Here is a 40,651-nt window from a genome sequence, read left to right as displayed (position 1 = left end):
TCCGGACAATTTGGCAGTTTCCCGCCAATGGTCCGTTTACACAAAATTCTGCACACCCTCAGTTATTCTTACGATGACTGGAACGCCCGCGCCTTCGACGCTTACCACGCCAAGCAATATGAAGATGCTGCGCTGTACTGGAAGCACGCGAGCAGTATCCCCAATGCCGGTGCGGTCAACTCAGCCCAAGCCCTTTTCAATCGTACGCTCACATTGCATCAGCTGAAACGGCACGCTGAAGCTTGTACCACTTACCAGCAACTGATTGATACCTATGCATCCAACAATACACCAGTAATCCGTGAGCTGGTTGCAGAGAGCATGCTCAATATGGGGGCCCTCCTCGGCGAGATGCAGAAGCAGGACGAGGCCATTGCTACCTTCGAAAAACTGATCGCCACTTACTCGTCCGACAACACACCCGCCATCCGCGAACAGGTCGCCAAGGCCATGCGCAACATGGGGGTTGCCTTCGGAAAAATGCAGAAGCCCACCGAGGCTATTAGTACCTACCAGCAGCTAATCGACACCTATTCGTCCGACACAACTCCCGCCATCCGCGAGCAGGTCGCCAAAGCCTTGAACGGCAAAGGCTTTGACCTACTGCTGAAAGCCAAGAAGACGTGGCAGAATCGGGAGCAAGCTCAATCCTTGCTGCGCGAAGCGCGCAACGATCTGCTTGCCGGCCTCGAACGACGTCCGGGTTGCGGCATGACCCGTGGCAATCTTGCCTACGTGCAGTGGCTGCTCGGCGAAGCGCAGGCAGCAGAGGACAGTTTCCGTAGTGCACTGGCCGCCGCCCAAAACGGCGGCGAGAAGCTTTACCACGGCACAGTGACCGACATCGAACAGCATACGATTGCGGAAGATGGAGGCTTCCGGGCAATGATCGAACGGCAGTGGGCCGAGCATCAGGCCGTGAAGTCCAGCAGGGACTAACGACGCCATCACACCCGGTTGGCAAGGGAGCAGAAAACCCGACACAGGAGCGCGTGAATCAGCCGCCGGTTCCTCTCTCCATCACAAAAACCCAAGCAATCCACCACACCACCCGCCCGATAACAAGGTTGGCCGCAAACCATGAGGGCTTGCGGCCAACCTTCGTTTATTGATCAGATCAACAGGGGTTATCCGGCCAGATTCAGGTACCGCAGAAGGTGCGGTAGCCGGCCGCCAGCTCCGGCGCCGCCGGTAGCGCGTAGCGCTCCAGCCCGTCGCGCTCGGTGAACGGGTCGGCCAGCACGTCCAGCAGCCGCAGCGTCAGGCTCATGTCGCCGTGCTCGCTGGCGGCGGCCAGCGCCTCTTCCACCAGATGATTGCGCGCGATGTACAGCGGATTGAGCGCGCGCATCGCGGCGGCGCATTCGGTGGCCGGCTGCGGCTCGGCGGCGAGGCGCTGCTGCCAGCGCGCCAGCCACGGCAACAGCGCGGCCGGATCGGCAAACAATGCGGCCAACCTTGTCCCATCGCCGTCCGCCGCGTCGGCAAGGTAGCGCCAGGCGAGGGTGAAGTCCGCCTGCTGCGTCTGCAGCAGCGCCAGCCAGTCGTCGGCCAGCTGCTGGTCGCCGTCCTCTGCCGTGTAGAGGCCGAGCTTGCGCCGCGCCTGCGCCAGCCACTGTTCGCGGTACTGGTCGGCAAAACGGTGGATGACCTCGGTGGCCTGCGCCACCGCCTGTTGCTGCGACTCGGCGTCCAGCAGCGGCAGCAGCGTTTCCGCCAGCCGCGCCAGGTTCCACTGCGCGATGGCCGGCTGGTTGCCGTAGGCGTAGCGGCCGCGCTCGTCGATGGAGCTGAACACGGTGGCCGGGTCATAGGCGTCCATGAAGGCGCACGGGCCGTAGTCTATGGTTTCGCCGCTGATGGTCATGTTGTCGGTGTTCATCACGCCGTGGATAAAGCCGGCGTGCATCCACTGCGCGATCAGCCGCGCCTGGCGCCGGCACACCGCGTCGAGGAAGGCAAGATAAGGGTTGGCCGCATCCCGCAGCGCCGGATCGTGGCGGCGGATGGCGTAGTCGGCCAGCTGGCGCAGCGCATCCCCGTCCTCGCCGTTGGCAAAGTACTCGAAGGTGCCGACGCGCAGGTGGCTGGCGGCGACGCGGGTCAGCACCGCGCCGGGCAACGGCCGCTCACGGGATACGGTCTCGCCGGTGGCCACCACCGCCAGCGCGCGGGTGGTGGGGATGGCCAGCGCCTGCATCGCCTCTCCGATGATCAACTCGCGCAGCATCGGCCCCACCGCCGCCTTGCCGTCGCCGCGGCGCGAGAACGGGGTACGGCCGCTACCCTTGAAGGCGAGGTCGCAACGCTGGCCGCGGCGGTCGATCACCTCGCCCAAGAGCAGCGCGCGACCGTCGCCCAGCGTCGGCGAATAACCGCCGAACTGGTGGCCGGCGTAGGCCTGCGCCACCGGCTGCGCACCGTCCGGCAGCTGCGCGCCGGAGAAGCATGCGGCCAACGTTTCCGCCGCCACATCGGCGCTGTCCAGCCCCAGCTCCGCCGCCAGCGCGGCATTCCAGTACAGCAGCCGCGGCTGCGGCGGGGTGGCCGGTTGCCATGGCACCGCGTGTTGCGGCAGCTCGCGGGCGTAACTGTTATCGAAGGCGATGAGGGGCATGATCTGGCTTTCCGCTACGAAGATTGATCCTGAAAACCGCAGTTATCGCCACGGAAACACTCGGAAGAACACGAAAAAGGTCAATGCAGACAGGTGGTCTCTCTCCCGATGGGTGATTCCCATGCCTATCTCTTTCTTGTGTTATTTCGTAGATTTACCGACAAAACAAAGACATTCATCGGTTTTGTCGGTGTTTTTCTGTGTGCTTCCGTGGCCAATCAAGGTTTTCAGCTTGATGGAGGTTCGACCGCGCCGCGGCGGCAAGGTGCGCCGCGCGCGGCAGCAAAAAGCCGCCCCGGGGGGCGGCTGCGGTAATGTGGCTTAACGGCTGCGGCCAACCTTGCTGCCCGGTTTGGCGCCGCCACCGCCACGGCCGGTGTTGGGCTTGGCGGTGCTCTTGCCGGCCGGGGCGCGGGCGGCGGCCGGTTTGCCGCTGGCGGCAAGGCTCTTGCCGCGCGGGCTGCCGGCCGGTGTGCGCTGGCCCTGCGGCTTGCCGCGAAGCAGCGGCTGCTGTCCAAGGCGGTGGCGCGCGGCGGCGGCCTTGTCGCCCGGCGGTGTCGGCGGAATCAGGCAATGCCTGGCGTGGCCGATCAGGTCGCCGCGGCCCATATCGATCAGCGCCTCGTAAATGATCTGCCAGTTGTCCGGGTGGTGGTAGCGCAGCAGCGCCTTGTGCAGCTTGCGGCGGTAGCCGTCGCGCACCACGTCCACCTTCTCCGAGCTGCGGGAGAGGCGCTTCAACGGGTTGCGGCGGGTGTGCCACATGGTGGTGGCCATCGCCATCGGCGTCGGGGTGAAGGTCTGCACCTGGTCGAGGCGGAAGTTGTTCCGCTTCAGCCACAGCGCCAGGTTGACCATGTCCTCATCGCTGGTACCCGGGTGGGCGGCAATGAAATACGGAATCAGGTACTGCTCCTTGCCGGCCTGGCGGGAAAAGCGCTCGAACAGTTCCTTGAACTTGTCGTAGGTGCCAATGCCCGGCTTCATCATCTTGGACAGCGGGCCTTCTTCGGTGTGTTCCGGCGCGATCTTGAGATAACCGCCGACGTGGTGCTGCACCAGTTCCTTGATGTACTCCGGCGATTTCACCGCCAGGTCGTAGCGCAGGCCGGACTGGATGTTGATCTTCTTCACCCCGGGTATTGCCCGCGCCTTGCGGTACAGCTGGATCAGGTGGCTGTGGTCGGTGCCCATGTTCTCGCAGATGTCCGGATAGACGCAGGACAGCTTGCGACAGGAGCGCTCGATATTCTTGTCCTTGCAGGCGAGACGGTACATGTTGGCCGTCGGCCCGCCCAGGTCGGAAATGTGGCCGGTGAAACCCGTCGTCTTGTCGCGGATCTCCTCAATCTCCTTGAGCACCGATTCTTCCGAGCGGCTCTGGATGATGCGGCCCTCGTGCTCGGTGATCGAGCAGAAGGTACAGCCGCCGAAGCAGCCGCGCATGATGTTGATCGAGAACTTGATCATCTCCCACGCCGGAATGTGCGCGTCGCCGTAAGCCGGGTGCGGATTGCGCGCGTACGGCAGGCCGAACACGAAATCCATCTCCTCGGTGGAAAGCGGAAGCGGCGGCGGGTTCAGCCACACGTCGCGCGTACCATGCAGCTGCACCAGCGCACGGGCGTTGCCGGGGTTGGATTCCAGGTGCAGGGTGCGGCTGGCGTGCGCGTACAGTACCGGATCGTGCGCCACCGCTTCATAGGACGGGATGCGGATCACGGTCTTGGCGCGCTCGGCGCGGCGTTTGGCGAGGCGCTCGTCGCGCGACTCGATGCGGATCACCTGCGGCGCCGCCGGATCGCGGCCAACGTTGGCCGCAGCCACCTGCTCCGGCGTCTCCTGATAGGGGTTGAGATGGACATCGACCTTGCCCGGCGCGTCCACCACACTGGAATCCGCCTCCTGCCATCCGGCATCCGGCCGCCAGCCGTGCGGTGCCATGAACGCGGTGCCGCGCACGTCGCGCATCTCGGACAGCTTCTCGCCGCGCGACGCGCGGTGGGCGATCTCCACTAGCGCGCGCTCGGCGTTGCCGAACAGCAGGATGTCGGCCTTGGAATTAAGCAGCACCGACGGGCGCACCTTCTCGCTCCAGTAGTCGTAGTGCGCGATGCGGCGCAAGGACGCCTCGATGGAACCGATCATCACGCCGACGCCCGGGTAGGCCTCGCGGCAGCGCTGCGCATATACCGTCACCGCGCGGTCCGGGCGCTTGCCCGCCGCCGCGTGCGGGGTGTAGGCGTCGTCGGAGCGCGGTTTGCGGTCGGCGGTGTAGCGGTTGATCATCGAATCCATGTTGCCGGCGGTGACGCCGAAGAACAGGTTGGGCCTGCCAAGCGTGCGGAAGGCGTCGGCGCTGTTCCAGTCCGGCTGCGCGATGATGCCGACGCGGAAGCCCTGCGCCTCCAGCAGCCGTCCGATCAGCGCCATGCCGAAGCTCGGATGGTCGATGTAGCAGTCGCCGCTGACGATGATGATGTCGCAGGAATCCCAGCCCAGCTCGTCCATCTCGGCGCGGCTCATCGGCAGGAAGGGCGCGGTGCCGAAGCGCTGCGCCCAGTATTTGCGGTAACTGTTGATCGGTTGTGGTGCGGCAGGAAGCGTCATCGTGGCAGGTATTCCGTGAAAGACCGCGCATTGTGCCAGAAAGCGGCGCGGCTTTCATCTGAAAAAGGCTTTTTTTTCATTGACATAGCGTTGCAATACCCACAGAAAAGTTACGGTCTTGCAGCACCGGAACAGGCTGTTCCGACGACGGCAGGCAAGGCCGGCAGTTCACCTTGCGTGCAGAAGGTGTAGCATGTGGCAAGGCGCGGCGATTGCCGCAGCCAATCGATCAGGCGAATGTCATTAATCCGCCCAGGACACCCCCATGAGCCGCCCTTACCGTCTGCTGCTGCCCGTCGTGCTGTTGAGCCTTTATCCAACATTGGCCGCAGCGCAGGTGCTGAACGTCGCCTTCGGCGAATCACTGGAGCCGTACGTGATGCCGCAGCAGGCCTCCGGCATCGAGGTGGAGACCGTGCGCGAGGCGCTGCGCGCCGCCGGGCTGGGCATGCAGCCGGTATTCATGGCACAGAAGCGGCTGCCGCTGGCACTGAAAAATCCACGCATCGACGCCATTGCCACCATCCGCCCCGATTCCGGGCTGCAGGCGGCCTATTCCGAGCCCTATGTCTACTACGAGGATGTCGCCATCACCCTGCGCAGCCGCAACCTGCGACTGCGCGAGATAGCCGAGCTGGGCAAGTACAGCATCTCCGCCTTTCCACTGGCAACGCAGTATCTGGGCACCGAATTCGCGCGCATGGCGGCAGGCAATCCGCGCTACGGCGAGACCAGCAACCAGGTCGACCAGAACCGGCTGCTGTACCGCCATCTGGTCGACGTGGTGGTCGCCGACCAGCGCATCTTCAAATACATGAACCGGCGCGTGGTCAGCGACTTCCGCGAGCCGGTGCAGCCGGTCAGCTATCACGACCTGTTCAAAAAACTGCCCTACCGCATGGCCTTCCGCTCTGCCGCACTGCGCGACCGCTTCAACCGCGGACTGGCCATCATCCAGGGCAACGGCCTGCACCAGCGCATCCTCCACCGCTACCAGGCCCCCGACGACATCGACTGAACGGCGGGCAGTTACGCTAGAATCTGCCCTTTGCCGATGAGCGGAACACCGAGCCATGAGATCGCTGTTTTTCCCCGTTGCCCTGCTGTCGCTGCTGGGCGGCTGCGCCAGCCACACCCCGCCCCCGCAGGCCACACCGTTCCCGCTGGCCAGCCAGCAGGACGGCCTGGCCGAACCGGCCCCGGCCGCCAGCACGCCGCTGCTCACCCCGAGCACCCCACCCAGCGTGGCGCCGCCGAAAAAGGCCGCCCTGCCGCCGGCACAACTGCTGGACAGGCTGCTGCCGGACTACGTCAAGCCGCGCAGCGGCTGGCGCGACGACATCGTCAATGCCTTCACCGCGCTGCAGCTGCCGCCGACAGCGGAGAATTTCTGCGCGGTGATCGCGGTGATCGAGCAGGAGTCGACCTTCCAGGCCGACCCGGTGGTGCCCGGCCTGCCGGCCATCGTGTGGAACAAGATCGGGGAAAAGGTCGCCGGCTACCATATCCCGCTGCCGCTGGTGAAGGCGGCGCTGCTGAAGCCGTCGCCGACCGGCGAGAGCTACAAGTCGCGCATCGACAGCCTGCGCACCGAGCGCGAGATGAATGACCTGTTCGAGGACATGGCGGCCGAGGCCGGCAAGCTGGACCTGCCGGTGGGCATGAAAAACCCGATCAACACCGTCGGCTCGATGCAGGTCAGCGTCGCCTTCGCCCAAAGCCACGTCCGCGCCTGGCCCTACCCTTACCGCTACCAGGGCAGCCTGCGCAACGAGGCATTCAGCCGCCGTGGCGGCATCTACTTCGGCACCGCCAACCTGCTGCACTACCCGGCCGGCTACCGCGACATGATCTACCGCTTCGCCGATTTCAACGCCGGCCGCTACTCCAGCCGCAATGCCGCCTTCCAGCTCGCGGTGGCGCAGCTGAGCGGGCGCAAGCTGGTACCGGATGGCGACCTGCTGCGCTATCGCGACGGCCTGCCCTCCGGCGAGGCCAGCAGCACCGAGCGTGCACTGTACCGGATGAGCCAGCGCCTGGGGCTGAGCGACAGCGCCATCCTGCACGACCTGAAACAGGAAAAGAACAGCAGCTTCAGCCAGAGCACGCTGTACCAGAAGGTGATGGCGCTGGCCGACCAGCAGCAGGGGCGCAAGGTGGCGCGCGAGGCGTTTCCGCAGATCCGGCTGAACAGCCCGAAGATCACGCGCAAGCTGACCACCGAGTGGTTCGCCAAGCGCGTCGGCTGGCGCTACGACAACTGCCTGAAGCGCAGCCCGCAGTAAACGAAAAGCCCACCGCGACACGGTGGGCTTTTTGCGGCCGGCACATGCCGGCGACGGACAAAACAAAAANCCGGCCGCCGCCGTGAAAGGGCAGTGTTCTAACCGCTAAACTATAGGGACTGTGGTGCACCCGGAGCGATTCGAACGCCCGACCCTTTGGTTCGTAGCCAAATACTCTATCCAACTGAGCTACGGGTGCGTAGCTGGCGGAGAAAGAGGGATTCGAACCCTCGATACAGGTTTAAGCCCGTATGCTTCCTTAGCAGGGAAGTGCCTTCGACCTCTCGGCCATTTCTCCGTCAAGCGAGGCGCCATAATACTAGCGAAGGCGCCTGCCGTCAAGCTTTAGCGCCAATTAATTGGCAATTGCCTGGTCCAGACCGAATGCCTTGTGCAACACGCGCACCGCCAGCTCCAGGTATTTCTCGTCGATCAGCACCGATACCTTGATCTCGGAAGTGGAGATCATCTGGATATTGATGCCCTCTTCCGCCAGGGTGCGGAACATGGTGGAGGCGATGCCGCAGTGCGAGCGCATGCCGACACCGACGATGGACACCTTGGCCACCTTGTCGTCGGCGTCGATCTTGGCGGCGCCGATGTGGGTCTGCACGTCGCGCAGCACGCCCATGGTGCGCGGGAACTCGCCGCGCGGCACGGTGAAGGAGAAATCGGTGGTGCCGTTTTCGCCGACATTCTGGATGATCATGTCGACTTCAACGTTGGCATCGGCGATCGGGCCCAGGATCTGGTAGGCGATGCCCGGCTTGTCCGGCACGCCCTTGACGTTGATGCGTGCTTCGTTACGGTCGAACGCGATACCGGCGACTACGGCCTTTTCCATATTCTCATCTTCCTCAAACGTAATCAGTGTGCCCTCGCCCTCGTCCTCGAAGCTGGAGAGCACGCGCAGGCGTACCTTGTACTTGCCGGCGAACTCCACCGAGCGTATCTGCAGGATCTTGGAGCCCAGCGACGCCATCTCGATCATCTCTTCGAAAGTGATGGTCTTCAGGCGGCGCGCCTCCGGCACCACGCGCGGATCGGTGGTGTAGACACCGTCCACGTCGGTGTAGATCTGGCATTCGTCGGCGCGCAAGGCCGCCGCCAGTGCCACGGCGGAGGTATCGGAACCGCCACGACCCAGCGTGGTGAGGTTGCCCTGCTCGTCGATGCCCTGGAAACCGGCGACGACGACCACGCGGCCTTCGCTGAGGTCGCCACGCATCGCGGCTTCGTCGATCGACTGGATGCGGGCCTTGTTGAAGGCGCTGTCGGTGACGACACGCACCTGCCAGCCGCAGTAGCTCTTGGCCTCGACGCCGATTTCCTTCAGCGCCATGGACAAGAGGCCGATGGTGACCTGTTCGCCGGTCGAGATGATGACATCGAGTTCGCGCGGATCGGGTTGATCCTGGATTTCCTTGGCCAATGCGATCAGGCGGTTGGTTTCCCCGCTCATGGCGGATACGACAACCACCACATCATGTCCCTGGGCTTTCCATTTGGCGACACGGCGGGCCACGTTCTTGATGCGCTCCGGGGAGCCCATCGAGGTACCGCCGTACTTTTGTACGATAAGTGCCATGTTATGTTTTCTTGATAGGGGTTTGGATGTCGAACGATGATTCTTGCCTGATCCGGCACAGAAATGCAAGCCGCCGCGCCGCAAAAAACACGCGCTGTCCCGCAGTGCAGCAAGCCGTGCCGCAACCGTGCGCGAGCACGGCCATTCCGGGGTCAAAAAAACCCGCCGGCGGGCGGGTTTAGAACGTGCTCACGATCTCGCACGCTCACGCGAGACAAGGCGAAAATGGCTGAGGAAGCGGCGTTTAGCTGGATATAAACAAGCATTCCGAAACCCTTTTCAACGCGGTATCGCCCCGTCGGGATCAGTCGCAGCAGATCGTGAACAGGTTCAGACGCAGAGCGGGGCCTCGCGCATCGCCTCTACCTGCTGTTGCAGTTCGACAATGCGCTCCTGCCAGTACTGCGCGGTATCGAACCACGGGAAGGCGACGACAAAGGCCGGATCGTCGCGCCGCCGCGTCAGCCACGCGCTGTAGTGCAGCAGGCGCAGCGTGCGCAGCGCTTCCAGCAGGTGCAGCTCGCGGCGGTCGAAATCGCAGAAGTCCTCGTAGGCGACAATCAGCTCCAGCAGCTGCGCCTGTTGCTGCGCGCGGTCGCCGCTGAGCAGCATCCACAGGTCCTGCAGCGCCGGCGCCATGCAGCTGTCGTCGAGATCGACGAAGTGCGGCCCGTCCTGCGTCCACAGGATGTTGCCGACGTGACAGTCGCCGTGCACGCGGCGCCAGCTGATGTCGCCGGCGCGGTCGAAGGCGCGCTGCACCTCGTCCAGCGCCTGCCGTGCCGCCTGCTCGTAGGGGGTGGCCAGGTCATAGGGCAGCCGCGCCTGTTCCTGCACGCAGCGCAGCGAGGCCTCGCCATAGCTGTCGAGGTCCATGGTTGGCCGCAAGTGGTAGGGCGCCACCGCGCCGTGTGCGTGCAGTCGGCCGAGGAAGCGCCCCAGCCAGGCGAGGGTGTCCGCATCGTCCAGCTCCGGCGCGTGGCCGCCGCGGCGCGGGAACAGCGCGAGGCGGAAGTCCTGGTAGTGGTGCAGCGTGCGGCCGCCGAAGGGCAGCGCCGTCACCACCGGGATGTCGCGCGCGGCCAGCCCGGCGGCGAAGTCGTGCTCCTCCTGGATCTGCGCGTCGCTCCAGCGCTCCGGGCGGTAGAACTTGGCCACCAGCGGCGTATCGTCCTCGATGCCGATCTGGTAGACGCGGTTTTCGTAGCTGTTCAGCGCCAGCAGGCGGCCGTCGCAGCGCAGGCCCAGGCTTTCCACCGCGTCGAGCAGGAAATCCGGGGTCAGCCGCGAAAAGGGGTGCAAAGAGTTGGCTGTCATGACCGGCATTATAAGACGCATGGCGCGATGCTTTGCGATTTGTCGGCCAGCCTTTACCATCCGCGGATGAGCTCAACTTCCTTCAGTTATTTCCAGTCCGAGGACCGCCTCTTGGTGGTGGTGCAGCCGGGCGATCACAAGCTGTGGCTGACGCGACGCCTGACCTGTTCCATCGTCGGCGACATTGCGCGCCTGTTCGCCGGCCAGGTGCCCGGCGACGGCATTCCCGGTGCCGGCAACGAAGGCGAACGCATCGCGCTGGAACACCGCATGGCGATGGACGGGGAAGACCTCAACGGTCATGACCAGCCCCACCACCCGCTGCAGTTCAGCGATAGCGCACCGGCGCGGCCGGGCGACAGCGACATCCTGCTGTGTACCGGGCTGGATGCGCAGCTGGGCCGCGATTACGCCAGCCTCAGCTTCGTCTGCGGCGACAAGACGCTGAGCCTGCGCCAGAGCCGTCCCGGTTTTCACCGTTTCCTGCGCACGCTGCTGCTGTGCGCCGACAAGGCCGATTGGCAGCTGCCGGCCATCCCGCCGTGGCTGACACAGAGCCTGCTTGGCGAGCTGCTGGCCAACCTGCCGCCGCTGGACGACGACGACGGGCAGGATCTGCCATGAGCCACCGGCGCGCGTTAAGGCCGGCGTCAGCCGCCGCTGCCAGCATCCCCTGTTTTTTCCGGAGCCCGGCATGAACCCGCATCCCTCTCTGCAGCAAGCCGCGCAGCGTAGCCTGTGGCTCAGCGTCGCCGTCAACGTCGTGCTCACCCTGCTGCAGGTCGCCGCCGGGCTGTGGGCCGGCTCGCAGGCGCTGGTGGCCGACGCGCTGCACTCGCTGTCCGACCTGGTTGCCGATTTTGTTGCACTGCTGGCGCGCCGCCACAGCCACAAGGCGCCGGACGACGACCACCACTACGGCCACCAGCGCTTTGAAACCGCCGCCTCGCTGGCGCTGGGCCTGCTGCTGCTGGCCGCCGGTGCCGGCATGCTGCTGGGCGCCGGCAGCAAGATCACCAGCGCCACGCCGCTGGCGCCAGTGCACCAGGCGGCGCTGTGGGTCGCGCTGCTGACGCTGCTGAGCAAGGAACTGCTGTTCCGCTACATGCTGAAGATCGCCAGCGAGGTACGCTCCAGCATGCTGGTGGCCAACGCCTGGCATGCGCACGCCGACGCCGCCTCGTCGCTGGTGGTGGCGCTGGGCATCGCCGGCAACCTCGCCGGCTACACCTGGCTCGATCCGCTGGCGGCGGCGCTGGTCGGTTTCATGGTCGGCAAGACCGGCTGGGGCTTTGCCTGGGACGCGCTGCACGACCTGATGGACCGCGCCGCCGACGCGGACACCGTGGCCGCCATCCGCGCCACGCTGCTGGCGACGCCGGGGGTGCGGGGTGTGCACGACCTGCGCACGCGGCGCATGGCCGACCAGATCCAGGTCGACGTCCACCTTGAGATCGACGGCAATCTGACCGTGCACCAGGGCCACGACATCGCCGCCGCGGCGCGGCTGCGGGTGATGAGCAGCCAGCCGGTACTGGACGTGATGACCCACATCGACCCGGTGTGAGCGCCTGCGGCCAACCTTGGAACCCGTTCTCGATCCTGGCTGCGCGCAGGAAAACACCGTGACGCCGGCAAGCGTCACGGTGTCTTGGTACGGTGCCACCCCGCCACTAATGCCTGTCTTCTGCCGCCAGCGGCGCCCCGCCCAGCGCCTGGTACAGCGTGATCGTGGCCGCCAGCTGCGCCTGCCGCGCCGCCAGCCAGGCCGACTCCGCCGCCAAGGTATTCGCCTGCGTGTCCAGCAGCGTGCCGCGCTCCAGCGCCCCCAGCCGGTAACGCGCGCTGTCGATCTGTTCCGTGCGCCGTGCCGCGCCCAGCTTCGCCTGCTGCGCCTGCATCCCCTGCTCGCCGCTGGCCACCTCGTGCAGCGCGTCGTCGGCCTGCTGCAACGCGGCCAGCACCGTGCCGCGCCAGTTCTGCAACTGTTCCTGGTACTGCGCCTCGCTCAATGCCACGCCGGCCCGCAGCTTGCCGCCGTCGAACAGCGGCGCCGCCAGGCTGGCCAGTGCGCTGCCCAGCCACTGTGCCGGACCGCCGCCGGCGCTGCTGAGCACGCCCTGCAGCGTGAGCGTCAGCGTCGGGTACAGCGCCGCGCGCGCCGCCGTCACGTCGCCCTGCAGCGCCTGCAGCGTGGCGTCGGCGGCGCGGATGTCCGGCCGCCGCTGCAGCAGCTGCGCCGGCTGGATGTCGGCCGGCAGCGGCAGGGCCAGCGCCTGCAGCTTGCTGCCCTGCGGCCGGAAATCCTGCGGCGCCTTGCCGCACAGCACCGCCAGCGCGTTGTAGGCCTGCTGCAGCTCCAGGCGCTGCGCCGCCAGCGTCGCCTGCAGCATGGCGATCGTCTGCACCAGCTCCGCCTCGTCGCGCGGCGCCGTCTGCCCCAGCCGGATCTGCTGCTGCAACAGGCTCAGCCGCTGCGTCAGCAGCAACAGGCGCCGGCTGTCCAGCTGCTGCTGTTCATCCAGCAACAGCAGCGAGAAATACTGGCGCGCCACCTCGCCCTCCAGCGTCAGCGCCGCCGCGTCGCGACTGGCGACACTGGCCACCAGCCGTGCGCTGTCGCCGTCCAGCAGCGCCTGCTGCTGGCCCCACCAGTCGAGCTGGTAGCTCAGCGTCGGCGTCAGGCTGACGCTGTTGCTGCCCTGCTGCCGCTGCGCGCTGCCGGACAGGCTCAGCTGCGGCAGGCCGTCGGCGGCGGTCTGCGTCCGCACCGCCTGCGCCTTGGCGATCGCCGCCTGCGCCGCCAGCAGCTCCGGATTGGCGGCGCGGGCGTCGGCGATCAGCTGCACCAGCTCGGCACTGCCGAAGGCCTGCCACCACGCTGCATTGCTGCGCGGCGCGTGCCACTGCCCGGCCGGCGCACGCCAGCCGTCCTGCTGCAGCGGGATGTCGGCAATACCAGGCGTTGCGGCCAACGTTGCCGTACTGCAGGCCAGCGCCACGGCCAGCCCGCCCAGGCGCCGGCGCCAGGATGAGTGTTGTTGCATGCTTGTGTTCTCCTATTCCGCGGCCAGTGCCAGCACCGGGTCCAGCTGCGCCGCCTTGCGCGCCGGCAGGTAGCCGAACACGCAGCCGGTGGCAAATGCGCAGCCGAAGGCCAACAGCGGCGGCAGCCATGAAAACGCCACCGACACCCCGCCCAGGCGCAGGCCCCACACCAGCGCCAGCCCCAGCACGATGCCGATCACGCCGCCGAGGCCGCACACCAGCACCGCCTCGACATTGAACTGCAGCAGGATGGCCTGCATCCGCGCGCCGGTGGCCATGCGCAGCCCGATCTCGCGGGTGCGCTCGGTCACCGACACCAGCATGATGTTCATCACCCCGATGCCGCCGACCAGCAGCGACACCGCCGCCACCGAGCCCAGCAGCAGTGTCAGCGTGTTCTGCGTCGAGGTGATCATCTCCACCAGCGACGCGGTGTTGCGCAGCTGGAAGTCCTCGCTGCCGTGGCGGGCGCGCAGCAGCTGCTGCAGCATGGTTTCGGTGGCGCCGCTGACGCCGATGTCGGCGATCTTCACCGTGATCGAGTTGACGTACTGGCCGCCGAACAGCCGTGACTGCGCGGTGGACAGCGGCACGAAGGCGACGTCGTCCTGATCCTGGCCGAAGGTATTGGCGCCCTTGCTGCTCATCACCCCCACCACCTCGAACGGGATGTTGGACACCATCACGTACTGGCCGACCGGCTCCTGCCCGGCCGGGAACAGGCTGTCGACCACGGTCTGCCCCAGCACGATCACCGCCGCCTGCGCCCGTTCTTCCGCATCACCGAAGAAGGCGCCGCGGCTGACCGTCCAGTCCTTGACGCGGCCGTAGCTCGGCCACACGCCCTGCACCTGCTGCGTCTGGTAGTCGCGGTTGCCGACGCGCAGGGTGGCGCTGCCGCTGCGCATCGGCACCACGCCGTCGATATTGGGCAGCCCCTGCATCGCGCTGGCGTCGGCGGCGGTGAGGGTGGCAATCTCGCCCGTCGCGCGGATGCCGGCGGCGCCGGGGCGTACCAGCAGCAGGTTGGTGCCCATCGCCTCGATGCGCTGCAGCACGTCGGCCTTGCTGCCGTCGCCGATCGCCAGCATGGTCACCACCGCGGCGACGCCGATGATCACCCCCAGCAGCGTCAGCGCGGTGCGGAACAGCTTGGCGCGCAGGCTGCCCAGCGCCATGCGCAGCGTCTCCAGCCACGGCACCGTGGCGGCCGGCCGCAGCGGCGCCGGCGTTGCGGCTACGGTTGCGGCCAACGTTGGCCGCACGACCGCGCCGCTGTCGGACTCGATGCGGCCGTCGCGCAGGCGCACGATGCGCCCGGCGTGACGGGCGATGTCCAGATCATGGGTAATCAGCACGATGGTGCGCCCCTCGCGGTGCAGCTGCTGCAGCAGCGCCAGCACCTGCTGCCCGCTGTGGCTGTCCAGCGCGCCGGTCGGCTCGTCGGCGAGGATCACCGGCGCATCGTTGATCAGCGCGCGCGCGATCGACACCCGCTGCTGCTGACCGCCGGACAATTGCCCCGGCTTGTGCGCCAGCCGCGTGCCCAGCCCCAGCCGCGACAGCAGCTGCTGCGCCCGCTGGCGACGCTGCTGGCGGCCAACACCGGCGTAGATCGCCGGCAGCGCCACGTTGTCCTCGGCCGTCGCCGTCGCCAGCAGGTTGTAACGCTGGAACACGAAGCCGAAGCTGTCGCGGCGCAGTGCCGCCAGCGCGTCGCCGTCCAGCGTCGCCACGTCCTGGCCGTTGACCAGGTAGCGGCCGTAGCTGGGACGGTCGAGGCAGCCGAGGATGTTCATCAGCGTCGATTTGCCGCAGCCGGACGGCCCCAGCAGCGCGACGAACTCGCCCTCGGCGATGTCCAGCGTGATGTCGGTCAGCACCGGCACCGTCTCGTCGCCGCTGGGGTAGTGCTTGCCCAGTTGTTGCAGGCTTAACAATGCGCCCATGTCAGCCCCCCGGTGGTGGCGGCGGCATGCTGCCGGCCTTGCTTCTGTCATCGCTCTGCTGCGCCAGCACCAGCTGTTCGCCGGCACGCAGGCCGCTGCGGATCGCCGCCTGGCTGCGGGTGGTCAGCGCCACTTCCACCTCGCGCGTTTCCGGCTGGCCATCGCGGTTCAGCACCTGCGCGCGGTAGCGCTTGCTACCCGCCGCCAGCGGCTGCAGCGCGGTGAGCGGCACCACCGGCAGGCCGCTGACCTTGGCAAGGCTGAAAAACACCTGCGCCGTCATGTCGATCATCAGCTTGTGGCCGGGGTTGGCGACGTCCAGCAGCACGGTGTACAGCACCACGTCGTTGCTGGTGGTCGGCGTCGGCTTGATCTGGCGGATGCTGGCGGCGTGGCGGGTCTGGCTGTCGCCCAGCGTGGTGAAATAGGCGGCCATGCCGGGGCGCAGCAGCGGGATGTCGGCCTCGGCCACTTCCGCCTCCACCGTCATGGTGTCCAGCCGCGCCACGCGCAGCAGCGTCGGCGCCGACTGGCTGGCATTGATGGTCTGCCCCTGCAGCACCGTCTGCGACACCACGGTGCCGTCCAGCGGCGCATAGATGCGGGTGTAGCCAAGGTTGGCCGCATCGCCCTTCAGCGTCGCCTGCGCCTTGGCCAGCTGCGCCTGCAGCGAGCGCTCGCCGGCGCGGGCCTGGTCGAAGCCGGCCTGCGCCTGCTCCAGCGTCTCGCTGGTGGTGGCGTCCACCTTGGCCAGCGCCGTCTGCCGCGCCAGCAACTGGCGCGCACGCGCGGTGGCGACCTGTTGCTGCTCCAGCTGCGCCTGCAGGTCGGCGACCGCGGCCTCATCGGCGGCGACCTTGGTCTGGTACACCTCGGGGTCGATCTGCGCCAGCAGCTGGCCTTTTTTCACCTGTTCGCCGATGGCGACGTAGACGCGGCTGAGCTGGCCGGACACCTGGGCACCGACATCGACATAGTCGCGCGGTGCCAGCGCGCCCTGCGCGGTCACGGTCTGCTCCAGCTCGCCGATGCTGACCGGCTGCGTCAGCCATTTGGTGTTCGCCGCAGGCGTTGGCCACAGCGTGCAGGCGGCCAGCACCGCCGCCGCGAGCAGCAGCAGGCCGAGGCCGCGCCGGCGCCAGCGGCGCGCCGGGTTTGCTGCCGGATTTGCTGAGTGTTGCGTCATGACATCCTCCAGTACGGATGCCCATTTCAGCGCCGCAAGTTGTCGCCATCATCACCGCAATGTATCAGGCTGCTGACAATTGCCGGCGCAAGGGTAATTCCGCATTGGCAGCGGCGCCGGCACGGGCTTTAATCCAGAACGAGCCTGCCCGGGCATTGCGCTGGAGACCCTGCTTACGCCATGAACGTCGCCCTTTTCATTCCCTGTTTCGTCAACGAACTGTATCCGCACGTGGCGATGGCCACCGCCGAGCTGCTGGAAGGCTACGGCCTCAACGTTGACTACCCGCTGGCGCAGTCCTGTTGCGGCCAACCTTTGAGCAACAACGGCGACAGCCAGGGCGCCTGCGACGCCGCGCGCCGCTTCACCGGCGTGTTCAAGGACTACGACTACATCGTGTCGCCGTCCGGCAGCTGTACTGCCTATGTCAAACACCACTATCCGTGGTACATCGCCGACGATGCCGATTTCCAGGCCATGCAGCCGCGCGTGTACGAGATCGTCGAATTCCTGCAGGACGTGCTGAAGGTGGACAGGCTGCCCAAGCCGGTGTATTTCCCGCACCCGGTATCGATCCACCAGAGCTGCCACGGCCTGCGCGAGCTGGGCCACGCCGCGCCGTCGGAGCTGATGATCCCCTACCACTCGCGGCTGGAACGCATCCTGCAGTTGGTGGACGGCGTCGACGTGCGCCTGCCGGAGCGGCGCGACGAATGCTGCGGCTTCGGCGGCACCTTCAGCGTCGACGAGCCGGAAGTGTCGGTGGCGATGGGCGAAGACCGCGTCGCGCAGCACGAGGCCACCGGCGCCGAATACATCGTCGGCGCCGACCCATCCTGTCTGATGCACATGGGCGGCATCATCCGCCATCACGGCAAAGCCATCCGCCCGCTGCACATCGTCGAGATCCTCACCGGACGCGGGGGCGCGGCATGAAGAACGACAACATCAAGCACGCCGCAGCGGCGGCCGCCTTTTTGCAGGACCGCGAACAGGCGCGCTGGCACGATTCCGCCATCTGGTGGGTGCGGCAGAAGCGCGACGCGCAGGCCAAGCAGCTGCCGGAGTGGGAACAGCTGCGCGCACTGGCGCAGCAGATCAAGGCGCACACGCTGTCGCGGCTGGACGAGTATCTGGAACAGTTCCAGCGCAACGCCGAGGCCAACGGCGTCACCGTGCACTGGGCGGCCGACGCCGCCGAGCACAACCGCATCGTGCACGGCATCCTGGCTGCGGCGGGCGTCAAGAAGCTGGTGAAGTCGAAGTCGATGCTGACCGAGGAATGCGGGCTCAACCCGTATCTGGAACAACGCGGCATCGCAGTGATCGACACCGATCTGGGCGAGCGCATCGTGCAGCTGCGCCACGAGCCGCCGAGCCACATCGTGATGCCGGCGATCCACCTGAAGAAGGAACATATCTCCGAGCTGTTTCACAAGGAGCTGGGCACCGAGGCCGGCAACAACGACCCGACCTATTTGACCCACGCCGCACGCGCCAACCTGCGCGAGCATTTCCTGAGCGCCGGCGCCGGCCTCACCGGCGTCAACTTCGCCATCGCCGAAACCGGCGGCGTGGTGGTGTGCACCAACGAAGGCAATGCCGACCTCGGCACCGCACTGCCGGCTATCCACATCGCCAGCATGGGGCTGGAAAAGATCGTGCCGCGGCTGGAGCACCTGGGCGTGTTCACCCGCCTGTTGGCGCGTTCGGCCATCGGCTCGCCGATTACGACTTATACATCGCACTTCCAGCAGGCGCGTCCCGGCGGGCAGATGCACATCGTGATCGTCGACAACGGCCGCAGCGACATCCTCGGCAGCGACGACTTCTACCAGAGCCTGCGCTGCATCCGCTGCGGCGCCTGCATGAATACCTGCCCGGTGTACCGCCGCTCCACCGGCCACAGCTACAGCTACATCATTCCCGGGCCGATCGGCTCCACGCTGGGCCCCAGCCGCGACATCAAAAAACACGGCAGCATGGCCTTTGCCTGCACCACCTGCGGCTCGTGCAGCAATGTGTGCCCGGTAAAGATCAACCTGCACGAGCAGCTGATCCTGCAGCGCAAGCGCGCCTTCGACGCCGGCACGCTGAAGGCGGCCAAGAAGATGGGCCTGCTGGCGATGCGCTTCCTCACCCGGCATCCCAGCCTGATGGACGCCGGCGGCAAGCTGATGCGCAAGGTGGTGCCCATCGTGCCGCAGGCACTGACGCAGCACAGCGCGTGGAGCCGGCCGGGGCGCGAGCTGCCGCAGATGCCGGCGCAGAGCTTCAAGGAAATGTGGCAGGCCAGAAAGGAAAACAAGCAATGAGCAGCCGCGAAACCATCCTCGCCCGCCTGCGCCAGAACCGCCCGCAAGGCCCGGCGCTGCCGGACATCGACGCCGTACCGTTCATCACCTTTGAAGACAAGTTCGACGCTTTTCGCACGCTGGTGCGCAACCTCGGCGGCGACGCAGTGCAACTGCAGCCGGGCGAAACCGTCGCCGGCATCGTCGCGCAACGTTGGCCGCAACACGGCCGCGTGGCCGATGTCACCGCCGCCAAGCCGGAACAGGTGGCGGCGCCGCACGACTGGCACGACGTGGACATCGCCATCGTGCCCGGCGAGCTGGCGGTGGCGGAAAGCGCGGCGGTGTGGGTCAGCCACGCCGGCAACAGCCAGCGCGCGCTGTACTTCCTGACCCAGAAACTGGTGCTGGTGGTGCCGAAAGACGCCATCGTCGACACCATGCGCGACGCCTACGCCCGCGTCAGCATCCGCGAGCACGGCTTCGGCGGCTTCATCAGCGGCAGCTCGCGCACCGCCGACATTGAACAGAGCCTGGTGATGGGCGCGCACGGCGCGATGGCGGCGCTGGTGATCTTCGTGTGAACCGAATCTGCGTTGTAGCTTCTCTTGATACGGCCTGCGGGCCGTTTTTTTACGCCTGCTCAGTCATTATCCTGCCAGATCAGGCGCGCGATGGCGGAGGAATCCAGCTCGCCCTCGCCATTGGCCACCAGCCGGTCGATCAGGCCGGCGACACGCGCGGCCTCCGGCAGCTTGATGCCCAGCGACGCCGCGGTGTCCAGCACGATGCCCATGTCCTTCTGGTGCAGCCTGGCCTTGAAACCCGGCGCGTAGTTGTCGTCGATCATGCGCTGGCCGTGCACGTCCAGCACCCGGCTGCTGGCAAAGCCGCCCAGCAGCGCCTCGCGCACCGGCGCCGGGTCCACGCCGCAAGCACGGGCCAGCTTCATCACTTCCGCCACCGCCGCCACGCCGACGCCGACCGCAATCTGGTTGCAGGCCTTGGCCACCTGGCCGGCACCGCTGTCGCCGATATGGGTGATGGTCTTGCCCATCGCCTGCAGCACCGGCCACGCGGTGGCCAGCGCCGCCGCCTTGCCGCCGACCATGATGGTCAGCGTGCCGTTGATGGCGCCGACTTCACCGCCGGACACCGGGCAATCGAGGAAGTCGATGCCGCTGGCAGCCAGCCTGGCGGCGATCTCGCGCGCGCCGATCGGCGAAATGGTGCTCATGTCGACGCAGACCAGCCCCGGTCGCGCGCCGTGCACCACGCCGTGCTCGCCCAATAGCACCGCCTCGACATCGGCAGTATCGGAGACATTGGTCACCAGCACCTCGACGTTGGCCGCCAGCGCCTGCGGGCTGTCCGCCCAGTGGGCGCCCTGCGCCAGCAGCGGCTCGGCGCTCTCGCGCCGCCGTGCCCAGACCCAGACCTCATGTCCGGCCTTGAGCAGGTTTTCCACGCACGGGCGCCCCATGATACCCAGACCGATATACGCAACTTTCATCATGTTCCTAAGCAGAGAAATGCAAGCCGGCCAGTCGCCGGCTCAGGATGGAGAGGGCTGGCGCTGCGCCAGCCACTGTTCGAAATTCATGTCCTTGCCGCCGGCATGATGTTCGAGGAAATACAGGAAGGCGAGTATCTCGGCCACCGCGCGATACAGCTCCGGCGGAATGTGGCTGTCCATGTCCACCTGCATCAGCAGGTTGACCAGCTCCGGCGAGTCGTGCACGAAAACACCGGCATCCTTTGCCTGCTCGATGATGCGCTCGGCCATGCGGCCATAGCCCTTGGCCACCACTTTTGGCGCCGCACTGTCCTCGCTGTAGCACAGCGCGACCGCAGAACGGCGATGCTCAGGCTTCATCGTCGGCCCCGTGCTTGACCAGCAGGCTGGCCAGCGCCAGGCCGGCGCCCTCCAGCGCCGAGCCCAGCCGGCTGCGATACTGTTCGATCAGCTGTGCGGTATCCGCATCATCGGCATCGAACACCACCTGCACCTGCCGGCCCACCATGCGCAGCCGCGCGCCGACGTCACCCAGTGCCGGCAGCGCCAGATTCAGCCGCGTTTGCCATACCGGCAGCTCCAGCTCGCCATCCGCTTCGCGCTCGGCGACTTCCTCGCGCCGGATGTCCCAGTCCACCGCCTGTCCCGGCCACGCCTGCCCCTGGAACACCAGCACTTTCTGCTCGTGCACTTCCAGCTGCTTCTGCACCAGCTGCCCCAGTTCCGGCGTCAACCCTGTCCTGCCCTCGTGCAGCAGCTTGGCCTGCGGCTCCAGCTTCAGCTCTTCCAGCGACAGGCGGCCATCGACCCACGCCCGCTGGTGCGATTCGTAAAAAACACCGCTTTTCTCCACGGTCTGCCGCAGCTGCTCGCCGGCACCCGGCGCCGCCGGATCGGACAGCAGGGTCAGGCTGCCGCGCGCCGCCGATTGCGTTGCCGCATCCAGCAGGCCGTTCAGATAGCGGCCGGCCGAGGTAAAGGCGACCGGCGCCGACTTTTCGTCCGGCAGCGCAGCGAGGCGCAACAGGTCGAACTGCAGCAACGGCGAGGTCGCGCCCACCCGCAACAGCATCGGCTCCTTGGTCAGCAGGCCGTCCGCCGGCGCCTTCAGGTTGAATACCGCGTTCTTGATCAGCACCATCGCGCTGCCGTCTGCCAGCCGCTCCGCCAGGCGGCCGGTGACTACTTCGCCACGGGCGAGGTCGGGCAGCCGCCCCGGTTGCGACAGGGTCTGCAATGCGACGCTGCTGTCGTCCTGCAACGCCGCCGATACCGCCCGTGCCAGCTCGCTGCTGCGCAGCGCCGTCGCCGGGTCCTGCAGCCCGTCCAGCAGGTTGAACGACAATGGCGGCCCCGTCACCACCCGTAGCGACAGCGCATTGCCATCGGCAATCATGCCCTTGGGCAGGGACAGCACAAAGGCCTCGCCCTTGATGGTGGCGGCCAGCTTGCCATCCGGCAGGCGCTCGGTAATGTTGGCAGTAACGGTCTCGCCGGATTGCAATGCCGGCAGGCGGGAAGGCGAAGAGGCGATCGCCACCAGGCTGCGCGCAGCCTCGCGGCTGGGGCGGCTGATGACGGCAGGCGATGCGTCGGCCGCACCGGCCGACTGTTTGCCCGGCGCGATAATCGGGGGCAGGGAAATCATGAAGTGGGGCTATTGCGGTATAGCGACAGGATCAGTTCGGCTTCGCTGCGGGAAATGCCGCAGCGCTCGGCGACATCGGCACTGCCAAGGCCACGCTTGAACATCTCGACCGCCTGATTGTAGGGGCTGATGCCCGCACTGCTGGCCGCCGGCAACTGCTGGCGCGGCCCGTTTCCCGATGCTGCCTGTTGTGCCAGCAGTGCAATATCCTGGATATTGCGCTGTGCGGCCGCCAGCTGCTTTTGCAGCTGCTCATGACTGACCGCCTCGACCGCACGCTCGGACTCGATGCGCAGCAGCCGCTGCCACAGGTAAAAAACAGCCATGGCCTGCGCGATCATCAGGCCAATCAGCAATACCAGATAAATGGTCATGATCACGACTCCGGTAACACGGACACACCTCACGCCCAGGCAAAGGGTGAATGTCCTCAAGCTTGTTGATGCTGGCAGGGTAACGATCACAAGCGATGCCGGCCTGCCCCTGTCATCCGGGAACACGGAGCGGTACGGCAACACTGTTTTTAATATGGCACGCAATCAGCAGGATAACAGTGCCGTTTACAGCTCGACCACCATGCACGAATCCACGGCCTGCATGGCAAAACGGCCCCTGTCAGGGGCTGCTCTTGTAGGCAGAAAGCAGGTTCTGTCGCGTTTTCAGCAATGCAAGTTCCGGTTGCAGCCGGCCCTTGCTGGTGGAGACCTGCTGCGCCAGATCCTGCAGCAGACGCTGGGCATCAAGCAGCTCGGGCAATACCCCGTCGCACGCATCGGCAGGCAATGCCGACAACGGCGACAGCGTCGCCTGTGCCGCCACCAGTTGCTCCGCCAGCACCACCGCCCGCTCCCAGTCCTGCGTCTCGACCGCGGCCGACAGCGCCCGCGCCAACAACAGCCAGTTGCGCCAGTCTTCCGTCAGCTCAGGCTGCGCCATAGATTTTCCCTGTTTCACCCGGCACACTACCCTGCGTGTTGGCGGGCACACCGATCTGCGCCCAGGCATCACGGATTTCATTCAACAGTGCGCACACCTGGTCCAGCAGCGCGGGATCATTATTGATGTTCGCCTGGAACAGCTGGCGGGTGCAGTATTCGTAGAGCTGGTCAAGATTGCTGGCGATGTCGCCACCCTTGTCGTGATCAAGCGCCAGGCGCAAGCCTTCGTCCACGATAGAGATCGCCTTGCCGATCAGCATGCCCTTGTCTGCGATTTGTCCGGCTTCCATTGCGATTTTTGCGCGCCGGATCGCCTGCAGCGCCCCATCCAGCAACATGAGCACCAGTTTATGGGGGGTTGCTGCCAAGACTTCGGTCTCAAGCGCGGAGCGGCCGTAAGCGGCCTGCATCTGCCGGGAAAGTGCCATGATCAAGCCTTAATTGATGTTATCTGCTTCAGGAACTACTTTGCATGCTGCTGATTTGCTGGCTCAGGAAGGTGCTGCTGGCATTCAGTTGCGCCAGCAGGCGGTCCATGGCATTGAACTGGGCCCTGTAGCGCGCCTCGGTCGCCGTCAGGCGCTTGGACACAACGTCCTGCTGCTTCTGCAAGTCTTTCAGCGATGCATTCAAACCCTTGTCAAACGAATCGAGCGTGCCGTTGGTGCTGAGCATCCCCTCCAGCTTCTTGTCCAGATTGAAGGAGAAACCCTGGGTGTAGGTCAGCGAGCCACGGTCACCGATGGTACCACCGCTGATATCGATGGTCAGGCCCTCCACCGGGGTACCGACTGCGCCGATCAGCTTGCTGCCGTCGCCCCGGGCCGCGTAGCCGCCGATGGTACCGGCCACACTCGCCGAGCCATCCACACCACTGCCAGCGGCAAAGCCGGCAAAATCCAGGCCGCTCAGCACATTGACCTTGGATTCGGCACCGGTCTTGACTGAAGAAATCAGCAATTTGCCGCTATCTTCATCGACCGAAACCGAAACCTGCCCCTTGGCCGCCGTCAGGCCGACATCGCTGTTGATTGCCGTCTCCAGCGCCTTGGCCAATTCGGTGGCACTGTTATAGGTGCCGGTTACCTGGGTATTGACCGTGGTGCTGTCAATCATGACAGAAAAGACATTGGTGCCGGATACCGGCAGCGTCGGCACGCTAGCGGCCTGATTGTAGCCATTGGTCAGGGCGCTGACGGAGACTTCGTAGCTGCCGGCCACGGTCTTGGCAGTACTCGACACATAGGACATGCCCTTGCCATCGATCTGGGCACCGGTGGCAAAAAACCTGGCCACGTCGTCCGGCGCGGCCTCGATCGCCTTGCTCAGCTTGGCCGAATCCAGGCTCAGGCTGCCATCTTTGGAAAAACTCAGCCCCAGCTGGCTGGCAACCTGGTAGCTGCCGCTATTGTTGCTCGCCGTACCGAAAGCGGCACGCAGTTGCGTTTCGATGCCGCGAATCGCCGAAACTCCGCTCAACGGCGACGACGAACCGGCCTCTCCCGGAGTCTTGCCCGGTGCCGATGCCGTCGTCTCTTTCAGGACCTTGGTAAAGTCGTTATACGACTTTACAAAATCCTCCAGTGTTTTCTTGATGCCGGCCGTATCGCGGCTGACATTCATCTTCAGCGCCGCATCGCCCGCTTCCTGCTCTTTCTTCAGCGTCAGCGTCACGCCATCGATGGCATCGCTGACGGTGTTGGACTGCTTGGTAATTCTCAGGCCGTCAACATAGAAAACGGAATCCTTGGCCGCCTGCAGCACCGTCATGGTCGTCCCTGCCGGATCGTGGGTCAGGTTCGCCAGCGGTGAAGTGGCACCACCCGCCGCCGTTACCTTCAGCGTGCTCTCGGTGCCGGTCTTGCCGGAGGAATAGATCAGCCGGTAGCCGCTGCCGTCATTCACGATACTGGCACTGACACCGATATTGGCCTTGTTGACTGCATCGCGCATCTGCTCCAGCGTGGCATTGGCCGGGATCTTGACATCTTTCTGGGTCGAGCCGGATAGCGGCGTGAAGGTGGCACCGGAGGTGGTGCCAAAGGAAAAGCTGAGCGTCTCCTCGGTCGCGCCATTGATGGCGGTCTTGCTGCTGGTGAAGATACCCGACGACAGCTTCTGCGCTGCGGCCAACGTTTCCACCTTCAGGCTGAAACCGCCTACCGGTGCCTTGGCGCCGGCACTGATCTCGGCCACGTCCTTGTCGGAAGATGTCGCCGCCAGCGTCTGGTACTTGGCCGGGTCCTGCAGCGCCTTCAGCGCAGACTGGAACGATGCCAGACCACTCTTGACCTGGCCGACCGCCGAGATCTTGCTTTCGAAAACCTGCTGTTTCTGCTGCAGCTGCAATAAAGGGCGGGTTTCAATATTCATCAGCTTGGAAACCAGGCCGTCAATATCCATCCCGGAACCAAGACCGCTCGAACTCAATGCCATGATATGCCTCCCGCCATTATTCCGTCGCGACACCCGCCGGCGCCACGCCTGCTGCCATCAAAATCACGCCTTGCTCTGATACAGAACACCGACCAGCTTGTCCAGGTTCTTGGACATTTCCAGCACTTCTTCGGTCGGAATCTGGCGGATCACCTTGTCGGTGTGCTTGTCGATCACCTTCACGACCGGCACGCCCAGATCTTCATCGATGGAAAAGTTCAGCTCGCTGGCAAAGGTGGCGACCAGCTTGCTGATCTTTTCCGTAGCCTGCGTCAGCTCTTCCTTGTCCGCCACGTTCTTGCCCTGGCTGCCGGCAGCGGTGCTGGAGAGCGCCTGTACCGCAGAGGCGGAAACCGGCACCGTCGGGGCGCTGGCCTGCTGGGCCGGCAACGGCGCCGTACGGCCCGCAGTGTCAGACAAGGGTGTGGCCGCCGGCGTGGCAACAGGCAACAGTGGCGATAATGACGACATAGTACACCTCCAAGACGAAAAGCCTGGCGTGGAGGCCACGCCAGGCACGCTGGGTTACAGGAGAGCCAGGCCCTCGCGCACCTCGATTAACGCAGCAGCGACAGTACGTTCTGCGGCAGCTGGTTGGCCTGTGCCAGCATGGCGGTACCCGCCTGCTGCAGCACCTGGTTACGGCTCAGTTTAGCCGTTTCTGAAGCAAAGTCGGTATCCTGAATACGGCTACGCGAGGCACTCAGGTTCTCCGACGATGTCTGCAGGTTGGAGATGGTGTTCTCGAAGCGGGACTGCAAGGCACCGAACTGGGCGCGCTGGCCGTTGATCGCCTGCAGGGCGGAGTCAACGATCTTGATCGCTTTCTGTGAATTGGCAAACGAAGTCACATCCAGCGAGGCCACGGTTTTCAGTGACGACGAACCACTCAACGCCAGACCGGAACCTGCATCAGTCACAACAAAGCTCTTGTCAGAGTCGAATGTTACGGTACCGACTGCAATCACACTCTTGGTGCTGGCAGTAGCACCACCGGAAGCTACCAGTGCAGGAGTCGTACCAGTGTTGTTATAAGTTGCCAACGTAATATCGGAAGAACCTGTTTTGTTGTCAATCTTGATATCGGCACCACTGGCATTGGTCAGCTTGATGCCACCCAACGAATCCGGATCATACTCGGCAGTAACGCCGGTTTTGCCGCTGGCAGCATTGATCGCATTGATTGCCTCGGCGTAGTCATCGGCATTGGCAACAGTGGCACCAGTACGGAACGATATGGTCTGCGCAGTGGCATTATCAGAAGTAATATCGATAGAGAAGGTGCCGCTGGCACCCAGCGCCAAGTTGGCTTCGGTTTTGGCTTCGGCCTTCACACCGGTTTGCGAAGTCAGCTGATTGATCCCTGCGGCAATGGTCTTGGCAGAATCACCTGTCTTCGTTGTGTAGGCTTTAGAACCAAGAGAACCAGCGACAGTAATAGCCTGTGTCGATACCAAGCTTGTAGCAGAGTTAGTCGTAGCTTGGGCTTTTGTGACATTATTATTGCCGTAGTTGCTGGTACGGAAGTTGGAGCCGGTTGCCGAAATAGTCTGGTTGGCGTTGGCACCGACCTGGAAGGTCAGGGTACCGGACGAACCGTCCAGCAGCTTCTGGCCGTTGAATTCGGTGGTCTGGGAAATGCGGTCCAGCTCGGAAGTCAGCTGCGTCACTTCGGACTGCAGGGCCTGGCGGTCGGATGCCGAGTTGCTGGAGTTGGACGACTGCACCGCCAGCTCGCGGATACGCTGCAGGATGTTACCAGCGGAAGACAGCGCGCCTTCGGCAGTCTGCGCCATCGATACGCCGTCGTTGGCGTTGCGACGTGCCTGGTCCATACCGCGGACCTGGCCGCTCATGCGCTCGGAAATGGCCAGACCAGCAGCATCGTCCTTGGCACTGTTGATGCGCAGACCGGAGGACAGGCGCTGCAGCGAGGTGGACAAGGCGCTTTGGGAACCGGACAGATTACGCTGCGAGTTCAGCGAAGCCACGTTGGTGTTGATGGTAAGCATGTTTAAGTCTCCTTGGGACATAAATCGGCAGTTCAGGGCCCGTCGTCAGAATCACTGCTTGCTCGCCGGTATCCTTGCCTCAGACAAGTTATCGTCCGTCACCAACAAGACTTTAGGATTTTTTCAGCAGAATTCTGCTTTCATGTCCGGCAGTGCTCTTGCTGCAACTGCCATATCACCAATGCTACCTGCTCAACCACCACAGACCATGGTTCATCCGGCTGTTTGCCAAACCGGGTCATCATCGGTACCCACGGGCTTTGCTGCTGCCCCAGCTGAAAACCATTCACCGCTACCGCTTCCAGTTCCAGTACTGGCACCCCTACTGCCGCAGCCAATGCCGCCGTTGCGGTGCAAGGGGCAATAACAACATCGCATGCTGCCATCAATGCCGCGGACGCATCCAGGTCATCAAAATGATCTACTTCTCTGAAGTTATAAAATGGCCGCCCCAGCATGCTCTCGATTTCGGCACACTCTTCCGCTGTGGCGCAATATTGCAGATTAATGAACTCGATTCCGTGTACTTGCAACAATGGTTTTAGCTCGGGCAGCGGTGGATAGTGAATGCCACGGCCACCAGTCAAATCCACACTGCGCCAAGCCAGGCCTACCTTCAAACCGGTTCCAAGCCGGGACAAACGCTGCCGCCAATGCTCTGCTCGCACAGGATCTGCAATCAGAAAGGATTCTGGCGTATGGGCGAAGTTACTACGATGAGGGCGCAGTATCGCACCAAGACTACCGATTGATAATTGGCTAGTGAATTGCTCGAATACCAGCGGATGTGAAGATGGGCGGTCTGCAACAAATACGATATCCGGAAAAGACCGGGAAAAGAGTGTCTGCAATTTTTCATGGCAAACACACAACACCGCATCAAAGTACTGGCTCACCTCCCCAAACATTGATGCCCAGAATATCTCATCACCCAGCCCTTGCTCTCGGTAAAGCAACAACCGTCCTTGTTGCTTGCCTCCCTGCCATTCCGGCCAGGGCAATACTGACTTGCAGCCGGTACGCGGATTAAACCAGCGGCCTTCATATAAGGCCCAAGCCTCTCGCAAGTCATCCCTGAGGGCAAAACAAGTGAATGCAGCAACAAACTGAAATTGACGGTTATCCGGAGATAACACCAAGGCCTTCTGGTGTGCGCGCCAAGACTCCGCCACATCTCCGTAGTCCAATAACAGCCCCCCCTGCAAACTGAACATGCCATCGAATTCCGGGTTATGCTGAATAGCTTCTTGTGCATAATCCATTGCCTGCCCATATAGGCCCTGGGTACGACATAGCTGTGCACGATAACCTAGCAGTTGCTCAGCGGCATAGCCATATTGTTCTGCCTTATTGCAATAGATGAGAGCATCCTCTATCCGGCTTAACTCAATACAAACTCCTGCAAGATTGGCATAAAGCTGGGCATACGTGCTATCAGCAACATCAGGATACTGTGGGAGATCAGCCAGTAACTTTAACCATAAATCATGCGCCTCGATGAACCGTGTCCGCCGATGTAATACTGTTGCATAATTCAGGCGCAAGGCAGGATGTGTTTTCGGATTTTCAATCCATTTCGCAAGGGGACCGGTATCAGCATCAAAAAGCTCATGCTCCAGAAAAAGATAGAGCAAATTTATATAGACTGATTCAGGACAACCCGGCAATACCAATGCCTGGCAAAAAGCCCTGTAGGCCTCCGGATATCTACCGATTTTTACATTTGCCTGCCCTAAGGCATCCCATAGTTCAGATCGATTATTCGAATGTGCCAATAGTTCATGCAAATGCTCAATTGCAATAACAGCATTATCAGTAGCCAGCCAGCAAGAGATACGATTCAGCTGCATAGGCTGATTATCAGGCTGCACTTTCAGTACCTGATTGAAAAAAGGAATTGCTTCAGAAAATCTTTCCTGACGCATCAATGCCGAGGCTAGAGTGCCAGCTGCAACTATATCTTGCGGATGTTTTTCCAGATGTTTCTTCGCCAACCGGATGGCCCTTGAATCATCCCCACCATTAAAAGCTTGCAGATATTTCCCAGAAATATGCTGATTCATAGTTGCATCCTAAAATCAATACTTGACATTAGTAATTAATCATCAGATAGAATATTGAATTTTATAAAATACTTTATTATCCAGCTGTTTTATCAAGAACTTCCCATGTCACTGGACAGCCATAAGTTACCGGCTGAACAAGACGACAGCCGAGGATACTGGCCAGATATTTCGGTGCTAACCCGAAGGCCGGACGGACCGAGCGAACAGCATCCGGAGTGATGAGGTCTCCTGGCTGCAAATCCTTAACAAAATACAATGAGCGGCGGAATTTAAGATTACCTTGCTCGCTGCTTTTAACCGCATAATCAACCTGACCCAGTGCCTGCCAAGCCGTTTTCACATCACGACATAAACTGGCAAATGCTGATGGATCCAGCGAAAAAGCTTCGTCAACACCTCCATCAAGGTGATCCAAAGTGAAGTGTTTTTCAATCAGCGCCGCCCCAAAAACCACACTGGCCACTGCAGTTGCCGATTCCAGGGTGTGATCAGACAGTCCGACTACATGGCCAAATCGCTGCTGCATATCCAGCAGGGTACGCAGGTTGTAATCTGTCGCTGGTGCCGGGTAACCGCTGACACAATGCAAAATAGCCAGCTGCCGGCAACCACCATCGTATGCCGCGGCAATCGCCTCATGAATGTCATCCACACTGGCCATGCCAGTAGAAATAATCAATGGCTTACCTGTCGAAGCGGCATAGCGGATCAAGCCGACATCAACAATTTCACAGGAAGCAATCTTGTAGGCCGGAGCATTAAGGTCTTCCAGCAGATCCACTGCACTTTCGGCAAATGGCGTACTGAATAGCGTAATGCCCAAGTTGGCCGCATACTCAAACAAAGGGGGATGCCACTCCAGAGGCATCTGTGCGGCACTGTACAAGTCATACAGATTCTGGCCATCCCACAGCCCACCCTGCACTGCAAAATCTTCAGTACGGATATCCAATGTCAGCATATCTGCAGTATACGTCTGCAGTTTGACGGCATCGGCACCGGCGGCTTTGGCCGCACGAATGGTCGCAAATGCTCGCTCCAGACTGCCATTATGGTTGGCCGACATTTCAGCCACCACATATGGTGGAAAGCCAGCACCAATTTTGCGGCCGCTGATTTCAATAACTGGTAACTTCATTGGTTTCCCCCGTCACATAGGCACGCGTTGCCGCTAGCCCCAAGTGCGCGATCTGATCGATGATTGACAGGTAAGAGACAAATTGCCCGTCCCCAATTTGTGGATAGGGAATCGGCTCGAATTGCTGGAAATGCAACCGGGCCCGGGCAAACTTGGTAAAACCATCCTGCCCCAGATATGCCGCAGAACCTTGCGGAGACAAATAATCAGTGGCTCCCAGCTTCCGGCAAATAGCATCCAGATGCTCGGAGCGTCGCCCGCCACAAGCCAGATCACGAGCCCGTACAAACCGGGTTGGCAGGGCCAGTGCAGTAGCAATATTCTTGATCAGGCTGATATTGATGTCGGCCAGATGCTGCTGCTCATCTTCCAGAAAAGCATCATCAAACAAGACCATGACCTGATCAATGTACGGGCTGATACGGTAGTTTTCCCAAACCAGATCGCGATGAGCTTTGCGCCACGCAGTGCCATCAACAAGAATGTCTTCAATTTTGGTGTTGAGTGGACTTTTGATAACAGGAAGACGCAAAAAAAATGCTGCTTTTTGCCTCAAAATCCGGTTTTGGCATTGCCAAGACTGCCTCTCATATTGCACATCATCCAAGAAAACAAAGTGCTTCACACGGGCAATCAAATTGAAATATCCACTCCATGGCAGATAAGTTGGCTGCATGATGGCACACCACAGCGGATCAGTTTGCTTGGCCGTACTGGTATCAAAAGCTTTCTGTAACATTCCGTTACTTATCCCTGCTTATAGGCATAAACCGCAAATTCAAATGGAATTGATCCCGCCTTAACCAGATAGTCATGACGTAAGGTTACAAATGGTGTCAACTCACGCTTCACAAAGGTGAACACCTGCTCCGGTGATACATAAAACAAGCCCTCGTCGAAATAATCGACATAGCTACTCAGCATGTTAAATGCCACGCCATGGCGAACACGGGCAAACAGTTCACGAAGGGTTTGCTGGTAAAAGGCAACATTGTCCGCCATGCGATTGTTGAACACGCCACTGACAAAAGCATAGTCAAACTGCTCAGCGGCAAACTCGTCCCAATAGCCGAAACGACCATGAGGATTGACCTTCTTTGCAAGCGGAAAAAAATCCTCTACACCATCGACACCGGTGTAATCGCACTGGATACCGGATTGGGTGAGATAGGTTAACAAGTGGCCGGCACCACAGCCGAAGTCCAGAATCTTGCAACCTTGCAATGGCGCGATCTGGCTCAGAATTTCATAGCGCCGCTCTTGAGATTCACGACTGGAATACTGTGCGGAAAGATAGGAGCTGCCATATTGCTGCGCCAGGGACTTGTAGTGTTCATACAGTGTCGGATCCACCAGTATTCTCCATGATCCATTCGGCAACGCGCTCCGCGCCACCATATTCAAACTGCCGGTACAGCCGGGGATGCTGGATAGGCAAACGCAACAGTTGCTGATGTAAACCAGCCGCTGACAGACACAGAGTAAAGTCCTCGACAAAGCAGGCCACGCCCGCCGCCTCCAGCGCCTTGGCCACCTTGACTTGGATGTCCGACACGGCAACCAGCAGACTAGGTACATACAAGCTGGCTAGTTCATAAGCCGTAAAACCGCAGCTGATGATGGCAAAGTCAGCCTGGCGCATCAAATTCGCCATCTGCGGTGTATTGCATGCAAATGACCAGCCTTTCTCATGACAGCGTTGTTCTATCTCGTCGCGTAATGGGTTATTGGCCCCTACCACAACCTGCAACGACGGCCATTCCAGCGCATTGACCAGTTGCCAAGTATAGCCACACGGATCAGCACCACCAAAGAATGCCAATCCACGCTGTAATATCTTGCCAGGCTCCAGAGTGGCAGGCTGCTGAAAACCCGCTCCTAACAATAGGTAATGCGGCCCTAACAGCTGTCGCGCTGTAGCAGGAAGTAATGCTTGGTAGCGAGAATGCTGGCCAAAATCAATATTCTGATCCAGTAGTGCATCGCAATCATGTGGACGGTCGGCCAAATCATCAATTACCAATATGCGCCGGACAACAGGACGTAGTCGCCGCTGCCAACGCGCATCCAGACCGTAATGATCCAGCACCAGACAATCAACCTCCTGCCCCTGTAATGCCACAACCGTTTGCTCGGCATCATCCTGCCAGCTACCACCGACCCATGCAGCATGCACAGGAAAATCATCGATAGCAAGCAAGGTATGGCATGTCAGTAAGATTATGCTGAAGCCACGCTCAATGATCAGATCAGCAAGATGTCCCGGATGTGCTTTGCACACAAAATGACATTTCGCCCCCTGCTCCCGTAACGCCTGCGCCAGCGTCAGGCAACGCATGATGTGGCCGGAACTGATGGCAAAAGAAGCATCAGCACGGAAGACGACATTCACCGGAATATCTCTGGAACGTCCCGCAAGGCGCGTTGCAGGTATTCGGCACGCACCCAATCCGCCGGAGTATCGATATCCTGCACACGATAATGCGGAATTTCCAGTGCGATCGCCGCTGGGCTGTATACGCTGACACCATCAAGCCATGCTTGAACTCGCCCCCAATAGAACTGACCAGCATCGTGATAGCAGGGCTCCAGATCCTGCGAACGGGTCTGGTAGTACTCTGGCTGCCTCGCCTCGACACTACCATCGGCCAGCTTGCGCAAGGCACGCTGGATCGGAAACGGGTACACGGTTACCGGAAAGGCAAAGGCTTTATCTGGCCTGTCACTTAGCTGCCGGTAACCGGCACGCAAGTCTTCAACACAAAGCAGTGGCGCGGTCGCATAAATGCAGCAGCACAGCGCCTCCGGGGGCAAGCCCAGCATGGCGATAGCATGTCGAATGACATCCAGTGTAGTGGTGTGATCATCGGCCAGGGCTCGCGGACGCCTGAATGGCACCTCGGCACCATGGGCCTTCGCAACCGCCATGATTTCCTCATCGTCAGTGCTGACCACGATACGGTCAAACAGCCCACTGGCCTTGGCTGCCGCGATAGTGTGGGCAATGACGGGAATACCGTTAAAAAGACGGATGTTCTTGTGCGGAATACGCTTGCTGCCCCCCCGCGCCGGAATCAGGGCAACCACTGGCACTATTGCAGTCACTGCCGCTTCTCCAGTAGAAACCAATTCATATCGTCTTGCGGAAACAGATGATCACGGTGATAAATAAAACCATAATCGCGCAGCATCAGGTCTGGATAACGGTCCAGCATTTCACCGGCAAAATCGCGCTTAAATAGTTTGCCATGCTCACCCCGATAAACTACTTCCACCGGGGTTGGGTTGTAATACTCGGCAATGAGGACATACCTGGCAGACAGGGCATGCAGCTTCGCGTACGCCTGTGGCAGCATCTCTGGATGTTGGTGTATCAGCACTCCCTTGATCAGGGCAAGATCAAACTGCTCATCCGTAGCCACGTCCAGCAAGGAGCCCAAACGGGCCTCAATCCCAGGCAGCTGTGCCAGAGTACGGTGCGCCTTGGCATTGATCTCCACTCCAACCCGCCGTACTGCCGGCAACAGCAAGCCCAAGGCCTGCAGGTTCAACCCGATATTGGCACCCAATTCAATAACTGAACCCAGCCCCTGCACCTGTTGCAGTGCGCGACTGAAAAATGCCAGGTTGGAAGCCAGCAAAGGTTGGCCGCAATTACGATCAACATAGGCATCACCAAAATTACCCTGCCAAAAACTCTCTTGCTCGGTCGGCACCCGTTGGCTCATGCAAATTCTCCAGAATTCAAAACACTAACAATCTGCTCAACATCCACCGTTCCCAGCCGGGTATGCAATGGTAGCGTCAGTGCCGTTGCGTAATACAACTCGGCCTGCAGACAATAACCTCGCTCAAAGCCCAAGGTACAGTAATACGGCTGCCAATACACTGGGATATAATGTACGTTGGCTGCAATGTCATTCACTCGCAATTGTTCAAAATAATAGCGGCGCTCCTCGGCATCGCGACAACGCACTACATAAAGGTGCCAAGCCGATGCTTCAGCTTCAGGTGTCTGCAACGGCGACACTGCACCCGAACCCAATAATGCAGTGTACTGTGCCACCAATTGGCGCCGCTGCTGCAAGAACTGCGGCAAGCGAGCCAACTGGCTGAGTCCGAGGGCAGCCTGCATCTCGGTCATCCGGTAATTGAAGCCCAACAGCTGCTGCTGATAGTACCATGGACCATCCCAGGCCTCGTCCGCACCATGCTCACGGGTAACTCCGTGACTGCGCAACAGGCGCATCCGTTCCACCAGTGCCGGGTCCTTACAGCACGCCATTCCTCCCTCTCCACACGCCACCAGTTTGACCGCATGGAAGCTGAATACGGTGATGTCGCTAAAGCGGCAGTTACCTACCGGCTCTCCCTGATAGCAGGCACCCAAGGCATGCGAGGCATCCTCAATCACCTTGAAGCCGTACTGCTGCGCCAACCGGGCAATCTCGGCCATCTCGCAGGCTTGACCGGCAAAATGCACCACAACCAATACCTGTGGCAAGGTACCATTCTGACTGGCAATCACCAGTTTGGTTGACAGCGATAACACGGAAAGATTGCCGGTCTCTGCATCGATATCGACAAAGTCGACCTCGGCACCGCAATAACGAGCGCAGTTGGCAGACGCCACAAAGGTGTTGGGTGAGGTCCACACCCGGCTCCCCGGCCCGACTTGCAGTGCCAGACATGCCAGATGCAATGCTGCAGTGGCACTAGAAACCGCTACTCCGAATCCGGCCTGACAATAATCAACAACGGCTCTCTCGAAACGGGGCACCACAGGCCCTTGTGTCAGCCAATCAGTCCGTAGCACCTCAATTACCGCGGAAATATCATCCTGATTAATATCCGGGCACGCGTAGGGAATCATAAATCTTGGTCCAGTATACGCAACTCTTCGACACTGAGAAAATGTGAGTTACTATCTGAAGTATATTTAAAACCCGGCTGCACGGCAACTCCTCGCTCGCCTAACGGGTTGCATTGATAATCAGGCATACTATTAAACTGTATAGATGGAACAATAACATAATGATCAATAAATTCGAGAGCATGCAAGCTATCATCTCTTGAAATCATCATTTCATGCAATTTCTCACCCGGTCGAATCCCGATAATTCTTTTTGGTAAAGATGGAGCAATAGCCTCAGCCAGATCAACAATCCTGACCGATGGGATCTTCGGTATAAATAGCTCCCCCCCCTGCATACGATAAAACCCTTGAAGAACAAACTTGACGCCTTGGTTTAAAGTAATCCAGAAACGGGTCATCCGCTCATCAGTAATTGGTAGGGACTCTACTCCGGCAGCCAGTAGTTTATGAAAAAATGGTACAACAGAACCCCGTGAACCAACTACATTACCATAGCGGACCACAGCAAACTGGATCGGATCACTTCCTGTAATGTTATTAGCTGCAACAAACAATTTGTCAGAAAGTAACTTGGTCGCACCATACAAATTTACAGGACTGGCCGCCTTATCTGTTGACAGTGCAATTACTTTCTTTACTCCATTAGCAATTGCTGCCGCAATTACATTTTCGGCACCATGTACGTTTGTCTTGATACACTCAGATGGATTATACTCGGCAGCTGGCACTTGCTTTAATGCTGCTGCATGAACCACATAATCAACACCCTGCATTGCCTGCATTAGCCGCTCTTTATCACGAACATCCCCAATAAAAAATCGCAAACAAGGGTTATTAAAATCCTGTTGCATTTCATATTGTTTCAGTTCATCACGAGAAAACACAATAACTCGCCGTGGATGATAGCTCTCCAGCAGACTAGTTATAAAACAACGACCAAACGAACCCGTACCACCAGTAATGAGAATACTTTGATCATTAAACATGGCCATACCCATTTACATGAATAGCGTTAATAGGATTTTTTCCACTTCCCTGACGTGCAAACCTATCCGGGCCTCATCAAAACGAACTATCTCAGAGCACCCCTTGCCGGCCGCCCAGTTCACCACCAGGCTGAGATTGGCATAAGGCAAGGCCAGCTCCCGTGCCAGTGCCGCCTCCGGCATGCCGGTCATGCCGACAATGTCGGCACCATCCCGCTCGATGCGGCGGATTTCCGCCGCACTCTCCAGCCTTGGCCCCTGGGTGCAGGCATAGACCGCGCCGTCGATCACGCTCAGGCCGGCCTTGCGGCTGGTTTGCAGCAGACGGGCCCGCAGCTCGCCATCAAACGGCCAGGTGAAATCGACGTGCACCACCGGCTTGTCCGGCCCCTCGAAAAAGGTGTGCTTGCGGCCCCAGCTGTAGTCGACGATGTTGTCGGGGATTACCAGACTGCCCGGCACCATGTCCGGGCGGATGCCGCCGACGCTGCCGATGGCAATCACCCCCTTGACGCCGACACTGTGCAAGGCCCAGATGTTGGCACGGTAGTTGATCTCGTGCGGGGCGATGGAATTGCCGTAGCCGTGGCGGGCAATGAACACCACGTTCTGCATGCCGATGCGGCCGAAGGTCAGCGCGCAGGATGGATCGCCATACGGGGTACGCACAACCTGGCGATGGGTGACTTCGAGAATGGGCAATTTGACGAGGCTGCTGCCTCCGATAATGGCGAGCATGACGTTCTCCTTGTTATGGCTGCTCTGTGCCGGATTCTAATGCGCAGGCATGAAAAAAGCCCGCAACATTTACGGTTGCGGGCTTGCCGGTTTCCAACTTGGTAAGCTGGTGTTTAATGAGCGCGCCGGGTAGTGCCTGGGAAAAGCCAGCCAGCTTAGACGTTAAAACCAAAATTTGGCCAGAAAGCGTTCATAGAAGCGGCATTGCCTCTGCTTTTACTCATATTGTAGTCACTTCCATATACACTTTGGCCGCTGCTACCTGGAGCGAGGCCCGCGCATCACTTGCCTGACCCGCATTGCTGCTGTCGGATTTTTTGCTGCAAAAATTCCCTTCCGGGAATCCGTGACCGCTGCCGGGTCGTCGCCTGAAACTTCCTGCATCGACTTTCAATGTGCAGGAGGTGGGGACGATGAAAATTCTACGCCGCAAGGCCGTCTGCGAAAAGCTTGGCGGCATCAATGACGTAACGCTCTGGCGGATCACACGCGATGATCCGACATTCCCGGTATGCATCCAGATCAACAAGCGGGTTGTCGGATGGCTGGAACACGAGATTGATACCTGGCTCGGACAGAAGGCCGCTGCTGCCCGCACCGCCAACAACAACGCTGTCCATCCCTGATCGCTGCGATCCCGCCGGCCAAGGGTCAGGATTTGACGATGCGCAGCATGGGCAATTTGCTGGAGCAGATCAGGCAGAAAGCCGCCGAGGTGACGAAGCAGGCGGAGCAGCACGACGCCGCCCGTGCATTGACTCCACGGGTGCGCCACCTGATCGACGAAGCCGTGGAGATGGAGATCGAGCAGGCCCGCAGCGCAGGTGCGACAGGCTACATCGCGCACTTTCTGGCGCAGGCTACGCTCCCCCACACAGACCCCAAGAGCAACTATTTTGAGCGAGGCACTGGCAAGCTGACCCTTTCCATCACAGCCAACCCCAAGTATGGCGTGCCCTATGGCGGTCTGCCGCGCCTGCTGTTGGCGTGGATGTGTACCGAGGCCGTCCGCACAGGCAGTCCGGAGCTATCGCTGGGGCGCTCACAGGCGGAATTTCTGGAAAAGCTCGACCTGTACAACGATGGCCGGTACATCGCCAGAGTGCGTGACCAGAGCTTGCGGCTAGTCCGCTCGCTGATCTCCGTCAGCGGCGCGGACGGGGATGCACTGGGTATCGAAAACATCCTGATCGCCAAACGGGCATTTCTCTTCTGGAACGCCCGCGACACTGAGCAGCCCGCACTGTGGGACAGCTCAATCACCCTCAGTACGGACTTCTTCGAGAGCCTGACCCATGCTCCGGTGCCGATCAGAATGGAGGCGCTTCAAGCGCTCAAGAAGTCGCCTCTGGCGATGGATATCTACACATGGCTGGTCTACCGCATGTTCAGTCTGAACGTGGCGACAATCAAGGGCGGCAAGCGGCTTGCTCAGGTGCCTTGGGCTGGCTTGATGAGGCAGTTCGGCTCTGGCTATGCGAATACTCCTAAGGGGCTGGCCAACTTCAAGACCAATTTCCGCCTCCGGCTAAATGAAGCGCTGCTGTTCTATCCCGAGGCTCGGAACCACATCGAGGAAACGAGAGACCACCTGATCCTCACCCCTGCACGCCTACATATCGCAGCGACCAAGAGGAGAGGATAAGCCTGTGGGCTTTTCGGGTTGTCCACGTGACATCACTAGTAAGGCTGAAACCCTTGCCAGAGCTGGCTTTGGTGCCATTTCTGCAAGTTGTCCACGTGACATTGCTAGTCATCGGTACGTGACATCGCTAGCCGTTTTACGTGACATCGCTAGTCACGGCCGACGTGCGGAATCGCCTGTAAACCCCACTGGGACTGGGATTCAGCGAAATGGAGAGACCGCCCCTAGTAGTTCTGCTTTTAGGCTTTTCTAGTATTTATAGAAAACCTAGTAGCTGCCGCTCTTCGGCTGTGGGCAATCCTTCGCACCCTCCGGTCGCTGCGCGGCTACTCGTTATTTAAAAATAGCAGGGCTACTTGGCGTCGGCTGTTTCCAATATGCCTTCGGTGGGCCTGCCCGGTGGTCTTGCCCACTCGCTCCTTTCAGACGACATCGTAACGTTACGATAACGTAGCGTTACGATGTTACGGTGCAGGCTCCTGTCCAGCAGCCGGCGCCTCCAGCAGTACTGAAGGCTCCACCCCCAGCGCCTCGGCCAGCTTGAAGATGTTGAGCAATGCGATGTTGCGCTGCCCACGCTCAACCCCCCCCAGATAGCTGCGTGCCAAGCCACTTTCCAGTGCTAGGCGTTCTTGCGACCACCCTCTGGTCTTTCTGATTTCTATCAGCTTCAGGCCGAAGCGTAGTCGGGGATCAAGGGCCATATTTCTCTCTTCTTTAAAGAGAAATGACTCTATGAGTACCCCCTCTATAGGGCTACGCCCGATAAGTACCCGCACTATGAGTGACAATTGAATGCAGGCGCCATAAAATGGTCTCTATGAGTAACAAAATGGAGGAAATGACGTATGGCAAGCGTCTGGAAGACTGCGGGGATGGGAGCGGCGGCGGCGCTGGCAGTTCCGGCGGCTGGGCTTTCAGGTCTTGCTGCCGCTGGTTTTACGCTGATTCTTGTACTGGCGATGGTCGGCGTGGGGCCTGCGCGCCTGTCACAGACATCGCTTTGGGGGCTGTTGACCAGTGAGCTGATGCTCTATCTGCTGATTTCGCTGGCGATCTTCACGCTGTCCTTCCGCTTTCTGGCACGTCTGCAGGCCCGCTGTCAGGCCCTTGTCGCCAGGATCAACGCCCAGCAGGGGCTGTCATTCGATGCTGGACATCTCCTGGGTTATCCCGCGCCGGCATTCCTTGTTTTTGACTCCAGGAATCGCAAGCTCGCGGCCTGCGATGTGGTCAATGACGCATACAAACTGCACGACTTCTCTTGGCTGCTCGGCTGGCAGATGACCTGGCGCGAGGTCGAGAGCATGGAGATGAACGGCGGTAGCCATCAGGTCAACCGCACAGGCATGAGCGTGCCGACCTTCGAGCGCACCGTACGCGCCAAAGACTTTGCCATCGAGCTGCAAACCGCCGATCCGCAACGACCAGTGCTCAGTTTCCCCATGAGCCGTCGGGCGGCGGAAACCTGGTGTGCCCGGCTCAATGCCCTCTTCAACGGATAAGCTCGCGAGGAACTGCGATGAAACACTACCGGAGCTTGCTGCTTCTGCCTTTTGTATTGACGGGCTGCGCCACAACCGACATGCAGGGGGCGCTGGATTCACTGAGCGGACTGGGACAATCCATTGGGACCAGTCTGTCGCAAGCGGCTACGCCCGCAAGCGCGGCAAACCGCAACAGCCTGCTGGGCACTCCACTGCATAACGCCTTGCACCAGAATCTTTCGTAAGCGTCCAGCCCGTCCACCTATCCACC

40 protein-coding genes and 2 tRNA genes are annotated in these 40,651 nt (G+C 61.3%); 13 read left to right on the top strand and 29 right to left on the bottom strand.

Annotated features, from left to right (window positions below; all coding sequences use genetic code 11):
- Positions 1-939 (top strand): tetratricopeptide repeat protein (locus tag IE083_RS11550; RefSeq protein WP_189353748.1); only part of this gene is annotated, 939 nt, incomplete at its 5' end.
- A 202-nt stretch (positions 940-1,141) separates the two neighbouring features.
- On the opposite strand, the gene IE083_RS11545 is transcribed toward IE083_RS11550, so the two are convergent.
- A complete protein-coding gene (locus tag IE083_RS11545; protein WP_189353747.1) occupies positions 1,142-2,617 on the bottom strand; it encodes a protein adenylyltransferase SelO in 1,476 nt (491 codons plus the stop codon).
- Here IE083_RS11545 and IE083_RS11540 point away from each other — a divergent pair.
- Positions 2,616-2,942, top strand: a complete 327-nt coding sequence (locus IE083_RS11540) for a hypothetical protein (RefSeq protein WP_189353746.1) — start codon at positions 2,616-2,618, stop codon at positions 2,940-2,942. The genes IE083_RS11545 and IE083_RS11540 overlap by 2 nt on opposite strands.
- On the opposite strand, the gene IE083_RS11535 is transcribed toward IE083_RS11540, so the two are convergent.
- Positions 2,939-5,227, bottom strand: a complete 2,289-nt coding sequence (locus IE083_RS11535; RefSeq protein ID WP_189353745.1) for a YgiQ family radical SAM protein — start codon at positions 5,225-5,227, stop codon at positions 2,939-2,941. The two genes, IE083_RS11540 and IE083_RS11535, sit on opposite strands and share 4 nt — an antisense overlap.
- Before the next feature lie 265 nt (positions 5,228-5,492).
- On the opposite strand from IE083_RS11535, the gene IE083_RS11530 reads away from it, so the two are divergent.
- Both IE083_RS11530 and IE083_RS11525 read left to right on the top strand, forming a co-directional pair.
- Entirely contained in the window at positions 5,493-6,245 is a 753-nt protein-coding gene (locus IE083_RS11530; RefSeq protein WP_189353744.1) for a substrate-binding periplasmic protein, read from the top strand.
- Positions 6,246-6,300: 55 nt separating this feature from the next.
- Complete coding sequence (locus tag IE083_RS11525; RefSeq protein WP_189353743.1) at positions 6,301-7,512, top strand: DUF1615 domain-containing protein; 1,212 nt, start codon at positions 6,301-6,303, stop codon at positions 7,510-7,512.
- Between the two features lie 122 nt (positions 7,513-7,634).
- Here IE083_RS11525 and IE083_RS11520 read toward each other — a convergent pair.
- The 4 genes from IE083_RS11520 to IE083_RS11505 form a co-directional block, all read right to left on the bottom strand.
- A tRNA-Arg gene (locus IE083_RS11520) sits at positions 7,635-7,711 on the bottom strand.
- 5 nt (positions 7,712-7,716) lie between these two features.
- Positions 7,717-7,810: transfer RNA gene (locus IE083_RS11515), tRNA-Ser, on the bottom strand.
- Between the two features lie 57 nt (positions 7,811-7,867).
- Positions 7,868-9,100, bottom strand: coding sequence for an aspartate kinase (locus IE083_RS11510; protein ID WP_189353742.1), 1,233 nt, complete (start codon positions 9,098-9,100; stop codon positions 7,868-7,870).
- Positions 9,101-9,430: 330 nt separating this feature from the next.
- A complete protein-coding gene (locus IE083_RS11505) occupies positions 9,431-10,417 on the bottom strand; it encodes a serine/threonine protein kinase (RefSeq protein ID WP_189353741.1) in 987 nt (328 codons plus the stop codon).
- Between the two features lie 66 nt (positions 10,418-10,483).
- On the opposite strand from IE083_RS11505, the gene IE083_RS11500 reads away from it, so the two are divergent.
- Both IE083_RS11500 and IE083_RS11495 read left to right on the top strand, forming a co-directional pair.
- Entirely contained in the window at positions 10,484-11,041 is a 558-nt protein-coding gene (locus tag IE083_RS11500; RefSeq protein ID WP_189353740.1) for a hypothetical protein, read from the top strand.
- 70 nt (positions 11,042-11,111) lie between these two features.
- Positions 11,112-11,984 carry a cation diffusion facilitator family transporter gene (locus tag IE083_RS11495; protein WP_189353739.1) on the top strand — a complete coding sequence of 291 codons (873 nt, stop codon included), beginning with the start codon at positions 11,112-11,114 and terminating at the stop codon, positions 11,982-11,984.
- Positions 11,985-12,090: 106 nt separating this feature from the next.
- On the opposite strand, the gene IE083_RS11490 is transcribed toward IE083_RS11495, so the two are convergent.
- The 3 genes from IE083_RS11490 to IE083_RS11480 are packed head-to-tail and all read right to left on the bottom strand — an operon-like array spanning position 12,091 to position 16,600.
- Complete coding sequence (locus IE083_RS11490; protein ID WP_189353738.1) at positions 12,091-13,464, bottom strand: efflux transporter outer membrane subunit; 1,374 nt, start codon at positions 13,462-13,464, stop codon at positions 12,091-12,093.
- A 12-nt stretch (positions 13,465-13,476) separates the two neighbouring features.
- The gene (locus IE083_RS11485; RefSeq protein WP_189353737.1) at positions 13,477-15,414 is read right to left on the bottom strand and encodes a MacB family efflux pump subunit; all 1,938 of its coding nucleotides are present in this window, start codon (positions 15,412-15,414) and stop codon (positions 13,477-13,479) included.
- A 1-nt stretch (position 15,415) separates the two neighbouring features.
- Positions 15,416-16,600: an efflux RND transporter periplasmic adaptor subunit gene (locus tag IE083_RS11480; protein ID WP_189353736.1), complete on the bottom strand. Its 1,185-nt coding sequence runs from the start codon at positions 16,598-16,600 to the stop codon at positions 15,416-15,418.
- 180 nt (positions 16,601-16,780) lie between these two features.
- Between IE083_RS11480 and IE083_RS11475 the strand changes: the two genes are divergently transcribed.
- From IE083_RS11475 to IE083_RS11465, 3 genes are read left to right on the top strand one after another with little or no spacing between them, the layout of a single operon-like run.
- Positions 16,781-17,536: a (Fe-S)-binding protein gene (locus IE083_RS11475; protein ID WP_189353735.1), complete on the top strand. Its 756-nt coding sequence runs from the start codon at positions 16,781-16,783 to the stop codon at positions 17,534-17,536.
- Positions 17,533-18,915 carry a lactate utilization protein B gene (locus IE083_RS11470; RefSeq protein ID WP_189353734.1) on the top strand — a complete coding sequence of 461 codons (1,383 nt, stop codon included), beginning with the start codon at positions 17,533-17,535 and terminating at the stop codon, positions 18,913-18,915. The genes IE083_RS11475 and IE083_RS11470 overlap by 4 nt, the downstream gene beginning before the upstream one ends.
- Positions 18,912-19,478: a LutC/YkgG family protein gene (locus IE083_RS11465; protein ID WP_189353733.1), complete on the top strand. Its 567-nt coding sequence runs from the start codon at positions 18,912-18,914 to the stop codon at positions 19,476-19,478. Before IE083_RS11470 ends, IE083_RS11465 begins: the two co-directional genes overlap by 4 nt.
- Before the next feature lie 59 nt (positions 19,479-19,537).
- Here IE083_RS11465 and IE083_RS11460 read toward each other — a convergent pair whose 3' ends face one another.
- The 19 genes from IE083_RS11460 to IE083_RS11370 all read right to left on the bottom strand — a co-directional run bounded on the left by IE083_RS11460 (position 19,538) and on the right by IE083_RS11370 (position 37,248).
- Positions 19,538-20,410: an NAD(P)-dependent oxidoreductase gene (locus tag IE083_RS11460; protein WP_229799726.1), complete on the bottom strand. Its 873-nt coding sequence runs from the start codon at positions 20,408-20,410 to the stop codon at positions 19,538-19,540.
- 39 nt (positions 20,411-20,449) lie between these two features.
- Positions 20,450-20,770 carry an EscU/YscU/HrcU family type III secretion system export apparatus switch protein gene (locus tag IE083_RS11455; RefSeq protein ID WP_189353732.1) on the bottom strand — a complete coding sequence of 107 codons (321 nt, stop codon included), beginning with the start codon at positions 20,768-20,770 and terminating at the stop codon, positions 20,450-20,452.
- Positions 20,760-22,058 carry a flagellar hook-length control protein FliK gene (fliK, locus tag IE083_RS11450; protein ID WP_189353731.1) on the bottom strand — a complete coding sequence of 433 codons (1,299 nt, stop codon included), beginning with the start codon at positions 22,056-22,058 and terminating at the stop codon, positions 20,760-20,762. Before fliK ends, IE083_RS11455 begins: the two co-directional genes overlap by 11 nt.
- On the bottom strand, positions 22,055-22,432 hold the full coding sequence (locus IE083_RS11445; RefSeq protein ID WP_189353730.1) for a DUF2802 domain-containing protein: 378 nt from the start codon (positions 22,430-22,432) through the stop codon (positions 22,055-22,057). Before IE083_RS11445 ends, fliK begins: the two co-directional genes overlap by 4 nt.
- A gap of 241 nt (positions 22,433-22,673) precedes the next feature.
- Positions 22,674-22,994: a hypothetical protein gene (locus IE083_RS11440; RefSeq protein WP_189353729.1), complete on the bottom strand. Its 321-nt coding sequence runs from the start codon at positions 22,992-22,994 to the stop codon at positions 22,674-22,676.
- Positions 22,981-23,424 (bottom strand): flagellar export chaperone FliS, encoded by a 444-nt coding sequence (gene fliS, locus IE083_RS11435; protein ID WP_229799725.1) that lies wholly within the window; start codon positions 23,422-23,424, stop codon positions 22,981-22,983. Before fliS ends, IE083_RS11440 begins: the two co-directional genes overlap by 14 nt.
- A gap of 28 nt (positions 23,425-23,452) precedes the next feature.
- Positions 23,453-25,432 carry a flagellar filament capping protein FliD gene (gene fliD, locus IE083_RS11430; protein ID WP_189353728.1) on the bottom strand — a complete coding sequence of 660 codons (1,980 nt, stop codon included), beginning with the start codon at positions 25,430-25,432 and terminating at the stop codon, positions 23,453-23,455.
- 63 nt (positions 25,433-25,495) lie between these two features.
- Positions 25,496-25,852, bottom strand: a complete 357-nt coding sequence (locus IE083_RS11425) for a flagellar protein FlaG (RefSeq protein ID WP_229799724.1) — start codon at positions 25,850-25,852, stop codon at positions 25,496-25,498.
- 137 nt (positions 25,853-25,989) lie between these two features.
- Positions 25,990-27,465: a flagellin N-terminal helical domain-containing protein gene (locus IE083_RS16010; RefSeq protein ID WP_308426743.1), complete on the bottom strand. Its 1,476-nt coding sequence runs from the start codon at positions 27,463-27,465 to the stop codon at positions 25,990-25,992.
- Between the two features lie 119 nt (positions 27,466-27,584).
- Positions 27,585-29,507, bottom strand: coding sequence for a tetratricopeptide repeat protein (locus IE083_RS11415; RefSeq protein WP_189353726.1), 1,923 nt, complete (start codon positions 29,505-29,507; stop codon positions 27,585-27,587).
- A gap of 76 nt (positions 29,508-29,583) precedes the next feature.
- Positions 29,584-30,648, bottom strand: a complete 1,065-nt coding sequence (gene pseI, locus IE083_RS11410; RefSeq protein ID WP_189353725.1) for a pseudaminic acid synthase — start codon at positions 30,646-30,648, stop codon at positions 29,584-29,586.
- Complete coding sequence (locus IE083_RS11405; RefSeq protein WP_189353724.1) at positions 30,629-31,387, bottom strand: WbqC family protein; 759 nt, start codon at positions 31,385-31,387, stop codon at positions 30,629-30,631. Before IE083_RS11405 ends, pseI begins: the two co-directional genes overlap by 20 nt.
- An 8-nt stretch (positions 31,388-31,395) precedes the next feature.
- On the bottom strand, positions 31,396-32,001 hold the full coding sequence (locus IE083_RS11400) for a class I SAM-dependent methyltransferase (protein WP_189353723.1): 606 nt from the start codon (positions 31,999-32,001) through the stop codon (positions 31,396-31,398).
- Entirely contained in the window at positions 31,982-33,040 is a 1,059-nt protein-coding gene (gene pseG / locus IE083_RS11395) for a UDP-2,4-diacetamido-2,4,6-trideoxy-beta-L-altropyranose hydrolase (RefSeq protein WP_189353722.1), read from the bottom strand. Before pseG ends, IE083_RS11400 begins: the two co-directional genes overlap by 20 nt.
- Positions 33,037-33,735, bottom strand: coding sequence for a pseudaminic acid cytidylyltransferase (gene pseF, locus IE083_RS11390; protein WP_229799723.1), 699 nt, complete (start codon positions 33,733-33,735; stop codon positions 33,037-33,039). The genes pseG and pseF overlap by 4 nt, the downstream gene beginning before the upstream one ends.
- Positions 33,736-33,749: 14 nt before the next feature.
- Positions 33,750-34,376: a pseudaminic acid biosynthesis-associated methylase gene (locus tag IE083_RS11385; RefSeq protein WP_189353721.1), complete on the bottom strand. Its 627-nt coding sequence runs from the start codon at positions 34,374-34,376 to the stop codon at positions 33,750-33,752.
- The gene (gene pseC, locus IE083_RS11380; protein WP_189353720.1) at positions 34,373-35,521 is read right to left on the bottom strand and encodes a UDP-4-amino-4,6-dideoxy-N-acetyl-beta-L-altrosamine transaminase; all 1,149 of its coding nucleotides are present in this window, start codon (positions 35,519-35,521) and stop codon (positions 34,373-34,375) included. Before pseC ends, IE083_RS11385 begins: the two co-directional genes overlap by 4 nt.
- A complete protein-coding gene (pseB, locus tag IE083_RS11375; protein WP_189353719.1) occupies positions 35,518-36,510 on the bottom strand; it encodes a UDP-N-acetylglucosamine 4,6-dehydratase (inverting) in 993 nt (330 codons plus the stop codon). Before pseB ends, pseC begins: the two co-directional genes overlap by 4 nt.
- 12 nt (positions 36,511-36,522) lie before the next feature.
- On the bottom strand, positions 36,523-37,248 hold the full coding sequence (locus IE083_RS11370) for an S-methyl-5'-thioinosine phosphorylase (protein WP_189353718.1): 726 nt from the start codon (positions 37,246-37,248) through the stop codon (positions 36,523-36,525).
- A gap of 413 nt (positions 37,249-37,661) precedes the next feature.
- Between IE083_RS11370 and IE083_RS11365 the strand changes: the two genes are divergently transcribed.
- Complete coding sequence (locus IE083_RS11365) at positions 37,662-37,874, top strand: helix-turn-helix transcriptional regulator (RefSeq protein ID WP_021264081.1); 213 nt, start codon at positions 37,662-37,664, stop codon at positions 37,872-37,874.
- A 38-nt stretch (positions 37,875-37,912) separates the two neighbouring features.
- On the top strand, positions 37,913-38,893 hold the full coding sequence (locus IE083_RS11360) for a replication protein RepA (RefSeq protein WP_189353717.1): 981 nt from the start codon (positions 37,913-37,915) through the stop codon (positions 38,891-38,893).
- A 464-nt stretch (positions 38,894-39,357) separates the two neighbouring features.
- Here IE083_RS11360 and IE083_RS11355 read toward each other — a convergent pair whose 3' ends face one another.
- A complete protein-coding gene (locus IE083_RS11355) occupies positions 39,358-39,597 on the bottom strand; it encodes a helix-turn-helix domain-containing protein (protein WP_011806687.1) in 240 nt (79 codons plus the stop codon).
- A 144-nt stretch (positions 39,598-39,741) separates the two neighbouring features.
- Here IE083_RS11355 and IE083_RS11350 point away from each other — a divergent pair, with 144 nt between their 5' ends.
- Positions 39,742-40,398, top strand: coding sequence for a hypothetical protein (locus IE083_RS11350; RefSeq protein WP_189353716.1), 657 nt, complete (start codon positions 39,742-39,744; stop codon positions 40,396-40,398).
- Positions 40,399-40,415: 17 nt separating this feature from the next.
- Positions 40,416-40,625, top strand: a complete 210-nt coding sequence (locus tag IE083_RS11345) for a hypothetical protein (protein WP_229799722.1) — start codon at positions 40,416-40,418, stop codon at positions 40,623-40,625.
- Positions 40,626-40,651: the final 26 nt, after the last annotated feature.

Source organism: Vogesella fluminis (assembly GCF_014652335.1).
Taxonomy (GTDB): domain Bacteria; phylum Pseudomonadota; class Gammaproteobacteria; order Burkholderiales; family Chromobacteriaceae; genus Vogesella; species Vogesella fluminis.
This window is presented reverse-complemented; position numbering and strand designations above follow the sequence as displayed.

Bases quoted from the DNA above. Each gene is read 5' to 3' on its own strand.
- IE083_RS11540 (WP_189353746.1), top strand. From the start codon at position 2,616: ATGATCTGGCTTTCCGCTACGAAGATTGATCCTGAAAACCGCAGTTAT.
- IE083_RS11545 (WP_189353747.1), bottom strand. From the start codon at position 2,617: ATGCCCCTCATCGCCTTCGATAACAGTTACGCCCGCGAGCTGCCGCAA.
- IE083_RS11535 (WP_189353745.1), bottom strand. From the start codon at position 5,227: ATGACGCTTCCTGCCGCACCACAACCGATCAACAGTTACCGCAAATAC.
- IE083_RS11530 (WP_189353744.1), top strand. From the start codon at position 5,493: ATGAGCCGCCCTTACCGTCTGCTGCTGCCCGTCGTGCTGTTGAGCCTT.
- IE083_RS11525 (WP_189353743.1), top strand. From the start codon at position 6,301: ATGAGATCGCTGTTTTTCCCCGTTGCCCTGCTGTCGCTGCTGGGCGGC.
- IE083_RS11510 (WP_189353742.1), bottom strand. From the start codon at position 9,100: ATGGCACTTATCGTACAAAAGTACGGCGGTACCTCGATGGGCTCCCCG.
- IE083_RS11505 (WP_189353741.1), bottom strand. From the start codon at position 10,417: ATGACAGCCAACTCTTTGCACCCCTTTTCGCGGCTGACCCCGGATTTC.
- IE083_RS11500 (WP_189353740.1), top strand. From the start codon at position 10,484: ATGAGCTCAACTTCCTTCAGTTATTTCCAGTCCGAGGACCGCCTCTTG.
- IE083_RS11495 (WP_189353739.1), top strand. From the start codon at position 11,112: ATGAACCCGCATCCCTCTCTGCAGCAAGCCGCGCAGCGTAGCCTGTGG.
- IE083_RS11490 (WP_189353738.1), bottom strand. From the start codon at position 13,464: ATGCAACAACACTCATCCTGGCGCCGGCGCCTGGGCGGGCTGGCCGTG.
- IE083_RS11485 (WP_189353737.1), bottom strand. From the start codon at position 15,414: ATGGGCGCATTGTTAAGCCTGCAACAACTGGGCAAGCACTACCCCAGC.
- IE083_RS11480 (WP_189353736.1), bottom strand. From the start codon at position 16,600: ATGACGCAACACTCAGCAAATCCGGCAGCAAACCCGGCGCGCCGCTGG.
- IE083_RS11475 (WP_189353735.1), top strand. From the start codon at position 16,781: ATGAACGTCGCCCTTTTCATTCCCTGTTTCGTCAACGAACTGTATCCG.
- IE083_RS11470 (WP_189353734.1), top strand. From the start codon at position 17,533: ATGAAGAACGACAACATCAAGCACGCCGCAGCGGCGGCCGCCTTTTTG.
- IE083_RS11465 (WP_189353733.1), top strand. From the start codon at position 18,912: ATGAGCAGCCGCGAAACCATCCTCGCCCGCCTGCGCCAGAACCGCCCG.
- IE083_RS11460 (WP_229799726.1), bottom strand. From the start codon at position 20,410: ATGATGAAAGTTGCGTATATCGGTCTGGGTATCATGGGGCGCCCGTGC.
- IE083_RS11455 (WP_189353732.1), bottom strand. From the start codon at position 20,770: ATGAAGCCTGAGCATCGCCGTTCTGCGGTCGCGCTGTGCTACAGCGAG.
- fliK (WP_189353731.1), bottom strand. From the start codon at position 22,058: ATGATTTCCCTGCCCCCGATTATCGCGCCGGGCAAACAGTCGGCCGGT.
- IE083_RS11445 (WP_189353730.1), bottom strand. From the start codon at position 22,432: ATGACCATTTATCTGGTATTGCTGATTGGCCTGATGATCGCGCAGGCC.
- IE083_RS11440 (WP_189353729.1), bottom strand. From the start codon at position 22,994: ATGGCGCAGCCTGAGCTGACGGAAGACTGGCGCAACTGGCTGTTGTTG.
- fliS (WP_229799725.1), bottom strand. From the start codon at position 23,424: ATGGCACTTTCCCGGCAGATGCAGGCCGCTTACGGCCGCTCCGCGCTT.
- fliD (WP_189353728.1), bottom strand. From the start codon at position 25,432: ATGGCATTGAGTTCGAGCGGTCTTGGTTCCGGGATGGATATTGACGGC.
- IE083_RS16010 (WP_308426743.1), bottom strand. From the start codon at position 27,465: ATGTCCCAAGGAGACTTAAACATGCTTACCATCAACACCAACGTGGCT.
- IE083_RS11415 (WP_189353726.1), bottom strand. From the start codon at position 29,507: ATGAATCAGCATATTTCTGGGAAATATCTGCAAGCTTTTAATGGTGGG.
- pseI (WP_189353725.1), bottom strand. From the start codon at position 30,648: ATGAAGTTACCAGTTATTGAAATCAGCGGCCGCAAAATTGGTGCTGGC.
- IE083_RS11405 (WP_189353724.1), bottom strand. From the start codon at position 31,387: ATGTTACAGAAAGCTTTTGATACCAGTACGGCCAAGCAAACTGATCCG.
- IE083_RS11385 (WP_189353721.1), bottom strand. From the start codon at position 34,376: ATGAGCCAACGGGTGCCGACCGAGCAAGAGAGTTTTTGGCAGGGTAAT.
- pseC (WP_189353720.1), bottom strand. From the start codon at position 35,521: ATGATTCCCTACGCGTGCCCGGATATTAATCAGGATGATATTTCCGCG.
- pseB (WP_189353719.1), bottom strand. From the start codon at position 36,510: ATGTTTAATGATCAAAGTATTCTCATTACTGGTGGTACGGGTTCGTTT.
- IE083_RS11370 (WP_189353718.1), bottom strand. From the start codon at position 37,248: ATGCTCGCCATTATCGGAGGCAGCAGCCTCGTCAAATTGCCCATTCTC.
- IE083_RS11365 (WP_021264081.1), top strand. From the start codon at position 37,662: ATGAAAATTCTACGCCGCAAGGCCGTCTGCGAAAAGCTTGGCGGCATC.
- IE083_RS11360 (WP_189353717.1), top strand. From the start codon at position 37,913: ATGCGCAGCATGGGCAATTTGCTGGAGCAGATCAGGCAGAAAGCCGCC.
- IE083_RS11355 (WP_011806687.1), bottom strand. From the start codon at position 39,597: ATGGCCCTTGATCCCCGACTACGCTTCGGCCTGAAGCTGATAGAAATC.
- IE083_RS11350 (WP_189353716.1), top strand. From the start codon at position 39,742: ATGGCAAGCGTCTGGAAGACTGCGGGGATGGGAGCGGCGGCGGCGCTG.
- IE083_RS11345 (WP_229799722.1), top strand. From the start codon at position 40,416: ATGAAACACTACCGGAGCTTGCTGCTTCTGCCTTTTGTATTGACGGGC.